Annotated in this window: 53 protein-coding genes (1 of these 53 running past the window's edge); 13 read left to right on the top strand and 40 right to left on the bottom strand. The window is 42.4% G+C overall.

Going from position 1 to position 57,671, the window contains the following annotated elements:
* From Q5076_RS04970 to xpt, 10 genes are all read left to right on the top strand, one after another.
* A protein-coding gene (locus Q5076_RS04970) for an MFS transporter (protein WP_303011310.1) crosses the window boundary here: on the top strand, positions 1-527 show its final stretch. 709 nt of this gene lie to the left of the window's left edge; the window shows 527 of its 1,236 coding nt (coding positions 710-1,236); its start codon lies beyond the left edge, outside the window; it ends in the stop codon at positions 525-527.
* Positions 528-559: 32 nt separating this feature from the next.
* Positions 560-1,477: a dihydrodipicolinate synthase family protein gene (locus Q5076_RS04965; RefSeq protein WP_303011308.1), complete on the top strand. Its 918-nt coding sequence runs from the start codon at positions 560-562 to the stop codon at positions 1,475-1,477.
* A 13-nt stretch (positions 1,478-1,490) separates the two neighbouring features.
* Positions 1,491-2,672: an AGE family epimerase/isomerase gene (locus Q5076_RS04960; RefSeq protein WP_303011306.1), complete on the top strand. Its 1,182-nt coding sequence runs from the start codon at positions 1,491-1,493 to the stop codon at positions 2,670-2,672.
* A gap of 651 nt (positions 2,673-3,323) precedes the next feature.
* A complete protein-coding gene (locus tag Q5076_RS04955; protein WP_303011304.1) occupies positions 3,324-3,908 on the top strand; it encodes an epoxyqueuosine reductase QueH in 585 nt (194 codons plus the stop codon).
* Positions 3,909-4,023: 115 nt separating this feature from the next.
* Positions 4,024-4,902: a DNA/RNA non-specific endonuclease gene (locus tag Q5076_RS04950; RefSeq protein ID WP_303011302.1), complete on the top strand. Its 879-nt coding sequence runs from the start codon at positions 4,024-4,026 to the stop codon at positions 4,900-4,902.
* A 179-nt stretch (positions 4,903-5,081) separates the two neighbouring features.
* Entirely contained in the window at positions 5,082-6,113 is a 1,032-nt protein-coding gene (gene mltG / locus Q5076_RS04945) for an endolytic transglycosylase MltG (RefSeq protein WP_303011301.1), read from the top strand.
* A gap of 80 nt (positions 6,114-6,193) precedes the next feature.
* Complete coding sequence (locus Q5076_RS04940; protein ID WP_303011300.1) at positions 6,194-7,786, top strand: thiamine pyrophosphate-dependent enzyme; 1,593 nt, start codon at positions 6,194-6,196, stop codon at positions 7,784-7,786.
* Between the two features lie 3 nt (positions 7,787-7,789).
* Positions 7,790-8,374: an indolepyruvate oxidoreductase subunit beta gene (locus Q5076_RS04935; RefSeq protein WP_303011299.1), complete on the top strand. Its 585-nt coding sequence runs from the start codon at positions 7,790-7,792 to the stop codon at positions 8,372-8,374.
* A gap of 12 nt (positions 8,375-8,386) precedes the next feature.
* Positions 8,387-9,694, top strand: coding sequence for a phenylacetate--CoA ligase (locus tag Q5076_RS04930; protein WP_303011298.1), 1,308 nt, complete (start codon positions 8,387-8,389; stop codon positions 9,692-9,694).
* Between the two features lie 116 nt (positions 9,695-9,810).
* Positions 9,811-10,383 carry a xanthine phosphoribosyltransferase gene (gene xpt / locus Q5076_RS04925; protein ID WP_303011296.1) on the top strand — a complete coding sequence of 191 codons (573 nt, stop codon included), beginning with the start codon at positions 9,811-9,813 and terminating at the stop codon, positions 10,381-10,383.
* A gap of 3 nt (positions 10,384-10,386) precedes the next feature.
* Here the strand turns inward: xpt and Q5076_RS04920 are convergent, their stop codons facing one another.
* The 17 genes from Q5076_RS04920 to Q5076_RS04840 all read right to left on the bottom strand — a co-directional run bounded on the left by Q5076_RS04920 (position 10,387) and on the right by Q5076_RS04840 (position 28,915).
* A complete protein-coding gene (locus Q5076_RS04920) occupies positions 10,387-11,148 on the bottom strand; it encodes an EFR1 family ferrodoxin (RefSeq protein ID WP_303011294.1) in 762 nt (253 codons plus the stop codon).
* A gap of 1,352 nt (positions 11,149-12,500) precedes the next feature.
* The gene (rplT, locus tag Q5076_RS04915; protein ID WP_004297540.1) at positions 12,501-12,851 is read right to left on the bottom strand and encodes a 50S ribosomal protein L20; all 351 of its coding nucleotides are present in this window, start codon (positions 12,849-12,851) and stop codon (positions 12,501-12,503) included.
* 98 nt (positions 12,852-12,949) lie between these two features.
* The gene (gene rpmI / locus Q5076_RS04910) at positions 12,950-13,147 is read right to left on the bottom strand and encodes a 50S ribosomal protein L35 (RefSeq protein ID WP_004326827.1); all 198 of its coding nucleotides are present in this window, start codon (positions 13,145-13,147) and stop codon (positions 12,950-12,952) included.
* A 68-nt stretch (positions 13,148-13,215) separates the two neighbouring features.
* Entirely contained in the window at positions 13,216-13,827 is a 612-nt protein-coding gene (infC, locus tag Q5076_RS04905; protein ID WP_004326826.1) for a translation initiation factor IF-3, read from the bottom strand.
* Positions 13,828-13,899: 72 nt separating this feature from the next.
* The gene (thrS, locus tag Q5076_RS04900) at positions 13,900-15,840 is read right to left on the bottom strand and encodes a threonine--tRNA ligase (protein WP_303011291.1); all 1,941 of its coding nucleotides are present in this window, start codon (positions 15,838-15,840) and stop codon (positions 13,900-13,902) included.
* An 82-nt stretch (positions 15,841-15,922) separates the two neighbouring features.
* A complete protein-coding gene (locus Q5076_RS04895; RefSeq protein ID WP_303011290.1) occupies positions 15,923-17,950 on the bottom strand; it encodes a tetratricopeptide repeat protein in 2,028 nt (675 codons plus the stop codon).
* A 76-nt stretch (positions 17,951-18,026) separates the two neighbouring features.
* Complete coding sequence (gene def / locus Q5076_RS04890) at positions 18,027-18,581, bottom strand: peptide deformylase (RefSeq protein WP_303011288.1); 555 nt, start codon at positions 18,579-18,581, stop codon at positions 18,027-18,029.
* A gap of 44 nt (positions 18,582-18,625) precedes the next feature.
* Positions 18,626-19,042: a Holliday junction resolvase RuvX gene (gene ruvX / locus Q5076_RS04885; protein ID WP_303011287.1), complete on the bottom strand. Its 417-nt coding sequence runs from the start codon at positions 19,040-19,042 to the stop codon at positions 18,626-18,628.
* Between the two features lie 74 nt (positions 19,043-19,116).
* Positions 19,117-20,262 carry an OmpA family protein gene (locus tag Q5076_RS04880; protein WP_303011286.1) on the bottom strand — a complete coding sequence of 382 codons (1,146 nt, stop codon included), beginning with the start codon at positions 20,260-20,262 and terminating at the stop codon, positions 19,117-19,119.
* A 294-nt stretch (positions 20,263-20,556) separates the two neighbouring features.
* A complete protein-coding gene (locus tag Q5076_RS04875; protein ID WP_303011285.1) occupies positions 20,557-21,525 on the bottom strand; it encodes a PCMD domain-containing protein in 969 nt (322 codons plus the stop codon).
* An 18-nt stretch (positions 21,526-21,543) separates the two neighbouring features.
* Positions 21,544-22,650 carry a sulfotransferase gene (locus Q5076_RS04870; RefSeq protein WP_303011282.1) on the bottom strand — a complete coding sequence of 369 codons (1,107 nt, stop codon included), beginning with the start codon at positions 22,648-22,650 and terminating at the stop codon, positions 21,544-21,546.
* Between the two features lie 32 nt (positions 22,651-22,682).
* Entirely contained in the window at positions 22,683-24,140 is a 1,458-nt protein-coding gene (cysN, locus tag Q5076_RS04865) for a sulfate adenylyltransferase subunit CysN (RefSeq protein ID WP_303011280.1), read from the bottom strand.
* 10 nt (positions 24,141-24,150) lie between these two features.
* On the bottom strand, positions 24,151-25,062 hold the full coding sequence (gene cysD / locus Q5076_RS04860) for a sulfate adenylyltransferase subunit CysD (RefSeq protein WP_303011382.1): 912 nt from the start codon (positions 25,060-25,062) through the stop codon (positions 24,151-24,153).
* Between the two features lie 71 nt (positions 25,063-25,133).
* Positions 25,134-25,742, bottom strand: coding sequence for an adenylyl-sulfate kinase (cysC, locus tag Q5076_RS04855; RefSeq protein WP_303011278.1), 609 nt, complete (start codon positions 25,740-25,742; stop codon positions 25,134-25,136).
* Between the two features lie 15 nt (positions 25,743-25,757).
* Positions 25,758-27,311, bottom strand: coding sequence for an SLC13 family permease (locus tag Q5076_RS04850; RefSeq protein ID WP_303011277.1), 1,554 nt, complete (start codon positions 27,309-27,311; stop codon positions 25,758-25,760).
* An 11-nt stretch (positions 27,312-27,322) separates the two neighbouring features.
* Entirely contained in the window at positions 27,323-28,147 is an 825-nt protein-coding gene (cysQ, locus tag Q5076_RS04845; protein ID WP_303011276.1) for a 3'(2'),5'-bisphosphate nucleotidase CysQ, read from the bottom strand.
* A gap of 255 nt (positions 28,148-28,402) precedes the next feature.
* On the bottom strand, positions 28,403-28,915 hold the full coding sequence (locus tag Q5076_RS04840) for an SPOR domain-containing protein (protein ID WP_303011275.1): 513 nt from the start codon (positions 28,913-28,915) through the stop codon (positions 28,403-28,405).
* A 333-nt stretch (positions 28,916-29,248) separates the two neighbouring features.
* Here Q5076_RS04840 and Q5076_RS04835 point away from each other — a divergent pair, with 333 nt between their 5' ends.
* From Q5076_RS04835 to Q5076_RS04825, 3 genes are read left to right on the top strand one after another with little or no spacing between them, the layout of a single operon-like run.
* On the top strand, positions 29,249-29,458 hold the full coding sequence (locus Q5076_RS04835) for a YtxH domain-containing protein (RefSeq protein WP_005677876.1): 210 nt from the start codon (positions 29,249-29,251) through the stop codon (positions 29,456-29,458).
* A gap of 31 nt (positions 29,459-29,489) precedes the next feature.
* Positions 29,490-29,852, top strand: a complete 363-nt coding sequence (locus Q5076_RS04830) for a phage holin family protein (protein ID WP_303011274.1) — start codon at positions 29,490-29,492, stop codon at positions 29,850-29,852.
* Between the two features lie 3 nt (positions 29,853-29,855).
* The gene (locus tag Q5076_RS04825; protein WP_303011272.1) at positions 29,856-30,113 is read left to right on the top strand and encodes a hypothetical protein; all 258 of its coding nucleotides are present in this window, start codon (positions 29,856-29,858) and stop codon (positions 30,111-30,113) included.
* Positions 30,114-31,188: 1,075 nt separating this feature from the next.
* Here Q5076_RS04825 and Q5076_RS04820 read toward each other — a convergent pair.
* The 23 genes from Q5076_RS04820 to Q5076_RS04710 form a co-directional block, all read right to left on the bottom strand.
* Positions 31,189-32,139, bottom strand: a complete 951-nt coding sequence (locus tag Q5076_RS04820) for a DUF6734 family protein (protein WP_303011270.1) — start codon at positions 32,137-32,139, stop codon at positions 31,189-31,191.
* Between the two features lie 11 nt (positions 32,140-32,150).
* On the bottom strand, positions 32,151-34,124 hold the full coding sequence (locus Q5076_RS04815) for a lipopolysaccharide assembly protein LapB (protein WP_303011268.1): 1,974 nt from the start codon (positions 34,122-34,124) through the stop codon (positions 32,151-32,153).
* Positions 34,125-34,140: 16 nt separating this feature from the next.
* Positions 34,141-34,920 carry an SDR family NAD(P)-dependent oxidoreductase gene (locus Q5076_RS04810; RefSeq protein ID WP_303011266.1) on the bottom strand — a complete coding sequence of 260 codons (780 nt, stop codon included), beginning with the start codon at positions 34,918-34,920 and terminating at the stop codon, positions 34,141-34,143.
* 16 nt (positions 34,921-34,936) lie between these two features.
* Positions 34,937-36,121 carry a glycosyltransferase gene (locus tag Q5076_RS04805; RefSeq protein WP_303011265.1) on the bottom strand — a complete coding sequence of 395 codons (1,185 nt, stop codon included), beginning with the start codon at positions 36,119-36,121 and terminating at the stop codon, positions 34,937-34,939.
* Positions 36,111-37,223, bottom strand: a complete 1,113-nt coding sequence (locus Q5076_RS04800; RefSeq protein WP_303011263.1) for a radical SAM protein — start codon at positions 37,221-37,223, stop codon at positions 36,111-36,113. Before Q5076_RS04800 ends, Q5076_RS04805 begins: the two co-directional genes overlap by 11 nt.
* Before the next feature lie 116 nt (positions 37,224-37,339).
* Positions 37,340-38,599, bottom strand: a complete 1,260-nt coding sequence (locus Q5076_RS04795) for a DegT/DnrJ/EryC1/StrS aminotransferase family protein (RefSeq protein WP_303011262.1) — start codon at positions 38,597-38,599, stop codon at positions 37,340-37,342.
* A 131-nt stretch (positions 38,600-38,730) separates the two neighbouring features.
* Positions 38,731-39,663, bottom strand: coding sequence for an acyltransferase (locus Q5076_RS04790; protein ID WP_303011261.1), 933 nt, complete (start codon positions 39,661-39,663; stop codon positions 38,731-38,733).
* Positions 39,660-40,730: a hypothetical protein gene (locus tag Q5076_RS04785; protein WP_303011260.1), complete on the bottom strand. Its 1,071-nt coding sequence runs from the start codon at positions 40,728-40,730 to the stop codon at positions 39,660-39,662. Before Q5076_RS04785 ends, Q5076_RS04790 begins: the two co-directional genes overlap by 4 nt.
* An 18-nt stretch (positions 40,731-40,748) precedes the next feature.
* Positions 40,749-41,366 carry a sugar transferase gene (locus tag Q5076_RS04780; RefSeq protein ID WP_303011381.1) on the bottom strand — a complete coding sequence of 206 codons (618 nt, stop codon included), beginning with the start codon at positions 41,364-41,366 and terminating at the stop codon, positions 40,749-40,751.
* Between the two features lie 3 nt (positions 41,367-41,369).
* Positions 41,370-42,590 carry a glycosyltransferase family 4 protein gene (locus tag Q5076_RS04775; RefSeq protein WP_303011259.1) on the bottom strand — a complete coding sequence of 407 codons (1,221 nt, stop codon included), beginning with the start codon at positions 42,588-42,590 and terminating at the stop codon, positions 41,370-41,372.
* On the bottom strand, positions 42,587-43,807 hold the full coding sequence (locus Q5076_RS04770) for a glycosyltransferase (protein ID WP_303011258.1): 1,221 nt from the start codon (positions 43,805-43,807) through the stop codon (positions 42,587-42,589). The genes Q5076_RS04775 and Q5076_RS04770 overlap by 4 nt, the downstream gene beginning before the upstream one ends.
* A gap of 8 nt (positions 43,808-43,815) precedes the next feature.
* A complete protein-coding gene (locus Q5076_RS04765) occupies positions 43,816-44,955 on the bottom strand; it encodes a glycosyltransferase (protein WP_303011257.1) in 1,140 nt (379 codons plus the stop codon).
* A 7-nt stretch (positions 44,956-44,962) separates the two neighbouring features.
* Positions 44,963-46,156 (bottom strand): glycosyltransferase, encoded by a 1,194-nt coding sequence (locus Q5076_RS04760; protein ID WP_303011255.1) that lies wholly within the window; start codon positions 46,154-46,156, stop codon positions 44,963-44,965.
* Positions 46,157-46,160: 4 nt separating this feature from the next.
* Positions 46,161-47,120 (bottom strand): acyltransferase family protein, encoded by a 960-nt coding sequence (locus tag Q5076_RS04755; protein ID WP_303011253.1) that lies wholly within the window; start codon positions 47,118-47,120, stop codon positions 46,161-46,163.
* Positions 47,099-47,779, bottom strand: coding sequence for a hypothetical protein (locus Q5076_RS04750; protein WP_303011252.1), 681 nt, complete (start codon positions 47,777-47,779; stop codon positions 47,099-47,101). Before Q5076_RS04750 ends, Q5076_RS04755 begins: the two co-directional genes overlap by 22 nt.
* 9 nt (positions 47,780-47,788) lie before the next feature.
* Positions 47,789-48,877: an EpsG family protein gene (locus Q5076_RS04745; protein WP_303011251.1), complete on the bottom strand. Its 1,089-nt coding sequence runs from the start codon at positions 48,875-48,877 to the stop codon at positions 47,789-47,791.
* Positions 48,878-50,095, bottom strand: a complete 1,218-nt coding sequence (locus tag Q5076_RS04740; RefSeq protein WP_303011249.1) for a glycosyltransferase family 4 protein — start codon at positions 50,093-50,095, stop codon at positions 48,878-48,880.
* Positions 50,092-51,162, bottom strand: coding sequence for a polysaccharide pyruvyl transferase family protein (locus tag Q5076_RS04735; RefSeq protein ID WP_303011248.1), 1,071 nt, complete (start codon positions 51,160-51,162; stop codon positions 50,092-50,094). The genes Q5076_RS04740 and Q5076_RS04735 overlap by 4 nt, the downstream gene beginning before the upstream one ends.
* 1 nt (position 51,163) lies before the next feature.
* The gene (locus Q5076_RS04730) at positions 51,164-52,288 is read right to left on the bottom strand and encodes a Coenzyme F420 hydrogenase/dehydrogenase, beta subunit C-terminal domain (protein ID WP_303011246.1); all 1,125 of its coding nucleotides are present in this window, start codon (positions 52,286-52,288) and stop codon (positions 51,164-51,166) included.
* A 60-nt stretch (positions 52,289-52,348) separates the two neighbouring features.
* A complete protein-coding gene (locus Q5076_RS04725; protein ID WP_303011244.1) occupies positions 52,349-53,896 on the bottom strand; it encodes a lipopolysaccharide biosynthesis protein in 1,548 nt (515 codons plus the stop codon).
* 133 nt (positions 53,897-54,029) lie between these two features.
* On the bottom strand, positions 54,030-55,079 hold the full coding sequence (locus Q5076_RS04720) for a polysaccharide biosynthesis protein (RefSeq protein ID WP_303011243.1): 1,050 nt from the start codon (positions 55,077-55,079) through the stop codon (positions 54,030-54,032).
* A 34-nt stretch (positions 55,080-55,113) separates the two neighbouring features.
* The gene (gene wecB, locus Q5076_RS04715; protein WP_303011241.1) at positions 55,114-56,304 is read right to left on the bottom strand and encodes a non-hydrolyzing UDP-N-acetylglucosamine 2-epimerase; all 1,191 of its coding nucleotides are present in this window, start codon (positions 56,302-56,304) and stop codon (positions 55,114-55,116) included.
* A 12-nt stretch (positions 56,305-56,316) separates the two neighbouring features.
* A complete protein-coding gene (locus Q5076_RS04710; protein ID WP_303011240.1) occupies positions 56,317-57,528 on the bottom strand; it encodes an NAD-dependent epimerase/dehydratase family protein in 1,212 nt (403 codons plus the stop codon).
* Positions 57,529-57,671: the final 143 nt, after the last annotated feature.

Below are 57,671 nucleotides of genomic sequence, written 5' to 3'. Positions count from 1 at the left end.
CAACCAAAAACTGGCTCCCCACCCTGTTTGCCGACAGCCTGAATATCCCGATGGCAGAAGCCGGGCCCATCTCTACCATTACGATTGCTTTCTCATCCTTCATCGGCGTAATCCTGGGTGGCATCCTTTCAGACCGCTGGGTACAGAAAAATATCCGGGGACGTGTGTATGTAGGAGCCATCGGACTGGGAATGACTATCCCCGCCCTGTTGCTGCTGGGCTTCGGGCACAGTTTCGTCAGCGTAATCGGCGCGGGACTGTTGTTCGGCATCGGGTTCGGTATTTTCGATGCGAACAACATGCCTATCCTCTGCCAGTTCGTGTCCGCCAAACACCGTGCGACAGCTTACGGAATCATGAATATGACAGGCGTATTCGCAGGCGCCGCCGTAACCGAAGTGCTGGGGAAATGGACTGACGGAGGAAATTTGGGACAAGGGTTCGCCATGTTGAGCATAGTAGTGGCGGCGGCATTGTTGCTCCAGATTTATTTCTTACGCCCGAAGACCGACAATATGGTAGATTAAACGCATAACAATAAACTTAAAAAGATAGAATCATGGAACGAATTACAGGACTTATCGACGCACCATTTACCCCTTTCTACGAAAATGGTGAAGTGAATTTAGAACCTATCGAGGCATACGCCGCAATGTTGGTAAAGAACGGTCTCAAAGGCGTGTTCATCAACGGTTCTTCCGGCGAGGGCTATATGCTGACCGACGAAGAGCGCATGAAGCTTGCCGAACGTTGGGTGGCAGTCGCTCCCGAAGGTTTCAAGGTGATAGTTCACGTGGGCAGTTGCTGCGTAAAATCCAGCCGCATGCTAGCCGAACACGCGCAAAAGGCAGGAGCGTGGGGAATCGGTGCCATGGCGCCGCCGTTTCCGAAAATCGGACGAATCGAAGAGCTGGTCAAGTACATTGAAGAAATCGCCTGCGGGGCGCCGGAACTCCCTTTCTATTATTATCATATCCCCGCATTCAACGGAGCTTTCCTGCCAATGGTGAAACTGCTGGAAGCGGTGGACGGACGCATTCCCAATTTTGCCGGCATCAAATACACCTTTGAAAGCATATATGAATATAACCAATGCAGACTATACAAAAACGGCAAATACGACATGCTCCACGGACAGGACGAGACAATTCTTCCCTGCCTGGCAATGGGAGGGGCGCAAGGCGGAATCGGAGGGACGACCAATTACAACGGCCGCGAACTGACAGGTATCATCGAAGCCTGGAAAGCCGGCGATTTGGAATCGGCGCGTGAACGCCAGAATTTCTCACAGGAGGTAATCAATGTCATCTGTCGTTTCCGCGGCAATATCGTCGGCGGAAAACGTATCATGAAACTAATAGGACTCGATTTAGGCAAGAACCGCACCCCCTTCCAGAACCTGACGGACGAAGAAGAGGCGCAAATGAAAGCCGAACTGGAAGCCATTCATTTTTTCGAACGTTGCAACAAATTCTAAACCATACACTGATATGACGGATACAACAGCATATTTAACCGCATGGGCTGCATCGTACAAGAGTGACCTGATAAACGATATCATACCCTTTTGGATGAAGTACGGATTAGACCGCAAACACGGAGGAGTGTACACCTGCATAGACCGTGACGGGACTTTGATGGATACCACGAAGTCCGTCTGGTTTCAGGGACGCTTCGGCTTTATCGCCGCTTACGCATATAATAATGTAGAAAAGAATCCCGAATGGCTGGCCGCCTCCAAAAGCTGCATCGACTTTATAGAGAAACATTGCACCGACTCGGACGGACGCTTGTTTTTTGAAGTAACGGAAGACGGGCGCCCCTTACGCAAACGCCGCTACGTATTCTCGGAAGGATTCGCAGCCATCGCAATGGCGGAATACGCATTAGCCGCCAATGACAGGGAATATGCGGAAAAGGCGCTGGCTATATTCAAGCGCACCCAATATTTCCTGAATACTCCCGGACTCCTGGAACCCAAATATTTACCGGCAATGGAGGCCCGCGGACATTCCATCACGATGATTCTCATCAATACGGCCGCCCGTATCCGGCAGGTCATCAGCGATTCGGCGCTGGACAGGCAGATAGACGAGTCAATCGCCGCCTTACGCAAATATTTCATACATCCGGAATTCAAGGCTTTGCTGGAGACGGTAGGGCCGAACGGAGAGTTCATAGATACCTGCAACGGGCGTGTCATCAACCCCGGACATTGCATCGAAACCGCATGGTTCATCATGGAGGAGGCCAAATACCGCAACGGAGACAAAGAGCTCTTGCAGTTGGCGCTCCAAATCCTGGACTGGTCGTGGGAATGGGGATGGGACAAGGAATTCGGCGGAATCATTAATTTCCGCGACTGCTGCAACTTCCCGCCGCAGGATTACTCGCAGGACATGAAATTCTGGTGGCCGCAGACTGAAGCGATTATCGCCACTCTCTATGCTTATCAGGCAACAGGCGACAAAAAGTACCTGGAGATGCATCAGCAAATCAGCGAATGGACCTACGCGCACTTCCCGGACAAGGAATACGGCGAATGGTACGGATATTTACACCGTGACGGTTCGGTGGCGCAACCCGCCAAAGGCAATATCTTCAAAGGACCGTTCCACATTCCCCGCATGATGATTCGCAGTTACCTGCTTTGCCGGGAAATGACGGAATAAGCCCGGACACCTGCCGGTCAACGGCTTGAAAGCCCGCCCGTCTCACCGGACGATGAGTTTCAGGGGGTATCAAAATTCAATTTTAGAGGAAATGAACTTTTCATCTGAAACCTGGTACTCTTCATCTGAAACCCGACACTCTTCATCGGCAATAAAAAGGCCGTATCAACTCTATTTTTGAAGTGACCCCCAAAAGTTGGACACAAAACTTTTGGGGTGCATTTCATTTTGAGTAATGATACGGCTATTTTTATGTTTATCAGTTAGAATCTGTAACTGTTCCGAGTGTTCATCTTAGCTTCGACACACTCCCTTGTTGTTTATATACCGTCATTTATATCCCGCCCCTAAAAGATTTGCCGCCGGCATTACATAACTCTATTCGTCCGACAACTGTTGTCCTTCCGTTCCACAACTGTCGGACGAAAGAGAAACAGTTATGGAACGAAAGGTTGACAACTGTGGAACGAATCAAATGATTCATAGCGGACGGTAATATCCGGTAAGGGAAGGAATAAACTTTCAGTCAGTGCCGGCAACCGGCCGCCGGCGCTTATATGACAAGGTTCATTCTCCCGCCATCAAAAAATCTATTCTGAATAAATTATAAACCATTAAGCCAGATGGCAAATTATATGCTAACTTTACGGCATGAAAAAGAAATTCCAACTCGAAGTTCCGGGAGGAGCCGACAAGATTCTGCTTCATACCTGTTGCGCTCCCTGTTCGTCAGCCATTATCGAATGCCTGATGCAACACGGCATAACCCCCGTCATTTACTATTGCAATCCCAATATTTACCCATTGGAAGAATATCATATAAGAAAAGACGAATGCACGCGCTACGCACAATCTTTAGGATTGGAAATCATAGACGCCGACTATGACCACGAAGCCTGGCGATGCCAAATGGCAGGCATGGAACAGGAACCCGAAAGAGAAGGCCGTTGCCTGCGCTGCTTCAAGGCCCGCTTGCTGGAAACCGCCCGCTATGCACACGAACACGGCTTTTCCGTAATCACCACCACCCTTGCCTCCAGCCGTTGGAAAAGCCTGGAGCAGATAAATGAGGCAGGGCGATATGCCGCGGCACACTATCCCGACGTCACCTACTGGGAACAGAACTGGCGCAAAGGCGGGTTAAGCGAACGTCGCATCGCCATCATCAAAGAATACAATTTCTACAACCAGCAATATTGCGGTTGCGAATTCAGCATGAGAAAAAAAGAAGAGTAAAACGGTACACCGCTACCAGTACATAACAATCATACCGATGAGGTCCGGCACGCAATTCTTCTATTTTCTCTTTTATATTCCTATTTCCTAGACTGTTTAAGACAAAAGCAAACCCATGAATCGAAGTAAAAAAGGCAAAAAAAAGAAATTATCCTCCAAGAAACCGCGCTCCGGTTATAAATTAGGATGTATCATCGCCCTTATTGCGCTCATTCCCGTTTTCTACGGCATCTATCTGTATTGCCGGCAAACCGGCGGCATAAAAAAAGAGGAGCCAACAACAACCGTATCAGCCCCAGTCCCGTCCGGCAAAGAGCTGGACATCCCCGTATCGCTGACTCCACGGCAAGAGCAAATCATCCGCCACACCGGATATACCGTTTCTTACAACAAAGACCTGAAACTCCCCAACTGGGTCTCTTACGAACTGACCCGGGAAGAGACAAAAGGAAAAGTGAAAAGAAGCGACCGTTTCATTGCCGACCCGTTGGCGAAAGGCCCCATCGCCGCCAACACGGACTATGCGCGTTCCGGATACGACAAGGGACACATGGCGCCGGCAGCAGACATGAAATGGAGCCGGACAGCCATGAAAGAGTCATTCTATTTCAGCAATATGTGTCCGCAACATCCACAGTTGAACAGAAGAGGATGGAAAAAACTTGAAGAGAAAATCAGGAAATGGGCCGTAGCGGACAGCGCCATCATCATCGTATGTGGTCCCATACTGGAAAAACACCCTAAAACAATCGGGAAAAACAAGGTGGCGATACCCAGGCAATTTTTCAAAGTAGTCCTCTCCCCCTTTGCCAAGCCGATGCGCGCCATCGGTTTCCTGTTCGGCAACAAACAGTCGGTAGAGCCGCTTTCCACGTATGCAGTCACCGTAGACAGCATAGAACAGCTCACCGGCATGGACTTCTTCGCCCTTCTGCCCGATGAAATAGAAAATAAAATAGAAGCGGAAGCGAACTATTTCCAATGGCCGAATTAACCGAGGCGCCGTAGCTCTCCCGCAAACCGCACGGGAACCTCCGGCGTCCCTTCCTCCGTACCGGTACAGGAATGTAAAAGGAGAAAAACGCCGCGGAGGGAAAGATTCATCACGGAAAGAAATTCCTCCTATCCGAATTTCTTCCTATCTTTGGCACGGATAAAATGAATGTCTCAAAAATGAAAAAGAAAAAGATTTTATTATCAGTTCTGGGCGTCATGTTCTTTCTTTGCGCCGCCACGGGAGGAGTCATCTATTACTGCCTGTTCGCCCCGCAATTCCATCCGCCTAAAACCGTATATATATATGTAGACCGTGACGATACCGCCGATTCCATCTGCGACAAAGTGAAAAAGTCGGGACATGTCAACCGGTTTGCCGGATTCCGTTGGATGGCGAAGTACAAAGAACTCGGCAGGAACATACATACCGGACGCTACGCAATCCACCCGGACGACGACGTATATCATGTGTACAGCCGCCTTTCCAGAGGTTACCAGGAACCCATGAACCTCACGATTGGAAGTGTCAGGACGTTAGGAAACCTGGCGCGGAATGTGGGCAGGCAGCTCATGATAGATTCGGCAGAGATAGCCCGCCAACTGTTCGATTCCACCTTCCAGAAAAGAATGGGCTACAACCGCATGACTATTCCGTGCCTTTTCATCCCCGAAACTTACCAGGTGTATTGGGATATAAGCGCAGAGGATTTCTTCCGCCGCATGCAGACGGAACACAAGCGTTTCTGGAACAAAGAACGCCTTGCGCAAGCCGCCGCCATCGGAATGACTCCGGAAGAGGTGTGCACGCTTGCCTCCATCGTTGAAGAAGAGACCAACAACAACGAAGAAAAGCCGATGGTAGCCGGGCTGTATATCAACCGCCTGCACAAAGGCATGCCTTTACAGGCGGACCCGACCGTGAAGTTCGCCCTGCAGGATTTCGGCCTGCGCCGCATCACCAACGAGCACCTGAAAACCGAGTCGCCCTATAATACCTATATAAACGCCGGACTGCCGCCGGGCCCCATCCGCATCCCTACCAAAAAAGGGATAGACAGCGTACTGAACTATACCAGGCATCATTATATTTACATGTGCGCCAAAGAAGACTTCTCCGGCACTCATAATTTCGCCTCCAACTATGCCGACCACATGGCAAATGCAAGAAAATATTGGAAAGCGCTGAATGAAAGAAAGATTTTCAAGTAAATCTGTGATAAAATGAACCGAAAAAACTATCTTTGTCCGATAGATTAACAAACTGTGAGCAACACTAATAAAAGAAATATATGAGCAAGCAACTCTTACTTGGCGACGAAGCCATTGCACAAGCTGCACTGGATGCCGGACTCTCAGGCGTCTACGCCTATCCCGGCACTCCTTCAACAGAGATTACGGAATATATCCAGATGGCGCCCGTTACGGCGGAAAGGAATATACACAGCCGTTGGTGCACTAACGAGAAAACAGCTATGGAAGCCGCGTTAGGCATGTCCTTCGTCGGCAAACGGGCATTGGTCTGTATGAAACATGTAGGTATGAACGTAGCCGCCGACTGTTTCGTCAACTCCGCCATCACAGGTGTAAAAGGCGGGCTAATCGTGGTAGCGGCGGACGACCCCAGCATGCATTCCTCCCAAAATGAACAGGACAGCCGTTTTTACGGAGATTTCTCCCTCATCCCGATGTACGAGCCCAGCAACCAGCAGGAGGCATATGACATGGTATATAGCGGGTTCGAATTCTCGGAAAAGACGGGCGAGCCTATCCTGATGCGCATGGTGACCCGACTGGCGCATTCCCGTTCCGGTGTGGAACGCAAAGAGCAGAAACCGCAAAACGGCCTGTCTTTCAGCGACGACTCCCGCCAGTTCATCCTGTTGCCGGGAAACGCCCGCAAGCGTTACAAAGCGTTGCTCAACCGCCAGGAAGAGTTCATCAAAGCCTCCGAAGAATCGCCCTACAATAAATATACGGACGGGCCGAACAGGAAACTAGGAATCATCGCCTGCGGCATCGGCTACAACTACCTGATGGAAAACTATCCCGAAGGTTGCGAATATCCCGTACTCAAAATCGGGCAATACCCGTTGCCCAAGAAACAAATCCTGCAGATGGTCGAGTCATGCGAAGAAATCCTCGTCCTGGAAGACGGGCAGCCTTTTGTGGAAAAACAACTGAAAGGTTATCTGGGAATCGGGATTAAAATAAAAGGACGCCTGGACGGCACGCTGTCGCAAGACGGGGAGCTGAACCCGGATTCCGTAGCGCGCGCGGTAGGAAAAGAAAACCTGTCGGAGTTCAGCGTTCCCCCGGTTGTGGAGATGCGCCCGCCCGCACTTTGCGAAGGCTGCGGACACCGCGACATGTACACGACACTGACCGAAGTGCTCAAGGAAGAATATCCCTCTCACAAGGTATTCAGCGACATAGGATGTTACACATTGGGAGCCAACGCCCCGTTTAACGCCATCCATTCGTGCGTGGACATGGGGGCTTCCGTCACTATGGCGAAAGGCGCCGCCGACGGAGGGCTTTTCCCCGCCGTAGCCGTAATCGGCGACTCCACATTCACCCATTCCGGAATGACAGGCTTATTGGACTGCGTGAATGAGAACGCCAACGTAACCATTGTAATCTCCGACAACGAAACGACCGCAATGACCGGCGGGCAGGATTCTGCCGGAACAGGACGCCTGGAAGCTATCTGCACGGGCTTGGGAGTGGCTCCCGAACATATCCGCGTCGTTACCCCGCTGAAAAAGAATTACGAAGAAATGAAGCAAATCATACGCGAGGAAATCGAATACCGCGGCGTATCCGTCATTATTCCGCGCAGAGAATGTATTCAGACATTAGCACGTAAAAAAAGAAGCAAGTAGACCATGAAAAAAGACATTATATTATCAGGAGTAGGTGGGCAGGGTATCTTGTCCATCGCCACAGTAATCGGTAAAGCCGCTCTGAAAGAAGGGCTTTACATGAAGCAGGCAGAAGTGCACGGAATGAGCCAGCGCGGGGGAGACGTGCAGTCAAACCTCCGTATCAGTGACCGTCCCATCGCTTCGGACCTGATACCGTCCGGAAAATGCGACCTCATCATCTCACTGGAACCTATGGAAGGGCTGCGTTATCTCCCCTACCTCAGCCCGGAAGGCTGGCTGGTAACCAATGAGACCCCGTTTGTCAACATCCCCAACTATCCGGACAAGGAGAAAGTCATGGAAGAAATCGACAAGCTGCCCCACAAAATCGTGCTGAACGTTGACAAGGTAGCCAGAGAGACAGGTTCCGCACGGGTTGCGAACATCGTCCTGCTGGGAGCGACTATTCCATTTCTGGGAATCGACTATATGAAAGTACAGGACAGTATCCGTGAGATTTTCCAGAGAAAGGGAGAAGCGATAGTGGAAATGAACCTTAAAGCATTGGCCGCCGGCAAAGAAATAGCGGAAAAACGAATGCAATAATTATCATTTGTCATGAATACACAATATTGGGAAGAAGAAATAGAAACCATGAGCCGTGAGAAGTTGCAGGAGCTGCAGCTTCAACGACTCAAAAAAACAATCCATATAGCGGCGAACTCACCTTATTATAAAAAGGTGTTCAGCGAACACAACATCACCGCCGACAGCATACAGACTTTAGACGATATCCGCAAAATCCCCTTCACCACCAAAGCCGACATGCGGGCTAACTACCCCTTCGGGCTAGTGGCGGGCGACATGAAGAATGAAGGGGTGCGCATCCATTCCTCCAGCGGTACGACAGGAAACCCGACCGTCATCGTTCATTCGCAACATGACTTGGATTCCTGGGCAAACCTGGTGGCGCGCTGCCTGTACACCGTAGGTATCCGCAAGACCGACGTTTTCCAGAACAGCTCCGGATACGGCATGTTCACGGGCGGACTGGGATTCCAGTACGGCGCGGAACGGCTGGGCTGCCTGACAGTCCCCGCCGCAGCCGGCAACAGCAAACGCCAGATAAAGTTCATCAATGATTTCAAGACTACCGCCTTGCACGCTATCCCCAGCTATGCCATCCGCCTTGCGGAAGTTTTCCAAGAGGAAGGGCTCGACCCTAGGGGAACGACCCTCAAGACACTCGTTATCGGGGCCGAACCCCACACTGACGAGCAGCGGCGCAAGATAGAGCGGATGCTGGGCGTGAAAGCGTACAACAGCTTCGGAATGACGGAGATGAACGGCCCTGGCGTCGCTTTCGAATGCCTGGAGCAAAACGGGATGCATTTCTGGGAAGACTGTTACCTCGTGGAGATTATCGACCCCGAAACCTGTGAACCCGTTCCCGAAGGAGAAATCGGCGAGCTGGTGCTCACAACTCTCGACCGGGAGATGATGCCCCTAATCCGTTACCGTACCCGCGACTTGACCCGTATCCTTCCGGGAAAATGCCCGTGTGGCCGCACCCACCTCCGTATAGACCGTATCAAAGGACGTAGCGACGACATGTTCATCATCAAAGGTGTCAATATCTTCCCGATGCAGGTGGAGAAGATTCTGGTCCAGTTCCCCGAATTGGGCAGCAACTACCTGATTACTTTGGAGACTGCTAACAACCAGGACGAAATGATTGTCGAAGTGGAATTAAGCGATTTGTCTACAGACAACTACATCGAACTGGAGAAAATCCGCAAAGACATCACCCGTCAGTTAAAAGACGAAATCCTGGTGACGCCGAAAGTAAAACTGGTAAAAAAAGGTTCGCTCCCGCAAAGTGAAGGAAAAGCCGTCCGGGTAAAAGATTTAAGAGACAACAAATAGTTTTTTAAACACACGGATATTTTTTAATTATTCATTGTGCTGATATCCCGCAATTCGCTTCTTCATCATGCGGAGAGGGATATCAGCACATTGTCAAATCAACACACTGGTTATATATGCAACTGCTTAAACAAAGAATCTTGCAAGACGGAAAATGCTACGAAGGAGGTATCCTCAAGGTAGACAGTTTTATCAACCACCAAATGGACCCCGTTTTAATGAAATCAATCGGAGTCGAGTTTGTCCGCCGTTTTGCAGCCACCAACGTAAACAAAATCATGACGATTGAGGCAAGCGGCATCGCTCCTGCCATCATGACCGGTTATCTGATGGACTTGCCCGTGGTTTTCGCCAAGAAGAAATCGCCCAAGACCATACAGAACGCATTAAGCACCACCGTACACTCATTCACCAAAGACCGCGACTATGAAGTCGTCATCAGCGCGGATTTTCTCACTCCCGAAGACAACATTCTCTTTGTGGACGATTTCCTCGCATACGGAAATGCCGCGCTGGGTATCCTCGACCTTATCAAACAGTCCGGAGCCAACCTGGTGGGAATGGGGTTCATCATCGAGAAAGCCTTTCAAAACGGCCGAAAGGTATTGGAGGAACAGGGTGTCAGGGTAGAAAGCTTGGCTATCATTGAAGACTTGTCAAACTGTTGCATCAAAATCAAAGACAGGTAACTTTCATCCGGGGTTGAAATATTGTCCCTTACCCTTCGTCTTCTTTCCGTACTGCACCGCTTGTTGCGGACAAACATGGTAGCATGCCAGACAAGAGGTGCAATCGGTTCCCCAAACGGGCCTCTCCTGTTCCATCGTTATGTTGCCCATCGGACAGCTCTTCTCACAACGCCTGCAAGAAATACAGGCATCGGTCACATGAAAATGTTTAGGAGACATCTGGAAACGGTTGAATAAAGGATTGATAATCCTTGTCTTAATAAAAGGAAAACTCCCCTCATGGCAGGCAAACCTGCATTCCTTCCCGCTTATCCATCCATTGATTGTATCGAGAAGCGGAACGGTGTCCGCCAGTTTCTTCTTCTCCAGCTCCTTATCGTCCACATCAAAACCGGGAAGCAATACGTAGTTATTGGGCATGCACACGGAAAAGCCGGCATGGCATTGCCATCCTCTGCCTTTCAGCGCTTTTTCCAAAACTTGCCGGGTAAGTCCGGTATCATCCCCGCAGGAACAGACGAAGAACAAATATTGCCCTTGATAAGCCTTCAGAGATAACCGGCGGATAAAGTGCAGCACGATTTCAGGAGGAGCCCATGAATAAACGGGAAATACGAAACCTATCTTCTCGTCTTCACGCAAATGGAACTCGGTCGTTCCGTTTTTCAACGCATCGGGGATAAAGACCAGCTCTTCTTTCTGCCCTTTGGAAAGTTGATTTGCAATCCATCTGGAATTGCCTGTACCTGAGAAATAAAATATCATAGAAGAATATATAAAAAAGCCGTACCGACGATGTGATGAAACTCTGATAGAACAAGATTTGAGTGCCCGTCTCCTTTGTAATCCGCCGGCTAAAAAGCTATCCCGAAGGATGCGGCCCGCCATTGAAGACTGAAGCTTTCTCGGTATATCAGATTAATTTGAAGAGTTTCCCGATCCAGTCGATACGGCTAATATTTTAGTATCACAAATATAATAAGAATCCCAGAGAATAGCAAGAAAAAAAGAGATTTTGTTTACTGGCTAACATTTTTTATTCCCTTCATCCCCTTTTCATCTCCCATATCATTCGCTCCGTAAAAAAACAAAAGAATAGTCCGAAAAGTCAACTTCCCAATTTAAAAACCTATAATCTATGAGATTATAAAAGAACACCATTAATAAACCGCAAATCATCACTTCATCACTTTTCCCATTAGGAAATAAGAGCTATTTCAAGTCCCCTACTCTATTTTTGAATGTAAACTTATAAAAGAATACTATTGAATAAACTGCAAATCATTTTCCCTGTCAGGGGAACAAGAATTATTTCAAATCTTCCACTCTCAAAATGCAAGCCCATAAAAAAATATCATCTATAAAACAAAAACTATTATTTCCTCCCTGTCAAAGAACAAGGATTATTTCAAATCTTTCCCTCTCAAAATACAAACCTATAAAAGAATATCATTTATTAAAAACAGAAACTATTATTTCCTTCCCAGTCAAAATAAAGACTATTTCAAATCCCCTACTCTTAAAAATACAAATAACCGAGCAGGAGGAAAACAAAGAAAGCCTGCACTCCCTCATACCATTCAGATTCCGTCCTATCTCTTTGAGGCCAGTCATTAGCACAAGTTTTCTACATTCGTCCTTTCATAAGGTAACTTTCAGGTACTATCGTTTAATTATTAGAGTCTTTCATGGAACATACCGAGAACTACACTACTATGACTTCGGCTGACTTCTCACGGCAAGCTTTACTCCACACATTTCGTAAAAAAATAGCCCGCACGTCTATGAGACCTCTTCGGATAAGGGCATTATCTTTCCATCTCATACCTGCTTCATTTACACCAACCGTTCCGAATAGCTATAGTTCAGTTTGTTGTGCAACCTTACCCACGGTCAAATGCCTTATATGAAGTTTCTGTCTGTCAGGCCAGATGTTTGCCATCGGCTTTTTTCAGATTCCAACTCACGATGAACACCTTTGCCATTGGCAGTGTGATTCCCGCTATTAGGGCTCACTAGGGACTTGCACCCGTTAGATAATATTCATACCGAGCATACGCAAAAGGGGCTGTCCGATTTTTCGGACAGCCCCTTCGTAAGTCATAAATTGTTGATAGTTAAGCAGCTTTTGCCTTAGCTACTACAGCTTTGAAAGCTTCCGGGTGATTCATCGCTAAATCAGCCAAAACCTTACGGTTTATCTCGATACCGGCTTTGTGCAAACCGCCCATCAATTTGGAATAAGACATTCCTTCAAGACGTGCAGCAGCGTTGATACGTTGTATCCAAAGAGCGCGGAAGTTTCTTTTCTTATTTCTACGGTCACGGAACGCGTAAGTCAAACCCTTTTCCCAAGTGTTTTTAGCTACGGTCCATACATTCTTTCTTGCACCAAAGTAACCTCTGGTTAATTTCAAAATTTTCTTTCTTCTTGCTTTTGAAGCAACATGATTTACTGATCTTGGCATAGTTTTACTTTTTTTGAATGTTAGCGCCGCTACTTCACGCAGCGAACTTCAGGCTAATGCATTCGGTTAATACTTTAATAATACTTTTACGCTTTTGATTACTTCATTGCTAAGAGTTCCTTAACCTGGCTTACATTTGTTGTATCAACAGTTGTAGAGTAGCACAGATTTCTTTTTCTCTTCTTAGTTTTCTTAGTCAAAATGTGACTGTGAAAAGCGTGCTTTCTTTTGATTTTACCTGTTCCGGTAAGGGTAAACCTTTTTTTAGAACCGGAGTTAGTCTTCATCTTTGGCATCTTACTTGTTTTTAAATTATTAAATATATAATGGCAACGCACTATACCTGCGCGTTACGCATCCTTTCTTATTCTTCACCCATTTCCGGCTTCTCTGCTTTTTGTGCAGGAGCAGCAGGTTTCGGTGCTCCGGCTGTTGCAGGCTTTTTAGAAGCTTCTTTCTTTTTCGGAGAAAGCTGAATAGTCATGCGCTTACCTTCCAGTATCGGCATTTGATCTACTTTAGCGTAGTCTTCCAGATCATTTGCAAAACGAAGCAAAAGCACTTCACCTTGCTCCTTGAAAAGGATGGAGCGACCTTTAAAGAATACATAAGCCTTCACCTTATCGCCATCTTCCAAAAATCCTTTAGCATGCTTCAACTTAAAGTTGTAATCATGGTCGTCTGTCTGGGGTCCGAAACGGATTTCCTTCACATTAACCTTAACCTGCTTCGCTTTCTGTTCCTTCTGACGTTTCTTTAATTGATAAAGAAATTTAGAATAATCAATAATACGACAAACAGGGGGTTGAGCATTAGGAGAAATTTCCACTAAATCCAATTCTTTTTCTTCAGCCATTTTCAGAGCCTGAAAGATTGGATATACTTTCGGTTCAATATCATCGCTTACTATGCGAACTTCCTTGGCACGAATCTGTTCATTGATTCTGTATTGCCCTTTTAGAGTGTCATTCTTCATTAAAAACGTTTACTTCCTAGTTTGATCTTTTTATTGTTATACTAAATATTTTATTCTGAAACGGCTGCAAAGTTACCATTTATTTATCATATTCTGAACTTCTTCGTTCAAAATTTTAGCAAATTCTTCAAATTTCATAGTACCTTTATCACCCTCTCCCTGCCTGCGAACAGAAACCTCATTGTTTTCAGCCTCTTTCTCGCCGACAATCAACATATAAGGGATACGTTTCATTTCATTATCGCGAATCTTGCGGCCTATCTTTTCGTTACGGTCATCCACAATCGCGCGAATCTCATGCGTTTTCAAGTACATTTTCACTTGTTCGGCATAGTCGTTAAACTTCTCGCTGATTGGCAGGACCACTACCTGTTCCGGCGTCAGCCACAACGGGAACTTCCCGGCCGTATGTTCAATCAACACGGCGACAAAACGTTCCATAGAGCCGAACGGAGCACGGTGAATCATCACCGGACGGTGTTTCTGGTTGTCAGAACCCATATACTCCAGTTCAAAACGTTCCGGCAAGTTATAGTCTACCTGAATAGTTCCCAACTGCCAGCGGCGGCCGATTGCGTCTTTCACCATAAAGTCCAGCTTAGGACCGTAGAAAGCCGCTTCTCCGTACTCAATCTTCGCGGGTAATCCTTTTTCCTCGCAAGCCTCGATAATCGCCTGCTCCGCCCTTTCCCAATTCTCGTCGCTGCCGATATACTTTTCGCGGTTCACCTTGTCACGCAATGATATCTGAGCCTCGAAATTCTGGAAATTCATGGAACGGAACACGATAGAAATGATATCCATCACACGCAGGAATTCATCCTTCACCTGGTCCGGACGGCAGAAGATATGCGCATCATCCTGGGTGAAGCTGCGGACACGGGTCAGCCCGTGCAACTCGCCGCTCTGCTCATAACGGCAAACCGTACCGAATTCAGCGATACGCAACGGCAAATCCTTATACGAGCGCGGGAAATTCTTATAAATCTCACAGTGGTGAGGGCAGTTCATCGGTTTCAGGAAATATTCCTCTCCCTCTTCCGGTGTATGAATCGGCTGGAACGCATCCTTTCCGTATTTCGCATAGTGGCCTGAAGTCACATACAACAGCTTATTGCCAATCGGCGGCGTAATCACTTCCTGATAGTCATAACGGGTCTGGATACGGCGCAAGAACTCCTGCAGGCGCAAACGCAATGCCGTACCTTTCGGAAGCCACATCGGAAGCCCTTTTCCCACCGTCTCGGAAAACATGAACAATTGCATCTCCTTGCCGATTTTACGGTGGTCGCGTTTCTTAGCCTCTTCCAGCAATGCCAGATACTCATCCAGCATTTTCTTTTTAGGGAACGTGATGCCGTAAATACGGGTCAGCATCTTCCGGTCTTCATGTCCCCGCCAATATGCACCCGCCACGGTTGTCAGCTTTATGGCCTTAATCGGGGCGGTAGTCATCAAATGAGGACCGCGGCAAAGGTCGGTAAACGCTCCCTGGGTATAAGTCGTGATATGCCCGTCTTCCAGTTCGGAAATCAACTCGCATTTATATGTTTCTCCGCGGTCGCCGAACATTTTCAAAGCGTCCGCCTTGGATATGCTCTTTCTGACAACCGCCTCCTTCTTTGCAGACAGCTCCATCATCTTGGCCTCGATAACCGGAAGGTCGCTTTCCTTAATCACGGCTTCCCCCGGGTCCACATCATAATAGAATCCATTCTCGATGGCCGGCCCGATACCGAACTGGATGCCCGGATAAAGCTCCTGCAATGCTTCAGCCAACAAGTGGGCGCTTGTATGCCAAAACGCATGTTTACCTTCCTCGTCATCCCACTTGTAAAGTACAAAATCCGCATCTTTATCAATAGGACGTCCCAAATCATAAATCTCACCGTTCACACCGCATGCCAATACTTCCTGTGCCAAACGCGAACTGATACTTTCAGCAATTTGCAAACCGTTCACTCCTTCGTTATACTCACGGACGGAGCCGTCGGGAAATGTTATCTTTATCATAATATGATGATGTTATATTTTCACAATTTGAACGCAAAAGTAATTAAATCTTTTGAGTTTCCTATTTTTTATCAAAAAAATGTTATTCCGTTTGTTCCGTAAAACGCTTGATTACATTATAAGCGGAAACAATGCCCAGCTCTCCCGCCTTGCTCAAATCCGAAATGCCCAGCTTATTATTACCCAGGAAAATATGTGTCAATCCCCGGTTGAAGTAAGCATCCGCGAAATCTGGATTCAATTCGATAGCCTTATCATAACCGACAATCGCCGACCGGTAGTCTTTCAGCATCGCAGACACGTTGGCGCGGTTGTAATACGCATACACGAAATCCGGCGCCAGCTCAATCACCTTGTCCAAATCCTTTATCACCACTTCATAATCCACAGCGGTTATCTCCTTGCGCGCATTGTCACCCGGCATGTCCGTCCCCGTATTCTGTTCGGCCTTTTGATATTCCAGTTGCTTGCAGCGGATAAGCGCACGCATGAAATACGCCGGGAAGAAGTTTCCGTCCAGCAATATCGTCTGCGTCAAATCGGAAACCGCACTTGAAAAGTCCTGCACCAGGTAAAAATCAATCGCGCGGGCAAAACGCCTCGAAGCGTCCTTCTCATCATCCACAATAGCCGACGTATGCGTATCAATCAAGGCAAAATGGAATTTCACCTGTTCCTCCGTCAACGGTGCTTCCATATTCGTGATACGAAGCCGTTTGGGGAGTACTCCCGAACGGTTCAAGTCTTCAATATACTTATGGAAATTCACCGACCGTTTCACATCGCTTATCTTCTCATAATAAGTCAGGGCGTACATCGGTTCCAGCTTTATGTTCACATTCTTATCCTGCACACGTCCGCGATAATCGCTCGTGTAACGCTGTTCCGCCTCGGAATCGTCCGCAATCACTATCCTGCGGTAATTATTCATGTTCTTGTCGGACTTCTTACGGGTCTTGTTCCCCTCATCTTCTTCAGCTTCCTGATTCTTATTCTGCGCCACGTCTTTATCCTTCACCCCGTTTTGCTTATCCAACTGTGCTTTCAGCAGCTTGAACTCATCCTGCTCGGCACCCTTGCGGTCTCCGATTTTCTTCCGCGCCTCGGCACGCTGGTAGTATCCCGCCAGGAAATTCGGATATTCCTCAATCACCGTCGAATAATCCTGTATGGCACCACGGTAATCTCCCGTCTGCGCGCGGAGCAAGCCCCGGTTAAAGATTGCCATCATATTATCCGGCTCCATCCGGATTACAAAATCAAAGTCCTCGATGGCGCGGTTATCGTCTCCCACTCTCGCCCGCAGCAGACCCCGGTTATAATGCCCGATGAAATTATTCGGGTCGATATCCAACGCCAAATCATAGTCGCTCATAGCCCCCCTCAGGTTGTTCTGATGGAATCGAGCCAACGCACGGTTGATATAATTTCCTGCATTCCTCGCACTCAGATGGATGGCGCGGTCAAGGTCGGATTCCGCTTCCGCATATTTCTCCTGCTGCAACCTGACGATAGCCCTTGCCGCCCATGCGTCCGCATCGTACTTATCCAGCTCGAGAGCCTTATTGAAATCATTCAACGCAGCAACCGTATCTTTTTGTTGCAGAAAAACCTCCCCCCGCATCAGATAAGCGCGGGTATAGCGCGGCGAAACCCTCAGCAGGTTTTCCAAGTCCTTCTTAGCGGAATCATAATCTTTTTTCTGAATGTGGGATAGCGTCAGGTTATGCCATAAAGTAATGTTCTCAGGGTCATAATGCAACGCTTTCTGATAGTCCTCAATAGCGCCGTCAAACTTATTCTGCCGGATTCTTGCCAAGCCCCGGACCTGATATGCGCCCACCACGAACGGATTGCGTTGAATGGCAGCGTCACAATCCGTCTCGGCTCCCTGGAAATCTTCCAGGTTCAGCTTGGCCAACGCCCTGAAAAAATAAGGTTCATACAGGTAAGGTTTAGCATTAATCACCTGGTTGAAGTACTGGATAGACAGTACGTAGTCCTCAAAATAAAGAGCGTTCCGGGCAATAGTCATCACCCGGTCCGTATTAATCTGAGCATATACCAGCGTAGGGAACAGTATTAAAACTGTTAATATTTTTTTTATCATTGACATCTTATACTTGTAAACGAAGCAAAAATAACGCTTTTCGTTTACTTAACAGGGATATAAACGTTTTTTATCTTTATTTCACCTGTTTCATCTTATACGAGCTACGCGCTTTTCCTTTTAACATCGCGTTCAATTTTCCTTTTATCATCTGCCTGCGAAGCGAAGAGAGATGGTCGATAAACATCTTCCCCTCCAGATGGTCGAACTCATGCTGCATCACGCGGGCCAGATATCCTTCCACAACCTCGTCATGCTCCACAAAATTCTCGTCCATATATTTCACGCGAATCTTGCTGCCTCTTTTCACAGTCTCATGAAGACCGGGAAGGCTCAGACACCCTTCTTCCATGCTCACTTCCTCACCTCCCACTTCCAGTATGTGGGGATTGATGTACGCCTTATTGAAATCCTTGAATTCGGGATATTCTTCCGAAAGCGGGTCTAACGTGATAGTTACCACGCGGATGGGCAAACCGATTTGCGGGGCGGCAAGCCCTACTCCGTCCGCATGCACCATCGTCTCGAACATGTTCGCAATCAATTCTTTCAGATTCGGATAATCCGGAGTGATATCCTCCGCTACTTTTCTCAGCACAGGCTGGCCATATACGTAAATAGGTAAAATCATACTTTATATTCCACTAAAAAAATTAAGTTACTCTATGTCTTTTATTAAAAACGTTTACTCTCCAAATAGGTCTGCAAAATAATAGTGGCGCTTATCTCGTCAACCAAAGCCTTATTCTGCCGGTCTTTCTTTTTCAACCCGGCTTCCAGCATCGTGCGGTGTGCAAGCACGGATGTGAAACGTTCGTCCACATATTCGACCGGAAGTTCCGGGAAACGTTTTTTCAGCGAACGGACGAAAGGCTCGATATGTCTCATATTTTCCGACACCTCGTTGTTCATCTGCCTGGGTAGACCGACGATGACCCGTTCTACCGGTTCCTTCGCCATATAACCACTGATAAAGTCCAGAAGCTCATGCGTAGGCACTGTCGTCAGGCCGTTCGCAATCAACTGCATCGTATCGCTGACGGCTATCCCCGTGCGCTTTCTTCCGTAATCTATTGCCACTATTCTGCTCATGGGGCACAAAAATACAAAAAAGACGTTTCCCATGAAAGGAAACGTCTTTTTTATTCCAATTATTTAGATGTGTATTATTCTTCCACAATAGCTACACGGCTTAACTTGGCATCGTCATAGAACATATTGCCCACACCGCCTTTATAGTCTACCTTCAACTGGGAAGCAGGAACACCGAATTCGTTAACCAATACGTCACGGACAGCTTCTGCCCTCTTCTTACTTAACTTCATGTTATATTCGGCGGAACCGGTTCCTTTATCCGCATATCCCGTTACGGTGTAAACCTTGCCGGAGTTCTCCTTGATAGCTTTAGCCATAGTCTCGATGTTCATGTATTCCTTCTTGGCAATGTTGCTCTTGCCGATGTTGAACACAACCACCAGGCGCGGAACAGAGGCAACGACCTCTTTCTTCACGATAACTTCCGGTTTCTTGTTACGGGCGTCAACCAAGTCGCGTTTCAGGGATTCGTTCTCGCCCTTCAAAGCATTTACCCGGTCTCTCATCTCGTTCAACTGGCTTTCCGGAACCATCGGTACGGTAGGAACAGCATCCCAACCGCGTTTCTTGAACTTGTAGGTCACTCCCACGGTCAGACCCGCCATAGCTTCCTTAGAAGAGCCGCCGAATGCGTCTTTCATCAAAAGCCCCCGCAATTCAACATTCAAATCCAAAGCGGGAGAAAGACGGAAACGGTTAATCAAACCTGCGTTGATACCCAGGTTCTGCTGGTTCGGCTTAGACCATGAAACCACTGCACCGGCTCCCACGTAAGGAATGAACGAATACAGGCGTTCTTCGTCATAACCGCCAATCATATTGGATAGATTGAACAGGACATCACCATGAAAATTGGCGAGATTCCATTTCTGCTTGTAATAGCCGTTAGAATATTGCCCTCCTTTTACAAATACGTCATCCGCATAAGGAGTCGCGCCTTTGGCTTGAAGCCCGTTGTAAGCGAGGCGTAATCCGATACCCGGAGTGAACCACTTGCCTACAGCGATATCGAGCGCCGGAGCCAGACGTTTGCCGAAACTGGCCTTGCCGTCATTGTCGCCCATATACATTTGTGCACCAATGCCGCCACTAATGAACCAATTAGCGCCAAAGAGGTTTGTTTCCACTCTATAGCTCTTTGCCGCATTTTCTTTCTCTTGAGCGGGCAGACACACAGAGGCCGCCGCCAATAAAATAAACAATAAACCCTTTTTCATCTCAATTTATTTTAGTAAATAATTATATTTCCGTTTGCCTTGCATTGACATCTGCGTTTCTCCTGACGCCACATACTTGACAAAGAGACAATAAGCAACCACCCTTTCTATAAAATTAATGCAAATATAGATATTTAATATAACACAAACAAAAAAACACGTAAAAAATCATTCCCATACATTTTTTTATGAAACGGGAAAGACCGGGCCGGAAGCTGTATATATAAAAACGCCCCGCCAGACTCCTCTTCCGGGTGATGGCGGGGCGCTTCTCTTGCCGATGCAATCATGCGGCTAATAAACCAGCTTCACGTTATCAACCCACAGCGAGTTGCCCGGAGAACCGACATAAGCCCCTCCGTGGCTAGACGTAAACTGTATGTATATATGTGTCGGCACATCGTCCTCATTTCCCCATGCCACTTCATGGATGGGTACGCTTTCCCCCTTGCTGTTTACCGTATAATTTTCGGTCACCTGCAACCGCATCATGTGCGCCTTGTATTCGGGACGGCCTGTAATATCCCCGTACATAATCTCATACGAGACATTATTCTTCCAGTCGGTAGAATGGTAATAATAAGTCACCATTGTCCCGATACGTTTCGCGAAAACATTGCCTTCGGCGTCTTCCCACCGTTTCTGCAGAAAAAGGATTGCCGCCGGATAATCCTTGCCGGGAACGTCGGTGATTCTGCTGAATCCCGTAGCCCGGATGCGGTTCTGCCTGTCAGACATCTTCACTTTATAATCGAACTGAAGAGCGACCGGCTTTTTGGTAAACGGCACACCGCACTGCAACATCTTCTGCGGATTCTTGGTTCCTTTAATCGGTTCATGCACCGAACCGGTGAAAATAGAGCCCGCCGCCAGTACCGTAATATTCACCAGTCCCAGCACCTTCACGCTCTCCATGCGCGTATCCAGCCGCGCGCAATAGCCGTCGCCCCTCTTTTCGGGAAAAACGGAAGTATTCGTCTTGGTGATGCCCGCCACTTTCGCCATCACATTCGAAGTCCCCCACGGCGACCCTCCCATGTTCTTATAAACCTGGTCGCCTTTAATTACAGCCGTAGGAGCAATCTCATACACATTCTTCGTGTTCCCCCCGATAATTCCCGATTCCTTTATCTGGCGGTCCACCCACTGGTCCATGTCTCCAAAAGGAAACATTTCCACTTTATGCTGCGCCGTCACAGACAAAGAAGAAACAAATGCCGCAAAACCTGTCATCAACAGGCGATGAACAATCTTCCGAACCATTAATACCTTTCCTTTCTTTTATAAATTATAATTCCATTGTTTCAGGGCAAATCCCCAATTTTCCTCCACCAGCCGGATGGTGCGGTCGTCATATTTATACTTATTCTTTTTATATCCCTTCTTACCACCGACATACTTCTCGATATCTCCGCATGCCTCCGCAAATCCGGGGATGGACAACGACCTGTAAATATCCTCCGTCATTCCCATCGCATCTGCCTCGAAATCCTCGAACTTCACTTCTTTCAGGTTCCCTTCCGGAATGAATTTCTTGTCCGACTCATACTTGTGGTAGAGCTTCGCATAAATAGAAAGGATATTTTCCTCCAATTGTTCATTGCTGATATCCTGAAGTTTCAACGGCTGAATCGTATTTGTAAAAAAACTGCGCGTAGACTCGAACACGGTGTACGGATTGCGCATCAGATAAATGAACTTGGCGTTCGGGAACATCTTCACCAACTCCTTCACCCGTCCCGTATGCGGCGGATTTTTGCTGAGGAACTGCGTGCCGTGCGTATTCCACAAAGATATCTTGATTAATTTGGTAAACACCTCCTCGAACACTTTCAGCTCCTCATCCGTAATATCGTCAAACAGCAAATACTTGTCAGCATATTCCTGTTGGTATTTCGGAAGAAACCAGAAATTATAATACGTATAAGGCATCATGTTCGCCAAAGCGAACTCCTCTTCCTGCGGAAGGTCTACCGCCAGTTCCATATTGTCCGTCGGACGCTTATCCGGCATCAGCCAGCTCATGTTCTTCTTGAAAAAGGGCTGCCCCCACATCATCAGGTGAGGAAACACAGTCTGGTAAGTCGTGTTGTAGCCGAAATGCTTGTCGCAAGAGAAAACGTTGTGCACAAACGTCGTCCCGCTTCTCCAGTGTCCCAGAATAAATACCGGGTCATGTTCCAGCGGCCGGTCTGCCAGCAATTTCCCGTAACGTTTGTCCTGCAGGGAAGCCAACGGTGAAAGCAAGCGACACACGGCTTTCGTCAACCGGTACTTGCCCTTATAAGCCGCATCAATCTCACGACCGGAAGTGATAGCCCGGAAGGTCTTCCAGTCGGCGCCGACCAATGTATTAATCGGAAGCTTGTTAAATTCGAGTAATCCCACTTTTCTTGATTTATGAATTATGATTTACGTTATCATTTAACCACCTTGACCGCGATTCCCTGACGTTCCAGCTCCTTCACGGCTTTCTCGACCGCCCCGTAATGTTCCGGAGCAATCCCCAGTTTCGGCAAGTCCAATACCGGAATATCGTCCGCATCATTCATATCCTTCATCTCCACCCGGCCGATAATCATACCCACAGCCGAAGTATTGTTGGTAATCGGGTCAATCAGGATAAACGAGCCGCAAGATTTGTTTTTCTTGTAAGAATCGAAGAACAATTCTTTTGCTGTCGTCAGCACCACACGGGCGATTTGATTCAACTGCAAAGGCAGAGTCTCTCCCGTCAACCGCCCGTTTTCCAAGGAAAGGTGTTCCATCGTGTTCACATCCACCTTATACTTAATCGCATCGATACGGGTCCGGCTCAGGTTGGTGGTCTGTTTGATGAAGAATGATTTATTAACATCCATCGGTTCTTCGTCCATCCATACCATCATCGCCTCAAAATTGCGGTCAACCGTCGGCAGGTTGTCCGGATGTACCAGCATCTCGCCACGGGAAACGTCGATTTCATCTTCCAGCGTCAACGTAACGGACTGCGGCGGAAAAGCATATTCCAGCTCCCCGTCATACGTCACGATGCTCTTCACCTTGGAAGTCTTTCCCGAAGGAAGCGCCATCACCGTATCCCCCTTACGGACAATCCCTGAAGCCACTTTCCCGCAGAAGCCTCTGAAATCCAGGTTCGGGCGCAACACATACTGCACCGGGAAACGGAAATCTTCGAAATTATGGTCGTTGTCAATGTGCACGGTCTCAAGGAAATCCAGCAGAGAAGGCCCTTCATACCACAAAGTACGTTCCGACTTCTCCACCACATTATCCCCGTCCAACGCCGAAAGCGGGATACAATTCACATCGGGGATTCCCAACGGAGACACAAACCGTTTATAATCCGCCACAATCTCATTAAAGCGTTCTTCCGAGAAATCTACCAAATCCATCTTGTTGACTGCCAACACGACATGCTTAATCCCCAGCAAAGAAACCAGGAACGTATGGCGGCGGGTCTGGGTAATCACTCCCGTACGGGCGTCTACCAGTATAATCGCCAGGTTCGCCGTAGAACCGCCGGTAATCATATTGCGCGTATATTGCTCATGTCCCGGAGTGTCCGCAATAATAAATTTACGGCCGTTAGTAGAAAAATAGCGGTAAGCCACATCAATCGTAATCCCCTGCTCACGCTCGGCCTTCAAGCCGTCAAGCAACAAGGCGTAGTCGATATGTTCACCCGCGTTGCCCACACGCTTGCTGTCGCGTTCCAACGCATCCAACTGGTCTTCATACAATTTCTTGCTGTCGAACAGCAAACGCCCAATCAACGTAGATTTCCCGTCATCTACCGAACCGGCGGTCAACAGCCTTAACAAGTCTTTCTGTTCATCCTTATCCAGAAATGCCTTTATATCCAATTTATTATCCATTGCCAACTAATTAAAAGTATCCTTCACGTTTCTTCTGTTCCATGCTCGCGTCCTGGTCGAAATCAATCACACGGGTCGTACGTTCGCTCTTGGTGGTAGTCATCATCTCCTCCACAATCTCCTCAATCGTAGAAGCGTTGCTTTCCACGGCCCCGGTCAGCGGCCAGCAGCCCAACGTGCGGAAACGCACCGTCTTCATTTCAATCTGGTCACGGTATTTCTCCGGCAAACGGTCGTCGTCCGCCATAATCAGGTTGCCGTCTATCCGTACCACCGGACGCTCCTTCGCATAATACAACGGGACAATCGGGATATTCTCCAGACGGATGTACTGCCAGATATCCAACTCCGTCCAATTGCTCAACGGAAACACCCGGATGCTCTCTCCCTTATGCACACGGGCGTTATAAATGTCCCACAGTTCCGGACGCTGGTTCTTCGGATCCCACTGGTGGAACTTGTCCCGGAAAGAAAAGATACGCTCTTTCGCACGCGATTTTTCCTCGTCACGGCGAGCGCCGCCGAATGCAGCGTCAAACTTATATTTATCCAGCGCATGAAGCAACGCCTGTGTTTTCATCAAATCCGTATGCACCTTGCTCCCGTGCGTAAAAGGACCCACCCCGGCACGGAACGCTTCCATGTTACTTTCCACGATTAGGTTCCAGCCGTATTTCTCGGCATATTCGTCACGGAACTGAATCATCTCCTTAAATTTCCATTTCGAATCGATATGCATTAATGGAAACGGCACTTTACCCGGATAAAACGCTTTTTCAGCCAAGCGCACCATCACTGAAGAATCTTTTCCGATACTGTAAAGCATCACCGGATTTTCAAACTCCGCCGCCACCTCGCGGATAATGTGAATAGACTCTGCTTCGAGTTCTTTCAAGTGGCTTAATTTATACTCTTCCATTATTTTTGAAATTACGAATCACAGATTACGAACCTGCGCGGCAAACTGTCTGCCGGCACTGAATCCCTCATTCTTCATTTTATACTCTTTACTTTGGGCAAAACGAGCTCCAGCAAACGGTTCACCGACTCTTCCAGGCTTATCCTGGAAGTATCCAGCGCCAGCGCCGGGTGTTCAGGCACCTCAAACGGCGCGGAAATGCCGGTAAAATTCGGTATTTCCCCTTTCCGTGCTTTGGCGTAAAGCCCTTTCACGTCGCGCTTCTCACATTCTTCCAGCGGAGTACTCACGAAAATTTCCAGGAAATCTTCCTTTCCGATAATATCCGCCGCCATCTCCCTGATATCGTTGTTCGGACTGATAAACGCGGCAATCGTAATGATGCCGCTGTCCAGGAACAGCTTGGAAACCTCCGCGATGCGCCGGATATTCTCCACCCGGTCGGCTTCCGAAAATCCCAGATTGTTATTGATGCCGCTGCGGATATTATCGCCGTCCAGAATGCGGCAAAGAAATCCCCGCTTATGAAGTTCACGCTCCAGCGCAATGGCAATCGTGCTCTTTCCCGAACCGCTCAAGCCGGTAAACCAAATCATGACACTGTGCTGTCCTAAAAGTTCTTCTTTATCTCGCCGCGTCATCATACGGTCAAAGATAGGATATATATGATTATTTTCTTCCATTTACAAATCCATTTATTAAAAGTTCCAGATTATCGGGACCAGAATGATAGAAATCAAAAAGGTTATAATATTGAGAGGCAAACCGATACGCACGAAATCCGTAAATTTGTAGTTACCGATACCTTGCACAATCAGATTCGTCTGATAGCCGATAGGTGTAGAAAAACTGGCGGAGGCAGCCATGCAAATCACGACAAAGAAAGGAGTCGGACTTACTCCCAACTGTGTGGAGATGGACAACGCCAAAGGAAAAGCCAGGGCTGCTGCCGCATTATTCGTAACCAGTTCTGTAAACAGGTTCGTGATGACAAACAACATGGCAAGCAGGACGTGGGGCCCGTAATCGTCACTCAAGCCGATGATAAACCCGGCAACGCAGTCCGCCACCCCGGAATTTACCATTGCCTTACTGATGGCGAACGCACAGGCGATAGTTATCAAGATGTCCCAGGAAATGTATTTCGTATATTTCCGGGCGGGGAAAAGGTTGGTCCACGCCATTATAATCGTAGTGATGGAAACAAAGAAAAACATGTCCAGCTTTATATCCGGAAACAGTTCCCTGACAACCGGAAGCTCTCCCACCGTCGCGCCCACAATCATCAATACCAGAAGTATCAATGCCAGCCAGCGCTTTTTCTTTCCGGTGGTATCGGGGTCATTCCCGTTAGTCAACAGCACGAATACGGAAGACTCTCCCCATGTGGGAATAAATGTGTCGTCCGCCATCACTACCAGCGTATCCCCTTCCCGAAGCACCACATCGTTCAGGTTTGTCACGTACCGTTGTCCGCTGCGTGTCTTTATCTCTTTCACCTCCGCACCGTAATGACGCTGGAAGTTAAAATCGCTCAATTTCTTGTTTATGCCGGGAAAACGGGCTCCCAGCACCGCTTCCACCCGATGCAGCTTCTCCCCTTCTTCCATCTCTTCGTCCGGCACGGTAGTATCAGGACGCGCATCCGGCAAAAGGCGCTTCGAAAAAAGAAAAAGGTAGATGATGCCGGCTATGGCTATAAAAATCCCGACCTTTCCGAGCTCAAACATGGAGAAACCCTCATATCCGGCTTCCAGCACCATTCCGTGCACTACCAGATTGGTCGAAGTACCTATCAACGTACAAATACCACCCAGAATAGTCACATAGGAAAGAGGAATCAGGAATTTAGTCGCCGGAAGGTTCACCGACTTCGCCCAATGTTTGATAATCGGGGCAAAGATTACCACGACGGGGGTATTATTCAGAAAAGCGGAAATGAAGGCGACCGAAGGCAATATGCGCAATTGCGCCTTGAACACTGTCGTTTTTCCCTGCGGGAGTAGTTTTTTTATCACTTGCGCCAATGTCCCGGACTGACGAATCCCTTCACTTACCAAGAAAAGCAGGGCGACGGTAATCATGCCTTTATTGCTGAACCCCTCAAGCATCTCTTTCGGCGTCAGGATGCCGGCGCACAGAAACAATACCACTACCGTGAACAGCACCATGCCCGGACGCATTTTATCAGCGACCAGGGCAGCCACCATTCCGAATAAAACCAACAATACGAATACAATCTCAAATGTCATACAAACATCCATTAGTGTTTTCTTTCGGATTCAACGATAAACCAGGGATTCAGCAAGTCTTCCTTGTTATACCGCAAAGGCTCATCCGTCCCGGCCTGGTACACTTCCATTCCGGCGGCGCGGGCTATGGCATGTCCGGCAGCCGTATCCCACTCCATCGTCGGAGCGAAACGCGGATAGACATCCGCACTTCCTTCCGCAACCAAACAAATTTTAATGGAACTCCCGCTCGAAACCAGCTCGACATTATCGTGTTCTTTTTTCAAAGCCGAGATATACGCTTCCGTCTCCGGCGACAGATGCGAACGGGAAGCGACAATTACAAAACACCCGCGGTTCCCCGTCAAAGGCATCCGTTCCGACCTCCCGATTAGATGTGCCAACGTCCTGTCTTCCTCTTCCAATTCCGTTATGCCGGAACACTTATAGGCTCCCATACCTTCCGCTGCAAAATAAAGCTCTCTCTTCACAGGTACATAAATCACCCCCAATACAGGTTTTGAACCGCGTACCAGGGCGATGTTTACGGTAAACTCCCCATTGCGTTTGATAAATTCCTTCGTTCCGTCCAGAGGGTCTACAATCCACAATACTTCCCATTTACGGCGGACTTCATAATCCTGCGACTTTCCTTCTTCACTAAGAACCGGGAAAGGAGTATCATTCAAGACAGCGACAATCGTTTCGTGCGCTTTCCGGTCAGCTATCGTCAGAGGAGAATTATCAGCCTTTCTCTCTATCCCGAAATCCGATGCCGGGTCATTATAAATAGAAAGTATTTTTTCACCTGCCTTCAATGCCGCGTCAATAGCATTTGTTACATATTTCTGTTCCATTTAATTCCTTAATTAATACCTCATTGATATAAAGGCTATAATTCTTCTAACTTAAGAGTTGACAAAAGTAAAAACTTTATTCCCTATAAAAGTTTCCTCGCAAACATTTATAACTTCTTTTAGTAGAATAATAAAAATATCTAAATAGGCGAACACCTCCACCGTACAATAAAAAAGCGGTAACTTCCCAGTTACCGCCTTCTTATCCGGAAAAAACGTTTGTTCTTTCCCATATAATATATTACCAAAAAGAAATCAATATACGCGATAGAGCAGCCATGCGCCCTGGAAATCCGAACGGTTCGGATATTTAGCCTTGAAAGCGTCACGCGCCTCGGCAGCGGCAGCCTTATCCGTAAACGAGCTGACTATCACACGATACATCGCCTTCTCTGCATTAAACGCGATAGTAGCCTGGTAACCCTGGGCGTCCAGCCATTCCTTCAATCCGTCCGCATTCGCCTTTACACCGAAACTGCCTGCCACCACGCTATAATCTTTCAATCCGTCATTACCGGAAACGACCGTAACCTTTTCCTCACGAATACCGGATGTATCTGCCACCTTGGGCGCTTCCGTCACGGGAGCCGTAACCACGGGAGGCGCAACCACCGGAGTCACTTCCACAGGAGCTTCCACCTGAGGTTCCGCCAGTTCTTGTTGTTTTGCTTTCTCATAAGCTTTCTTATAGGCGCTTTCGCTGGATTTACAAGATGCAAATGCAAGCATCAAGCAAACTCCCATTCCTAATACAACCAATTTTCTCATATTCCTATACTCTGTTTTAATTAATAATTCACGTTCTTGCCTGTCAGCATTCTGTTTCGGGCAACAAAATAATAGAATTTTTATCATCCGGCAAAGAAATCCGGTGAAAAAACACATTAAACAGTCCTAATACCCGTTATGTTCCGGTTGTTCACCATAGAAATGACAAAAGTACGTTTAAAGCGTCATTGACCGGCTCCGAAAGGCAGTTAAATAAGATTAAACCGCAAAAGAAAAAAAGAATCATAAAACTGCATACTTTTTTCGGTATTGCCGAACAACCTTTCAAGAAAAATGTTATATTTGTTGTATCATATTTAAACATTATATATTATGAAAGGATTGAATGTATTAGCAGCTTTTTTGGGTGGTGCGGCCGTAGGCGCAGCCCTTGGTATTTTATTTGCTCCTGAAAAGGGAGAGGATACCCGTCATAAAATCGCCGAGATTCTCCGTAAAAAAGGAATCAAGCTAAACCGCAGTGAAATGGAAAATCTCGTTGACGAGATTGCAGCCGAGATGAAAGGCGAAATAGCAGAGTAAGTGATTAAAAGGATTTTAAAACAGAGCGGCCATGTTTGCAGACGATAAGAGCATTGAAAATTTCCAGCAGTTATTTTTCGAGTTCAAAAAATATCTGGAACTTCAAAAAGAATACACCAAATTGGAATTAACGGAAAAGCTGACTATCTTGTTTTCAACGTTAATCATGATATTAGTACTTATTATCTTAGGCATGGTGGCCCTGTTTTACCTGCTTTTCGCTTTAGCCTATATCCTGGAGCCATTGGTAGGCGGGCTCATGGCGAGCTTTGCCATTATAGCCGGCATTAACGTCCTACTCATAGCCCTTGTCATTATTTTCCGCAAGCAGCTCATCATTTCGCCGATGGTGAACTTCCTCGCCAATTTATTTTTAACCGATTCAAACAAATAAATTATGAGTACGCAAACACCGCAGAAATTCACATTGGAGGAGATAGCTCAACGCAAAAAGAAACTTTTGAATGAAATACGGGCTCAAAAGAAGGCGATGGCAATGACTACCCGTGAGATATTCGCCCCGCTTGCTCCTGCCACCAATAAGGCGGACGCCCTCATGCGTTCATTCAATACCGGTATGGCTATATTCGACGGGGTGATGATGGGAATCAAGGTGATGCGGAAAGTGCGTGCGTATTTCAGAAGCCTGAGGTAGCCTTTTCTTTATTTTTCAGGTATTCCGACAGATATTCCAGGTACAAAAGTACAGTAAGTACACTACTCCGATATTCCACACACGTGCGCGCGAATAATTAAGGTGGAACCATCCGGTAAATAAAAAAAGGAATATATTTTCCCGGATATACATAAAAAGATGGTTCCCAAAACTAATCCACTGCAACTCTTCTTTTGAAAACATACGCTTATACTGTGCCATTTAATATTGTCAATATAAATGTCTTCCAACAGAAATTGGAAGCGGGAAATCTCTGAAATATAAACTTTAAAAGGAAAAATCCTCCTATTCTTGCCTCATATCCTGATGAATGAAGGCTAAAATAGGGGGATTTTATGTTATAGCTTATCAATCCTAAATAAAGTTGTCCCGTTCTTCTGTTTTGAGGTGGCAGTGGTAAAGCGCCCCACAATACATGCAAAATCCCATTATTATCTTTCAATCTCCTCTTTGGATAATCCCGTAGTTTGTGAAATTATACCGCAGTTACTCCTAATTTTTTTAGATTATCCTCTTAACAGCTTTCACTTTCAAGAAGTCTCTGGATAATAGTCCTCTCGCCCAATAACGTAGTAAGTACTCCTTCAAGTACGCCAAAGTTTACCTTGCTACAGAGCAGCCTCTTTATCTCCCTGTCAAAACGGATTATATAATTATTGCTATTATTCATCTTCCGCTTCATTTATTGATTCACATAAAGGCAAGCAAACTGATTCAGGTCAGCAAAGGAAAAGATTTTAGGGTACACAAAATTCCTTAAACAGAATATATCCTAAACAGAAAATTACGCGCGTGTATGTGTGTGTAAGGAAGCCCTGAAAAAGTGTACCTATTGTACTCTTTAAACCAACATAGTGCTATACATGAGGTAAAACTTAGCTTTAGAGGGCGTAAAGCTGTGCTTTAGGAACTGTAAACCGCTGCTTTTGGTTCCCCCCAGTATTCGCAAACAGGGGAGATATGCCATGCCTATGCGGTTAACCGCCCACTTACGGATAAACTCCCATTGCCGGCCGTATTCCATTCCTTGAACCACGGTGCGTACCACACCTCTTTACAACTTGCCCGTCTTCCTCAAATAATAAGATATATCCGATAACACTTCCGGAAACCTGACGGTAAGTTCATGCAACAATTGGCGTTCCAACTCAAATTTAGCCCAAAGATGTTCTTCCGCCCATTTCTTATAAAACCAGAAATGAGTGAAAGGCATTCTGTCATCCAGCCTGTTGAATGCCCAACTGCCATATTGAGGGTCGTCCGATATAAACTTGAAAGACTTGGGAGACCATACTGCATCCAGGAAAGGACGGCAGGTATATCCATATTGCCCGGAAAGCAGAACAGGCAGCCTTTGTTCCATATATAAGACTTCCGGAGTCGCATGTAACCCGAATACAGACTTCACCCTGTTACCACACATATACCTGAAAGCTTCACTCACGAAAACCTTGCAGAAATCCATATTATTAAACACCGTAATGCACATATTCGTCGCCAGCGTCTCCTCACCCGCCGATTCCGGAAATACATAGCCGTCGGGTTTTGACAGGACGGCGATATCCGGATAAGAGGTATCCCCCATATCAATTGTTTCCCAATGGGCGAATTGCCAGTCCACTTCGGGACGTATGTCAAGTTTTTTCCAAATAATTAAGTCGGTATCGATACAAGCAAACGGTTCACGTTGTTTCTCATAAGCCATAAATTTTGCCGCGGACCAAAAGATTTGCGGATTGATTTCCCGCCCTGCGGAATCATCTCGGAGTATCTCGACCTCATCCCAGCAAGACAAAAGCCGCGCCTGCCTGAGTTGGATGTAAACCGGTTCGTCACAATACAACTTTATGCTCCCATTCGTTTTCCTCCACTGCAGAGCGGAGAGAATCATCATACATAATGCATAATCGGAAAATATCTTGCCGGGAACATAAGCTTTATACACGCCGCTGACATTACGTCCTAATTGGACAGGCTTCGAGAAAAAACAATGAATGCCAAGCATACGAAACAGGATTAGCGTTTGTTCAAATATTCACGTAACAAATCCAGGACACTTTTCACAGCCCCGCCACGCACCATACCCGTCCGCAATCCCGCCTCCAGCGAATGATATGTGAAATTCACCAGTCCGTTCATCAGGTTTCCGGCATCTTTCCCGTCCATATTTTCCAAAAGACATTCACCACACCTGTCCACGTCACATAAATAGTACATCGCATTCAACAAAGTATACAGAAACTCGTGCTGCATCTTATCCCTCCCGTCCGTAAGCCGACTGTATCTTTCCAGATACTCTTCTGCTTCAACCACTCTGCCGCTTGCCAAATACACCGCAACCGAATGTGTATAATAAAATTCCTTATCGCCGTCTATATATATCGCTTTTTCAAGCAACCGGGAAATCTCTTCCCAGGATATGAAATCGTTCACCCTTTCCAACTGGTAAACATAAGACAACGCTAAATAAAAGAGGTATATCGATTCTTTCTCTTCGCTTTTCTCACACGCCTGTTTTAAATACTTACTAGACAAGTCATATCGTTCAGTAATAAAGTACGCCCTGCCTAAATCATAGAAATAATATGTTTTTGCTTCTTTATTGTTTCTAATCGAACGTATCAGTTCCTTTTCCGCCTCCTTGAGTTTTCCCCATTCGATATAAATAACTCCTAAATAATAATGAAAACCGTAATCATCTGTCAAATGATATGTATCCATTTTACCGAACAATATATGATATTTTTTTTCCGCTCGTTTAAAACACTCATCCGCCATAGAGAAATTTCCCGACTCTTTATAGGAAAGCCCTTCGCAATAATAAGTGACCGCCAGTTCATGGTAATAATACCACATCTCGGTATTTATACTAATAATATTATTCAATATTTTTTTTGAACGGGAGAATTCCTTTTTCTTCCGATAAGTAATGGCAATCCACATCAATATATCTGTATTCCGCTTGTCCCATTGAAGCGCCAGAGCAAAAGACGACAATACTTTTTCAAAAGCGCTGTTATCATTGAAATTACCTTCCGGAATGGCAGACAAGTAAATGCGCCCCAGTAAACAACTGTATTTGGAAAGCGTTTTTTGGGAAGAGAGACATGTCTCGTCTATAATTCGCAGTTCATCCTCCGAAGAGCCCACCCCTGGCAGGCTTGATTTATCCTTTAGAATCTCTATGGCTTTCTCCACATACTTTCCGGCAAATTCGAACTCTTCCAAATAAAAATAGGCTTCACCCAAGTAATAATAATACTCATGCCGTACACCATTGTATAAAATAGGGACAACTCTGTTAAGTTTGTCACAAGCACTTTTGTAATCACCGCGATTCATATCTACGCGAGCGGACGCATAAATAAAATAGGGACGCTCCCTGCCTTCACCTTCGTACTTCCGGCAAATCATATCGACCTCTTTATAACGATATTCGGACAATAAATTTTCCACACGGCTTTCATCCTGGAGCACCTGCATTTCCTCCAGGTTGACGGACATCTTACGTTTATGTTCTTCCCTGTCGGCATCCATCGCCGCTGAATGTTTCTCCCAGTTCTCCTTTATCCTTCTCTCAAACTCTTCTTTGTCTTTCTCAAGACGCTTTAACTCATCCTGCACTTTCATCAACCCCAGGAAACTGAAAATAACGAATACGATGGTAATGACACTCAATATCAAGGTGATGGAAGAAGAGAAATCATTAAAACGCACCTTTATCAGTTCCAGTTCAGCATGTAACGATTCCTTACAATACACCAAATCCGCATGCGTGTCCGGAGAGTCTGCAACATTTTCCAGTTTTTCCATCAAGCGTGACTCGATACCGGACATGCGTTTCACCGTATCTTCACCAATACTGCACTGACGGTACAGAAAGAAAAATATGATAACGACAATAAAGACAAAGAATACCAAAGAAAGCCAGTTCGTTATCAAAGACGAAGAAATGCCGGCATTCCTCCTCGGTTCGTTTTTCTCTTTCATTTTTACTTTCCTCCGGTCAAACTCCCATTCCGCCATCTACGCACATGACCTCTCCCGTGGTCCATTCCGACTGTTCACTGGCAAGGAAGACAATGGCTTTAGCTACATTGGAAGAAGAGCCGAACCATTTCAGAGGCTGTACCCCCAAATAATGATTTAGCCCGTTCAACTTCCGGTAAGCTTCATAGCTTCCTTCTCCAACGCCTTCGACAGGATTCAGTATCCCCGGACAGACGCAATTCACACGAATATTATATTCTCCGTATTCAGCAGACAGCATACGGGTCAGATGCGCCACGGCAGACTTCACTGCGCCATAAACGGCGCATTTCGTATCCGACATGGGACGGAGCCCTAGAACGGAACCGACGTTCACAATGGAACCGAAACGTTGGTTAAGCATAAAGGGAAGGATTGTCTTGCCAGACACGAAAACAGTAAACAAATTGGACATTACTAACCGGTAAAAGTCCTCCGCCTCCATTTCAACAAAAGGTTTCGATATGAACTCGCCAGCCACATTGACAAGGATATCCACTCTCCCGATTTCCCGGATACGGGGTTCAAGGGAGTCTTCCGATTCATGGAGGTTGCAAAGGTCTGTCTCCACGATTTCATACCGAATCTGCTCTCTGATATCCGCCTTACTTTCTATCCGTTCTCTCATCTTTTCCCGACTCCTGCTCACCAAAATGAAATAGCAGTCGGGATATACATTCAGAAATTCTCTGATTACGGCCATGCCTATCCCCGAAGTCGCACCGGTTATCACTATTATTTTACTTTTACTATCCATATCTATCAATCGATTTTCATATTAATCCAAGAATACCGTTTATCAGTCTGTTATATTCCCTGCCCGCTTCAACAACCCCGTATGGAACCGCATGTAACGGCGCTATTTCCCGCTCCTGCAAACTACGGTACATTTTCTCTACACTTTTAAAAAGGTCATATCCATCATAAGGATTGGCTTTTACCACTCTGCCATAAGTGTCCGGTATCAATTCACTTACGCCACAAAATCTTGACAACACAACGGGAACACCCATCTGCACGGCATCATAGGCCACTATATTAAAAGGGTCATACAAGCTGGGAACCACTAGACTGTCACACTGCCCGCAAATGAAGGAAATATACTCTGCCCTGTCACGTTTCCACCCAATTAACCTGATAGCTCCCCGGTCAAGCAAAGCCTTAAACTTGGCTGCATTGTCCGGAGACAGGAAGAGCCGGTCAAAATTTTCCATGTAGAAGTAATCCGACAAGACAACCAGCTCCATCCCATATTGAGTATGACAATGGAAGAAACAGTCTATCAACTGTTCTATCCCTTTTCTATACTCCCACCTTCCGGCATATAACAAACGGAACCTTGAGAAAGAGACTTTCGTTATATCCCATGTGCATTCCAATCCCTGCATAGGCGCAGATACCGGATAGATGACAGACGAACGGCGGATTATATCCGGGAAAAAACGGGATGCGTACTCCCTGTCCATCTCCGAGTCAAAGATCAGGCAGTCGGCCATGCCCATCATCTCGCGCTGTAACCGATGGAAATGGTCAAACCCTATCCATTTGTTCTGGGCGTTAGCTATCAGCTCCTGCTGTAAAATGGAATGGACACAATAGATGACTTTAATGCTGGGTCTCATGCTTCTGGCATATTTCACACTATCGCCCCACACGAACATTTCGCAAATGAGCAGGTCAAAACCAGACAAGGCTTCCCCTGCAAACAAGATATCCTTTGAATCCATCTCGTGTATAAAAACGCGGGATTGCGGAAAACGGATATGGAAGTCTGCCTGTATTTCAATCAAAGAACATGAGCTGCAGTCATTTATCGACGTCGTATATAAATGGATGGAGGAAACGGAATCATTCTCCAAAATAGCATTGATGACTGTAAACAAATGATAGTTTATGGAGAAGCTCCTTCCGCCCAACAAGTCAGCCGTCAGGCAGGCTATCGACATTTTATTTTTCATAGTACTGTCTGCCGGAAAAGTTATATTTCTCATAAAAACTGCAACACCGAGTACAAAACGGGAAGGAACCGTAAGATATCAACTTGTCCCTGAAAGCGTTGTTCTTGTCACCATTCCAAATTTCCCAAAACGACTGTTCTTTTATATTACCCAGTACCATGCCGGAGCAGTTGGAGACGTCTCCGTTAGGGCAGATGGTGGGAATACGCCACGGCTTGAGGCAGACGTTGTCTTTCCCGCATAGGAAATGCCTCCGGTCGGAATAATAATTTTCTATGTCGGACGAGTCAAAATCCGGAAAAAAAGAGATGTTCATCTCTCCGGACTGCTTTTTTACCATGCAGGAGAGAAGTTTTACTTTCTTCAAATAGACTTCGTCATACTTATAGGGGGTATTGGGCTGCAATACCAAAGTAAAATCTTCATTTAGATTCTTTCTCCAGAACTGGTTAGTCATGTCACGTAAAGCAACGGAAGAGAATTGCATGTGTTGAAGCGACAACGAGGAAATGGGGTATTGGGATAAAAAGTGAATCAACTCCTCTATTCCGTCAATATTATCGGGAGTCATCACGCAATTAACTCCTACATTCTTGAAATATGCCGGGTTATTCCGAGAGAGGATATCGAAAAAATGCGCTATTTTCTGAAAGCTACGAGGACAATTTTTAATATCGTCGTGCACCTTTCCGACACCGCTCATGCTGACTGTCAGCTTCACGTCCGCGGCAATCAGCTTGTCAACATACTTCTCCAGAAAAAAGCCATTGGTTACCACCTCTGCCGAGCAATGCCGCCGGCAAAGCAAGTCCAACAGGGAACCGAAGCCTTCAAACAGCAAAGGCTCTCCGCCGAATAAAAGGAATGTAGGTTTTATCCACGCCAGTTCTTCTATAATATTTACCACGTCTGTAAGTTCCAGTTCCTTTTTCTCCATGGCTGTATTCTGTAACGTACACATATTACAACGCATGTTGCAACGGTCTGTCAAACACAGGATTATTTTCCTAGGAATTGCAAAAGAAGACCTCGCCGAATAAAAATCTACAATACTTTTGTATGCGACTGATTTGTCGGACAAAGGGTTTATCGGAATAGCCATCAGTTATCTGTTTTCATTTAGAGTTTTAACGTCCGAATCTGACGTATGGTATTGGGGAAGGTTATGGGTGTTTACAGGATTCCGGTATGTAAGTTTCCTGTTTTATTTGAATGTTTTTATTTTACAATGGCCTCTTTTATGCAACTTGCGATATAACGCACATCCTCGTCTGTCACATACGGGCCGGCTGGCAAACACATGCCTACCTTGAAGACTGCTTCCGAAACTCCGTTCACATAGCCCGGAGTATGTTTATACACGGGTTGTTTATGCATCGGCTTCCATACGGGACGTGCCTCTATTTTCTTTGAGAGCATAAACATGCGGAGCGCTTCCACATTATCATTAGGCTGGCAGTCGGTAGTCGGACAATCTACAGCATGAATCATACCTGCCGCACCGCCTACGGCTGTCTTGACTATCTCTTTGTAGGCATTTTCCTGACCCGTTATGCGGAGCGAAGGGGCAAGTGTTATTGTACTAAGCCAGAAATTGGAGTCATACTCTCCTGTCGCCGGCTGTTTATGGACAGTTATACCTGGCACATCTGCCAACAGTTCCTCATAAAGCGCCTGCACATGTTTGTGATGCGCTATATGTGTGTCTACTACTGTCATCTGCCCGCGGCCGATACCTGCACAAATATTTGACATGCGGTAATTATAGCCTATTTCCTCATGCTGGTAATAGGGATAAGCTTCACGTGCCTGCGTAGCATACCACATGATCTTGTTTTTCAGCTCTGCATTCCCGCATATCAACGCACCACCGCCGGAAGTGGTTATCATCTTATTACCATTGAAACTCAATACACCGAACTTACCGAAAGTTCCCAGAACGCGACCGTTAAATTTCGAACCGAAACCCTCAGCGGCATCTTCAATAACCGGTATATCGTAACGGTCGGCGATTTCCATGATTCGTGTACAATTGTAAGGCATGCCATACAGGGCGACAGGAACAATCGCCTTCGGCTTCTTTCCCGTTTTTACAATACGGTCCTTGATGGCTTCTTCCAGCAAATCTGGGTCCATATTCCAGGTGTCGAGTTCCGAATCTATGAATACCGGTGTCGCACCGAGATAGGTTATCGGATGTGAAGAAGCACAAAACGTGAAGCTCTGCACCAATACCTCGTCTCCCGGACCTACGCCGCAAGCCAACAACGCCAGATGGACCGCTGCCGTTCCCGCAGAAAGCGCTACTACTTCATTCTTCCCGCCTGCAAATTTTTTCAAAGCTTCTTCAAAAGCGTTTACATTGGGTCCCAAAGGAACCACCCAGTTGGTATCAAATGCTTCTTTTACATATTTTTGTTCAATACCCTCTTCCGACATGTGCGCCAGGCAGAGGTAGATTGTTTTTCTTTCTTCCATTGTGATATATCTTTGTGATTTAATTTACATCGTAAATTTTTAGAATATTCAACTTATAATTAAGATATCAGTTGCCCATTAATTATCCTCTTATATTCTTATACAAAAACAATTCAGTCCAATTATATGGTTTAGAATCTATTGTCTGACGAATAACAACTGCAATCATTCTTACCACATAAGATGCTATAATAACTGCAATCATTACAATTAGAATTGAAAGGAAATAAAAAATTTAACATATCTGTAAACATGTATTTTTGTATCAAATATGATTCTAGACACAATTGGCTACAAATAAATACTATGTTTCCACTAATTACGTTAGCATATATCTTAGAAAAAATATTTGCAGTACAACACAGATAAACATATTTCGTAAAGAACAATAATGGGATAATTGTAATTAAACTCCACTTAGTTTGATTAAACAAGTAGAAACACGCATAATACAATCCAGCAAACACAAATATAAGAGGGACATAATACCATTGAAAAGAATAACTTTTTGCTTTATATCCCATCATAGCTCCCAATAGCATAAATACTAAAAATATAGAATATCTTACCCCTCCCATTTCCACTGGAGATATCTGACAATCATAGACAAACACAAATATTAACAAAGTTACTATTATCGTTAAGACAAACAAAATAACACCAGTTTGCATTACATTTCTTACTTTTCTTAAAGGGTAAAGTAGAACATAGTAAACCAATATACATCCTACAAACCAATATTCCTTAGCCAATATGACATCTACAAATGATGAACTATCAGAGAAACACAAAGCTCCTAACAGCGCAACTGCAATAACTGTAGGATATATACGAGCAATTCTTCGCTTATACCAATCGAAAAAATTTGAGCCACTACCAAATAATAGGGCAAAACCTGAAACGAAGAAAAAGAGTGAATCTCCCAAAGCGCCACCTGTTGCCAAAAATTGATACTTGGGATAACATATATCCATATGAGAATTAAGTACCAAAAATACTGCCATAAACTTAACAACGTCTATAGCGCAATTTCTCTCTTTCTTAGCGATTTTAACACCCATCATTTCATAACGTATTCACCTACTTGTAAATCAGAATGTTCTTCAACGTAAACAGGTATGGCATCAACATCACGTAACCATAAGTTATTTTTTGGAAACTGCATCTCTATTTCAGGAGTCAGTTCATTACTTCGCCCCATTGCTGTTAACAAATGATATTCTGCAAGATTAAATCCTGCATTAGCAAGTAAATTATTGTAAGCCACGTAACGGATATTAATTTCTGTAACTTTAGCAATCCCATCGGTGTCTGCCTTCATATCAACAACTACTACACCATGCATTACACTTTTGGTAGCTTTACAAACATGATCGATGGCCTCTAAAGCCCGCAGCTTAATATGTTCGTCATTCAAAAATCGTCCCTTACTTGTATTGCCAGTAATACCAGAAACCGCTACTTTAGCCATAATATATTCCAAACGTTCTGCAATAGCAAGTTTTAACAACTTACCATGTTCAAAAAGACAGAGCACACCATAGTTTCCACCAGGACAAAATTCTGAAATTTGAAAGTTGTCAATGCCCGTATTAATCATTACCCATGCACGCAATTCTGTGATGTTGTTCGCTTTAAACGAACCTTTACCAGATGCCGTACCAGCTGAAGCATCACGTACCCACATCGGAAATTCCAAAGGTAATTTGTAGTTATCGTCAAAAGCATCCTTCCGACTTAAATCAACACTAGCAGGAACAAGCCCCGTTCCTTCTAACAGATTAAATAATTTACGTTTACTGATAGCCAACTCACAAAAATTTGCAGGAGGAGTTATATGAGGTATATCAAACGGATATTTAGCCCAATATAAAACCTCAACTTCAGGAAGAACCATAACAGCATCAGGTTTTTCATGATTTAAAATATCTAAAATAACTTTACGGTACATGGGATTATTCACTTCTGGCACTTTATATAAACGGTCAAAATCTTTTGAGTATACTCCATAAAGAATTGAACACAAATCCCAACCGATAAAAGTTGCATTCTTAAATTTCTCGCTCATTTTCAACGAACGAAGTACATTCCTTGCGGAGACAGCGCAAGCACCTGTAATTACAATTTTCATATTTATTGATTATATATTTTAATGATTCTTTCTTCTCCGTTCCACATCAAGATAGTTTTCTTTCTTGTCGGCCACAACCCCTTCACGTTTAAACACTTTATAGATTGTAAGTAAAACGATTTTTATATCAAATCTTAAACTAATATGTTCTACGTAATATACATCACATTCTAATTTATCATCCCAAGTAATATTATTGCGTCCGTTAACTTGTGCCCATCCGCTTATTCCCGGACGTACAGTATGACGTAAACGCTCACGTTCTGTATAATAAGGAAGATATTTTACTAATAAAGGACGTGGCCCAATCAAAGCCATATCTCCTTTCAGCACATTAATTAACTGTGGAAGTTCATCTAAACTAGTAGCGCGTATAAATCTTCCGACCGTTGTCAACCGTTCACGGTCTGGTAACAAATTACCTTCGGCATCACGTTCATCTGTCATACTTTTGAATTTAATTACCTTGAAAATCTTTGCATTTTTTCCAGGACGTTCTTGATAGAAAAATGCACCGGCACCCTTATTTGCTAAATGTAACCAAATTGTTATTATAGCTAAAAAAGGCCAAATACATAATAGAACAACAAATACAATTGTAAAATCAATCAGTCTCTTAAAGAAATATTTATACATCATTTACATTTTTATGTGTTTAACAATTGCGTTATAAGTATGTTGAATCGTATAATTATTCAAATAGAACTGATATCCCTTTTCTCCCATAGCCTTAATGTTAGAAGTTAACATTTTATTTATAGTTTCCGTAAAAAACTCTACATTATTGCTAGGACACCAAAATCCATATCCATTTTTCTCAGCGATACTGCCCGTATCACAATTGGGATCTGTGGCTGCAATGACAGGTTGTTTATTCATCAAGTATGACAGTAAACGAGAAGGATAATTAGGAATAGTAAAACGATAATCCAAAAATATCAAACCCACATCACATGCATTTGCTAGTAAGTCATACTCTTCTTTAGGCAGCCTTTTGAATAATGACACATTTAATGGTTTCGTATTGATTACCCAATTATTAATTATTTCATAGTCAGTACCGTTACCCACAATAACAAAATGACAGTCTTGTCGGTTTCTGTTGGCTTCTAAACAGTCTACTAAAAAAGGGATACCTTGAGGTTTTCCAAGATTACCACCATATATCAAAACGGGTTTGTCTAACGGAAGCTTATACTTTTCTCTTATCTTACATCTCATTTCATTACTAATAGAGATTTCAGATTTTTCATCAAAGCTATTAGGGGCTATCTCTACTATACTAGCACTTATTTCAGGATTATGTGCCAACACATACTTTACATTAGCAGGACTCATACATCCTATATAATTAGAAAGAGCATACAGTTTACGTTCCTTGTTGCGAAAAGACTTATAAAGAATCCCTTTCAAACCACTTTTAGTAAGCATTCCTAAATCTATCGCATTCTGAGGAAAAATATCCTTCAATAACAAATATGTAACCGCATTAGGATTCTTCTTCTTCGCACATTCTATAACTCTCGTATAAGTAATTGGTGGAGTAGAATATAATATCAAATCAAACTTAACATCACTCAAATAATTCTTTAAAGCTACATTAAATTGGTATTCCATTAATATCTGTCCAATACCCTTCTCTATTACATTTGTTTTCGTAACATTTAATGTTTTAACTCCTAAAAGATGTACTCCTGCCTCTTGTGATAAATCTGTTTTTCTTCCTGTCCGTCTTTCAAAAGGGGCAATGATATAAATTTGATGTCCCTCATTCCTGAATTTACGAACCAAATCTGTATAAATGCCACTAGCAGAAATATCCAACATTTGTGATGACATTGTTAGAAAGAGGATATTCATATTTTCTGTTTTAATAAATCATTATATAACTTTAGATATTCCATAAAGCACCTTTCTTTATCGTATTTCTCACGTGCTAATTTGATACAGGAGGCATAATAATATGACTTACCATTTTCTTTAATCTGTAGAATCTTAGCGTATGCATCCTTATAATCGTGATTCTTGGCAACAAAACCTGTTTGGGGAGTTATCAAAAACGGAGGCGCTGTATTATCATATACTACTGCAGGAGTACCACAAGCATATCCTTCTACAATGGTAAGTCCAAAAGTCTCTGCTGATGAAAAACTTGTAATGACATTTGCTCTTGAATAGAGCATTGCTAGTTCCTGCTGATTGTTAGTGCGCTTGACACTAATGATGTTTTTAGGTAATTCTGATATCACTTCATCAGGTATCCCCACAAGAACTATCACTTCATTTGGCTGTAATATCTTACTCAACGCCTTGTAATCATCAAGCCCTTTACTAGCACTTCTCCACTGAGAACTAACCCCCATAATGACAAACTTGTCTTTTATCCGGTCCAAAATGGCTAATGATTTCAATAAATTTGAAGCATCTGACGGTTGAAAAATTTTGGTATCTATACCATTCGGGATGATACGGATATCCTTATCTTTAAGAAATGATTGTCTTATATGGACACCCACCCATTCTGAAACTGCAGTAATAACCATATTCTTACAACCTCCGATATACTTACGTTTTAATTTATAATTACGCTTTGAACAATCTATAAGATTACGCCTTTGAGGACAATTATAACAACCAGTTTGCCAACGCAGACAGTTCACCCCCACAAAATGAGCGCAACCACCCGTAATTGCCCAAAAATCATGAAAAGTATATACAATCTTAATATTTGTCTGATTTAAATACTTGAACAAAATACGATAATTCAAATAATGATCATGGATATTATGAAGATGAATGATATCCGGTTTAATCTCATTTATTTTTCTTACCAAACGTTTTGTTGCCAACCGTGAAGCCAATCCCTCATTATCAAACAGACGATTCTCCATATAGTGTTCATACACTTCCCATTTATTATCTACACGATAGATTTCTGATTGAGAAAGGTTGTTATTACGCCCATAAGCAACATATGTTTTCCACCCTTTTGACTGAGCAATTTTATTACATTCTTCTGCTATACGACCTGTACTTCCCCAATTGGCTGTCACGTTTATTTGTAAAAGTTTCGGCATGATTGTTTTTAAGCTATACTACAAGGTCCTTGTATAATACTTATCTTTTGACCATTCAGAAAACTATTTATTAATTTCAATAAGTTCATAGCAGCACACTCTGGGCTCCACACGTATTGCATAGTAAACACACCTGCTTCTGCGAACCGATAAAGTTCTTCAGGATGATCCATCAGATATATCACTTTGTCTGTTAACGATTCAATAGCACAAGATTTAAATATGAGTCCATTTTTCCTATCTGCCACCAAATAAGGTACACAACCAATTTCGTCACTTCCTACAAGGCAGCAACCATTACTCATAGCCTCATTTGCCACAGCTCCCCAACCTTCATTATTGTCCGAAGTAAAAAGAAAGATATCATGCGTACGCATCGCTTGAATAACCTGTTCATTAGGCACACTTCCTTTAAAAGAAACTACATCCTCAACAAAGAGATTTCTTGCTAATTTTTTTATATTCTCAAATTCAATGCCATCACCATACATATCAAGTGTAAATTTATATCCTTTTGCCATAAGTTTTGCCGCTAAAAGGACAGGCAATTCAGGGTGTTTCCATTTCAGGAATCTTGCACACCACATCAATGAGATACTTTTTGAAGATGAAACATCTTGCTTTGAGAGTCGGAAAGTGAAATCCTTATCTACATTGGTAAAATATCCCCACTTATAACATTTCTCCTTATACATGCCAAGAAAATTCATATCCTGCCTCGCAAATGCACTACAACATAACTTATAAATTGTTTTATTCTTCCATCCGCCAATATGATAAGCAAGAAACATTTTTAATATACGAGGAGATACTAAATTAATCACCCCTTTCTTTAACCATCTCTCACCCATATCAAAAGAAAGTAACCCTAACTTCATACGGATTTTCTGGAATGGTAATGATTCATATCCACTAAACACACACACCTCTGCTATCCTTACCAATTGCATAGCTTTATCATAATTATCTGTTGACTTCCATGCTTGAATCAAATAGGGACGCATAGAGAAATCTTCTGTGGCTCCTTTATTCTGATTACATTTGGTTAACTCTACAAAAATATAATCCTTACCAAGAATTCGGTAGAACTCATCAGCTACACAAACTTGATGATGATTGAGTATAATTGAATAGAAAACTAATCTCATGGAATTATTACTTTCTACTAATTTTCATGTAATCTAAAATTTTGTCAGTCTGAACATTCCAATTACGATTCTGCAACATAAACTCTCTCGCTTTTATTCCATTTTTATACAAGTCGGACTTTTCTCTGGTTGCGACATTATGCAGAAGTTTGGCAAGCTCGACTGTTGTCCAATCTCTAAGTATGGACACATACTGTCCATAATCTCTTTCAGTATGTGCAACTGGAGTTGATATAACATGTCTTCCCGTAGCAAGGCACTCAAGCAGTTTACTTGGGAAATGATAATCAACCTCTTCTTCTAATCTAAGATTAAACAAAACATCCGCTTGTTCATATACTTTAAAGAGCTTATCGAGCGTAAGCATTCCTAAATATTGTATTCTGCTGTCAACTTTCGCAGCTTTTTTTATAAGGGGAACATCTATACCTTTGCCCGCAAATTGTACAATTATACCTAAATCCGGGTTTTGTTTTAATGTTTCCAATATCAATCTAGTACCATTCTGATCCCATAGCATTCCAGCACATACACAAACAAGTCTTTGGTTCGTACTTTCTCTTAACGGGAAGAGCATTTTTGCTACATACTGGTTAATACCACCATCAACCAATAGAAAATCTTTTCCTGGAGCATAGTCTTTAGCAATATTTTCATTAATCACAATTCTTCCATTTAATTTAGGAATATACATAAATGCCTGCTTCTCAGCCATCTTATATCCCAGCATAGTCAATTTACTTAGTCCTAATCTTTTGGGAGGCATACCCAAATCATAGAGAATAGCATATAATTCGCTATGGGTATCTTGGCATGCTTCGTAAATATCTTCTACAGATGGATGATATGTGTTATATATTAGTACTTTACGTTCCTCATTTACATGACGTCTTGCCCATTTCTTAATATAAATCTTACTTTGAACTGCCCAAAATTTAGATTTAACAATTTTAAGATTCAATGTTGATAAGAACTGTAATTTTGCTCCATTATCTAATGTATCTCTTTGTGATTTAATCCAAAATTTTCCGTTGGGATACGAAGGCATACAAGGAGTACATAAAAACTCCACATTATTACCCAACACATCATAAAGATGATTAGCAATACCAAGAAGTACATTGTTACCAGACCTATTAAGCGCCTTTGTGTGATATTCTGGCCTGTCCGGACACAAAGGAGAGATGAAAAGTACAGCCATAAATCTATAATATTTTAGTACCAATCCAATTATTTAGAATATCCTTTATAAATTTGAATACGATTAAAACCACAATTAGCATAACATAACGCATAACTGTACCATATACCGTATATTCTTTCAAAACAAGAATGATTATCTGTGACAAACCAAGAATCATCATAGTTTCTTGACCCACATTTTGAAAAACTTTTGCTATATACTTAGTTTTCATACATATCAATGAAGACACAGAAAACACCATCGCTGTGCCACAAACGGCTCCTATGGTCAATAAAAATACAGGGGTAATAGAATTAAAAGCGATGTCAAGCCTAAAAAAATGAGAAACAATGAAAGTTACCCCAAAACCAACTATTATTACTCTTAAAGTATATTTCTCTATATAACTGGATAAATATTTTGAATAATAACCTATAATCACCAATGCTGTTGCATAAGGCACGCTACTCAAAGTCCATGGAAAGTACATTTTATAGTAACTCAACAATCCTCCTAACAATGCCAATAAAATACCACATCCTACAACAAATCGATTACTACCCGATCCAATAATCAACCTTGATACAATCAAGGATATAAAAAGTACTGGGATAAACCATAGTGCAAACCCTTCCCAACCGTTATATAACCAATGCAACAAATAAGATATTCCCCCTCTGGAAAGAAAACAGCATTTTACACACAATACAATCAAAGAATAGCCAATAAACGGCAATAACAAATTCTTGCTCTTGTTATAAAGAAAGTCTCCTGGAGTTGTTTTGTTCCAATTGGTTAACCATCCAGAGGCAATAAAGAATAAAGGCATATAAAATGCCCATATAAAATCAGATATACATTTAGGTATTGTTGTATGTCCCACCACCATCAGAATTATAGCTATCCCTTTTGCCACATCCATCCATTCCAAACGTCTACAAATTACCATATTATTTCCGTTCAGATTCTTTCTGCTACCCATTTTATACCTTTTTTTACAACTTCTGCAGGATTACCTGCAAGAATTAAGTTAGAATCTGAAAAATGTTTGGTAACAATGGCACCAGTAGCAACAATCGAATCATTGGCTATTATTGCACCCTTCAAAACAGTCGTATTGTTACCGAACCATACTCTGTCACCAATTATAATAGATTTTGCAGGATTTATACGTTCACCTGTCTTTGCGTCAAGTATACTATGACTATCACCCGTTCTGAAAATTACATTTGTTGAAAACAAACAATTATCTCCAAGAATTATACGCTTACCTTCTGTTTCCGCTAAATGAGTACGCCCAAGTATCTTATTTGAATTTCCCAACATTATACTACCACCATCATCTTCAATCCAAAACTCACAATTAATAACAGAATTATTATCTCCAAGTTTAACAGTATTATTATTACCGTTTATTATAATAACACATCCTACAAGATGATTATTCTTTCCAAATTGTATGGTATTTCCTGTTCCATTTATTATTATTCTTGTTTTTTTTAAATAATTAACATAAATATAAATTTTGTTCCCCCGCCCTCTCTTTATAGTATTTCTTCCAAACATAGTAAACAAAAAAGACAATAATTTTGTGAGAAAATTATCATGAGCTATTATGTATCTTTTTAATTTATTCTTCATATTTCCAAATTAGAGTATGCTAAAAATCGTCTTATATTCTGCCCATGAATAAGGGGCTGGTTGAAATACTTTTAGAGCTGTCCATATAGTAAATATCCACATTGCTAATAAATATATTTTTTTATATCTATAAGGAACCTTTTGATATAATATAGAAATTGATATGAAAGAAAATAGACTAATATACATTGAGATTCGATATAACTGTGGAACAAAATGGATAGAAATATTCAACATTAAAGAAAGAAATGCCAATAATATAGCACATTTCTCTTGTTTTGATAAATTCTTAATCGAAAGAACATAAGAAAAAAATAATACCTGAAATCCAATATTCAACATAGCCAAATATGTAAATCCTGCAGATGTATCGCTTTTGTCTAGGTCCAAATATTCATATGTTTCAGTTTTTTCAATATAATGGTTCAACACTAATGGCAAATATCTTTCACCCAATATTATAAATGCTAAAAATAGCATAATAGAAACCATCATACATTTTTTTGTTCCATGAGGTATTAAGCCTATAAATGGTATTATTAACAAAAATACAGCACTAGAATGTAAAGTGGAACATATCAAAATTACTCCATAGTACAAAAAATATTTTTTTGAATATAAAGCACTTATGTTACCAATATTATCATGCAATAAAAACTTATAGGCAATCATAAAGATACTTGCAACAACAAACTGTCTTTGAGCAGAACATAATACAGCAACAGATGGTGAAACACAATATCCAATGAGAACTATTGGAAGTAATTTCTTGTCTATATTAAAACAGTCTATTAAACAAAATACTCCATACGCAAAAACAGATGAACAGATAAAGACAAAAGTAAAAAAACCCATAGGAGAAAATAATCTGTTCAACAAATACCATCCATATTCGTAATGGCTATAATCAGAATCATAAATATAATTTGCATTTGCAAACTCCTCAAAAGCATTATAATAGTGCATATAATCTGGCATATAATCATAACGCAATCCGCAATAGATTGCCAAGATTACACATGACCATTTCAATGCACTATTTTTTCCTCCGAAAGTGATTACTGCAATTAATATATAAAATATGATTGTGTATATCATTTATTTACATCCTTTAATAACATCACTATAAATTTCATATTGAGTTGAAACAATATTTATTTTATCACATCGTTCTTGCGAATATCTAATAGATGATACCGATAAATAAGTGGATAATTCAACAGAACTTAATACTGAAGTTATCCGATTTGCACATGTAATATAGTCTTCTTTAGGAAAATATAAAATATTCTCATTATCTATACCCAAATTTGCCATACCTCCCACAAAAGATGCTACAGTTGGTGTTCCTATATACATAGCTTCTGCAACCACTAAACTATACGATTCTATAGACGAAGGGTTGACCAAAAGAGATGCATTCTGATATTCATGAATTAATGCAGCAGTTTCTAAGTTTCCTAGAAAAACAATATTTTTAGAAAGTTTATACTTCTCAATATACCCAAACAATAACTTAGCATATCCCCCAGTTCTTAGACCAGTTTGTATAGTTCCTGCTAAACGTAATTGTACTTCTGGATAATATTTTTTTACTATATATAAAGCTTTAAGTAGCACATGGAGCCCTTTCAAAGGTGTTACCATAGTAGCTGTAGAAAAGATAGTACAATTGTTACTATATTTCCATTTCTCAGCCTTATAAAATTCAGGCCTTAGCACTATATTTGTATGAAAGATTTTGCTATTGGGATTGAGAGCTTTAATATATCCTTCCACCCATTTTGACTGTACAGAAACATACTTCAATTTCTGGATTACATCAAATTCATTTCTACAACGCTTCTTATAAATATGTCGGTTCATAAGCAATGAGGAAGCAGGTCTTATAAATTCTTTCAATCCAAAACATTTTAATATCTCTCTTATAGTCAATCCACCATAAAAATTATCATAGACAGAAAATACAACGCCCTGCATATCAACAATAAGAGGTATGCCAATATCTTCAAAAGGAAACAAACTCCATTTTGATTCTGTACCCCATACATGAATAATATCTGGCTGAAACTCCGTTATTTTATCTTTGACAAACTTAATAAGGCTATTATCAACGACCGATTTGTTAACCTTTATCTGTCGTATCCTCCCATTAAATTTCTGCGACACACTATCTGTATGTGACATTGAAATATTCATAATCTCAATGTTATGATAATATTCACATAAAGCATTAGCCATCGCCATTACCCATGTTCCACTACCTGACATAGTATCAACTGCAATGTCAACATTACTAAACCAAATTGCTTTCATAGATTCAGATTAAACTTCAAAAAATTTTCCCCAACCTTCCTGTATTCAAACATAAATTGATCTACTGTCAACCAATCTATACCATATTCGAAAGTCTTGGTGATATGTTCAACCGTATTCTCCGAAATACGGTTACTTAAATCTAACCTAGAAAGCAAAGTTGTAAATCTATCATTCATTCCCATCGCCTTTCCTGATTCTAACAAAACAACAAATGGTACATGAAACAACAAAGCCATTATCATGCCATGATATGAATTTGTAATAAAATGGGATGAAGATGCTATAGATTCTAGCCACTTCTCCATACTAATATCATCAGAGTTATATTCCGCATATACTATAGGCTCATTATTTACAGGTTGATATCCTGTAACAACTTTACGGTCATGAAGCATATAAACATATGTCTGTTTTTTATTAATAATCTTTAGACTTAATTTTTCAAACATTTTGGAACCAAGAAGGACCGTTGGATCTGGTACAACCTGATATTCTTTCATGAAATGCAATTGCCCCAATATATCTATACCTGTGGACTCACGCACACCTATTTTATCAAAAGATTGTATCCATTTTTCTGCAAATGTCAATGCATCTGATGGATAGGTTATACAACCAAAACTAACAGCATATCCAATCTTCTTAGGATGTGTAGCATAGTTCAAAAAATATGTAGAGGTGATTCCTTTTTCACCATATAATACATATGCGGGATTCAAAACCTGATCACTACCGCTTATTAATATATCATAGTCATTAGCGCTCTGTACAAGTTCCTCTTGGGTATAAAAACGAGGTGTCAGATTTAAATATTTCATCCTAAACTGCTTTAGAGCACACTCTTTTTTAATATCCAAAAGTTCCTTTCTGAAATTAAAACAAAAATGCAAGAAGGAGCGTAAAGTTCGAAATCTTCTTTTTATTGTATTATCATACTTTTTAGGCTGGTAATTAATAATATCGACAGCATATCCTTTTTTCTCTAAATATGTTTGCAAAGCATACGACTGAAGAACTGCACCATAATTCGTAGCCCAATGGAAGGTTAATATACCTATTCTCATACTATTTATGTAATAATCGATTTAGTATTCTTTTGTATAATGAATAGGGATTTTGTTTTTGTGAAAATAACACCTTAATCCCATGTTTTAAATATAACCTCCAAAACCTAACTCTTTGAGCAGGTTCGTCTGTACTTTTATATATACATGAGTTGTAAATCTTACAAAGCTCATAATCTACACTTTCATATCTAAATGGTATGCTTTTTATCGCTAATTCTCCTTTTTTTGTATTCAAGCAGACAAGACTCGTCCCTTTATCATCATCCATTTGAGGAACAAAATATTCAACTCCCCAAAAATCTGCAAGAGTAATATCACTCAAGGCTTTTCCATTTTTTGACGGACATCGAAAACATGAAGGGCGCAAGGTAAGATTGCGAGTAAAAGCCATCATATATTTATTCTTCGATGCCTTCTCCGAGGTAATAATATTTTGTCCTTCACCTAAAATGGTAAAAGAGTAGTCTCTCCAACCAGTATTTTTATCTTTTAAACATATATCGTCAATTGACATATTTGAAACTACAGTGGAAAGATATTCTCTCCAAATTTTAGGACTTGGAACACCATGACAAACGACATCAATAGTCAACAGGTTATCATATTCTTTATGAAGAAATAGTTTTAACCCTGTAATCTGACAAGATGTTCCGGAAAAGAGCACTTTACGACCTATTTTCAGAAACTCGCGTACTTGTTTATAGGTTTCCCCGATTCTACTTTGAATATACTTGGACCCCCGAAAACAATCTAGTTTTTCTTTAGTCTCAACATAATCATGAATCACTTCCCAATTCTTATCAAAACGAGCACCGAAAACAACACCTCCATCATCTATTATATCTTCAGCAATCATTGTAAAAATACCTCCAGAAGAACTCTTCATCCGGATTTCTTCATTCGGATTGATAGCTGCATAGACCTTAAAAGGTTCACGAAATTCCCCTTGATTAAGTACAGGACACACTTTTTCGCAAAAAGTACAATCTATACAGAAATCTCTATTAATGAAAGGATAACGAAATCCTTGTTCATCTTCGTCGAAAGATATACACTGTTTTGGACATACTTGTACACATGCTGAACATCCACAGCAGTCATATTTGTCTACGATCTGAATCATAAGCCAAGATATACTACCACCAAAGCAAAGATTATAAATATATGAACTAAAAAGATATATCTATGTATTTTTTAAATGTAAATACTGTAATATCTTGTGTGTAACAAAAGCTTTTTCACCTTTTGTCAAACCAAACAAATAGGACGATAAAAGAACAATTATCCCGGAGCTCACAATCTTTATGACTGAATTGATATCTGTTTCTGACATTACTATTTTTAACGAATAAGAGATTATCAACGATATTAGTAAGACCATACAACAAGGAATTATTACACGAACTATATATTCTCGTATAGACATACGTATTAGAGGTCTAACTATAAATAAACGTGCTATAAATGCAGCTACTCCAAAACATAAATGTACGATAAAAACTGCAAGAGGTGCTCCCCCTAGTTTAAGAACTAAATATGCTGTTGGTACAATTAATATCAAGATTAAACCAACGGCAAATTGATATATCCTCACGTGTCCAGTAGCTGCAGACGCAATCATAAAAGGGTTCGAAACCGCATCTATAGTGCAAATAGCCAACATAAGGATGACAAAAGAACATGTATAGTCGGGGACATTTACCAGCCATATTGATAGTATAAAATCAATTTCCATAGAGATAGGAAGTATCATACAAAGCAGAAGCATGAAAGTAAATTTAGCACATCTGAAAATAAGAATATGCATTGTATTGATATCTCCTGTTGCATAGTTTTTTGTTATCTGCGGATTTAACGCCATTTGAAAATTGATAGAAAATTGCTGGACAGCACTTTGTACTTGAACAGCAATACCACGTGCTGCATTCACAGCAGGACCGAAAAAGATATTCAATAAAATATTAATACCTTGCCCAAACAATGTCGCTGCAAGTCCTCCCCACAAATTCCAACCTGAAAATGCAAGGATTTCCTTGATAAGTGACTTTTCAAAAGACCAAGTAAAATGAGCTTCAATAAAATGTTTTTTGCAATACCACGTATAAATACTACGTATCCCTAATTGTATTATAAGAAGAAGAACTGCATATAAAATTAATTTATCTATACCACCTAAAGGTAAAACAAACACAATTACTAATTTCAAAAATGCCTCAATTATAGATATGTATGCAAATGCAGACATTCGTTCATGTGCTATAATATCTGCATTATATGGAAAACTCATTATCATTATCAACGCTGATACAACAGAACACTGATAAACTATCATAGCAGCAATTGACCTGTCTGGCGGTATAACCAACTTCTCTAAAACAAACCACAAACCTACCGTTTCTGCAAGTACAAAAACAAGTAGGGCAATCATCGCATGCGTAATTAAAGTCGTTGAAAATATTTTTTTAAGTTCATATTCATCTCCTTTCCCTAAAGCAAATGTAATATATCTTTGAGTACATCCACCCATCGCTCCATTGAGAAATGCAAACATTCCAATAAAACCACCAACAACATTATAAACACCGTAGTCTTCTATACCCAAAGTACTAAGAACAACACGACTTGTGTATAACGACACTGCCATCAACAGTATCATTCTAAAATACAACAAAATGGTATTCTTAGCTATTCTCTGATTATTGGCAGACACTTTATTTTTTAATTCGGACATTAATTAAGTATTTAAAATAGAAAAACAGAATGCCTTCCAAGGAATACAGAGTATTCAATACAATATAAGACTGATAGGAAATTCGAACCACAATTTTCCGATTCAACTTGTCCTACCAGCTTCTTACTATATATTATTGTACAAAATTACCAATACCAGCAAGTTCTTTCTGAATATACTCAAGACTAGCAATTTTTTCCTTTGTCTCCTGTAAATTTAGACGATAGGTATTATCTGAGTTAAATTCTTCGATTTCAGCGTGCTTGGTATCACCTTCCTTGAAAAATTTATCGTAATTTAAACCACGGTTATCAGCAGGTACACGGTAAAAATTACCCATATCTTCGGCTTTTGCGCATTCCTCTTTAGTAAGAAGGGTTTCATATATTTTTTCTCCATGTCGAATGCCAATAACTTTAATATCTTCTTTCTTCCCTCCAAAAAGTTCACAAACAGCCTCCGCTTGAGTCTGGATAGTACATGCAGGAGCCTTCTGAACAAGGATATCACCGTTTTGTCCATGTTCAAATGCAAAAAGAACAAGATCTATAGCTTCTTCGAGAGACATGATAAAACGAGTCATCTTTGGTTCGGTGAGTGTTATAGGGTTACCATTACGAATTTGATCAATCCAAAGTGGAATTACTGAACCACGACTACACATCACATTCCCATAACGAGTACAACAAATCTTCGTATTACCACTATAACGAGACTTAGCTACCGCAACCTTTTCTTCTACAGCCTTTGTTATTCCCATCGCATTAATTGGATAAGCAGCTTTATCTGTAGAAAGACAAATAACTGCACCTACACCAGCTTCAATCGCCGCAGTAAGGACATTGTCCGTACCAATGACATTTGTCTTAACTGCTTCCATTGGGAAAAATTCACATGATGGTACCTGCTTCAATGCTGCAGCATGAAAAATATAGTCAACACCTGGCATGGCATTCTTGCACGACTGTAAATTACGAACATCACCAATAAAAAACTTAATCTTATGCGCAACATCGGGATACTTAACTTGATACTCGTGACGCATATCATCCTGTTTCTTCTCGTCACGTGAGAAAATACGAATTTCGGCAATGTCAGTACGGAGGAAACGGTTCAATACAGCATTACCAAATGAACCAGTACCACCAGTAATCATCAAAGTTTTACCTGCGAAAATACTCATTATTCTATACTATTTAAAATGTTACACTTATCTTTTAGAATTTTCTCCAAACCATCTTATTCACAATGCTAACATAACTCTGAATAATTTTCACTACTTTAGTAGATACGTTCTCGTCTATGTAGTCAGGGACAGGAATTCCATGTTGACCATCCTTCCAGAGTTCTACTGCTGTGTCTACAGCCTGAAGGAGTGATTTCTCATCAATGCCTGCAATAATAAAGTCTGCTTTGTCAATTGCTTCAGGACGTTCTGTTGACGTACGTATGCATACGGCAGGAAAAGGATGACCTACACTCGTGAAGAAACTACTTTCCTCAGGAAGCGTACCTGAATCAGAGACTACTGCAAAAGCATTCATCTGAAGACAATTGTAATCATGAAAACCCAACGGTTCGTGTTGAATAACACGTTTGTCAAGTTCGAAACCGCTTGCAGAAAGACGGTTACGAGAACGCGGATGACATGAATAAAGGATTGGCATATTATATTTCTCAGCCATTTTGTTGATTGCATTGAAAAGAGACATAAAATTCTTTTCTGTATCAATATTTTCCTCACGGTGGGCAGAGAGAAGAATATATTTCCTTTTCTCAAGACCAAGACGCTGATGAATATCGCTTGCTTCAATCTCTGAAAGATTGTTGTGGAGTACCTCTGCCATTGGAGAACCGGTAACATAGGTGCGTTCCTTCGGCAAACCACAATCAGCTAGGTAACGACGCGCATGTTCTGAATAGGCCATATTCACATCGGAGATAATATCTACAATCCGGCGGTTCGTCTCCTCAGGCAAACATTCGTCTTTACAACGATTCCCTGCCTCCATGTGGAAGATAGGAATATGCAGGCGTTTTGCTCCTATAACGGAAAGACATGAATTTGTATCACCAAGTACCAATACCGCATCCGGTTTAGTCTGAACAAAGAGTTTATATGAACAGTTGATAATATTACCACAAGTTGCGCCAAGGTCATCACCCACAGCATCCATATAGACCTCCGGTTCTGCGAGCTTTAAATCTTTGAAGAAAATGCCATTAAGGTTGTAGTCATAATTCTGTCCCGTATGAGCCAAGATTACATCAAAATATTTACGGCATTTACTGATAACTGCTGCAAGGCGAATAATCTCAGGACGTGTACCTACAACAATAATTAGCTTGAGCTTACCATTGTCTTTAAATTTTACATCTGAATAATCAAACCGAGAAGTCTTTTCCATTATATAATTGATTTATTTTTGTACAGGATCAAAATAGGTGTCAGGTTTATTGGGATCAAAGATTTCGTTACAATACATTACCGTAACTAAATCCTGGGTATCACTTAAATTGATAATATTGTGAGTGTAACCAGGCAACATATGAACTGCTTGAATCTTCTCACCACTCACTTCAAAATTTAATATTTCCGTATCAGGTGTACCTTCCTTACGAAGTTGAATAAGTCCATGACCTGCAACAACTATAAATAATTCCCACTTTGTATTATGCCAATGCTGACCTTTGGTAATTCCTGGCTTGGATATGTTAATTGATATTTGACCGCAATTCAAAGTATGGACTAGTTCAGTGAATGACCCACGTTGGTCTACATTCATTTTAAGATCATAAGCAATTTTTTCTTTAGGCAGATAACTGAGATAAGTACTATAGAGCTTCTTTGCAAAACTATTTGCAGGAATCTCAGGAATCATCAGAGTTTTGGGTTGTTCCGCAAAACGATAGATAAGGTCAACGATTTCACCGAGAGTAGCTTTATGAGTTGTCGGCACATAACAATAGCGACCGTCTTTTACCGGTACAACTTCCATCCCTTCATATTCACACTTATGGCTATTACCTTTCAGAGCCTCTACCATTTCATCAACAAGGTCATCTATATAAAGAAGTTCCAGCTCTACAGAACGATCGTTAATCTGAATAGGAAAATCATTGGCTATATTGTTGCAGAAAGTTGCTATAGCAGAATTATAGTTAGGTTTACACCATTTACCAAAAAGATTTGGAAAACGATAAACTAATACGGGGGCCCCTGTTTCTTTCCCATATTCAAACATCAATTCTTCACCAGCTTTTTTACTCTTGCCATAATCGGATGTACCAAAACGTCCTGCAAGAGTTGCTTGGATGGAAGAACTAATCATGACAGGGCAGTTATTTTTATATCTTTTAAGGGTATCAAGCAATGTATTAGCAAACCCAAAATTACCTTGCATAAATTCTTCCGTATTCTGCGGGCGGTTGACTCCTGCAAGATTGAAAACAAAATCTGCTTCCCTACAAAATTTTTCTAACTCCTCCGAGGTTGAGTCTATATCGTATTCAAAAACTTCATCGATAATAAAATTACCGAAGTTTTTTGCTTTGCCCTCCTTAATGTTATTAAGTTGGATACAAAGATTTTTCCCTACAAATCCCTTTGCTCCCGTGACAAGAATCTTCATTGAATTTTATTTTTTGATTATATTTAAATTAGTTTCTTATTGCCCTTTCTGCCCATAGCCATAACCGTAACCATAGCCATAGTGTTTCCCATAACCATAGTATTTACCGTATTTACCGTAACCGTAGTAATAACCGTATTTCC

Origin of the sequence: uncultured Bacteroides sp. (assembly GCF_958445495.1) — a bacterium.
GTDB lineage: Bacteria > Bacteroidota > Bacteroidia > Bacteroidales > Bacteroidaceae > Bacteroides.
This window is presented reverse-complemented; position numbering and strand designations above follow the sequence as displayed.

Excerpts from the sequence above, each read along its gene's own strand:
- Q5076_RS04710 (WP_303011240.1), bottom strand. The coding sequence starts at position 57,528 with ATGAAGATTCTTGTCACGGGAGCAAAGGGATTTGTAGGGAAAAATCTT.
- xpt (WP_303011296.1), top strand. The coding sequence starts at position 9,811 with ATGCAACTGCTTAAACAAAGAATCTTGCAAGACGGAAAATGCTACGAA.
- Q5076_RS04770 (WP_303011258.1), bottom strand. The coding sequence starts at position 43,807 with ATGCCGAAACTTTTACAAATAAACGTGACAGCCAATTGGGGAAGTACA.
- Q5076_RS04840 (WP_303011275.1), bottom strand. The coding sequence starts at position 28,915 with ATGAGAAAATTGGTTGTATTAGGAATGGGAGTTTGCTTGATGCTTGCA.
- Q5076_RS04720 (WP_303011243.1), bottom strand. The coding sequence starts at position 55,079 with ATGAGTATTTTCGCAGGTAAAACTTTGATGATTACTGGTGGTACTGGT.
- wecB (WP_303011241.1), bottom strand. The coding sequence starts at position 56,304 with ATGGAAAAGACTTCTCGGTTTGATTATTCAGATGTAAAATTTAAAGAC.
- Q5076_RS04745 (WP_303011251.1), bottom strand. The coding sequence starts at position 48,877 with ATGATATACACAATCATATTTTATATATTAATTGCAGTAATCACTTTC.
- Q5076_RS04830 (WP_303011274.1), top strand. The coding sequence starts at position 29,490 with ATGTTTGCAGACGATAAGAGCATTGAAAATTTCCAGCAGTTATTTTTC.
- Q5076_RS04785 (WP_303011260.1), bottom strand. The coding sequence starts at position 40,730 with ATGAAAATTGTAATTACAGGTGCTTGCGCTGTCTCCGCAAGGAATGTA.
- infC (WP_004326826.1), bottom strand. The coding sequence starts at position 13,827 with ATGAAGAATGACACTCTAAAAGGGCAATACAGAATCAATGAACAGATT.
- Q5076_RS04875 (WP_303011285.1), bottom strand. The coding sequence starts at position 21,525 with ATGGTTCGGAAGATTGTTCATCGCCTGTTGATGACAGGTTTTGCGGCA.
- ruvX (WP_303011287.1), bottom strand. The coding sequence starts at position 19,042 with ATGAGCAGAATAGTGGCAATAGATTACGGAAGAAAGCGCACGGGGATA.
- Q5076_RS04795 (WP_303011262.1), bottom strand. The coding sequence starts at position 38,599 with ATGGAAGAAAGAAAAACAATCTACCTCTGCCTGGCGCACATGTCGGAA.
- def (WP_303011288.1), bottom strand. The coding sequence starts at position 18,581 with ATGATTTTACCTATTTACGTATATGGCCAGCCTGTGCTGAGAAAAGTA.
- Q5076_RS04950 (WP_303011302.1), top strand. The coding sequence starts at position 4,024 with ATGAATCGAAGTAAAAAAGGCAAAAAAAAGAAATTATCCTCCAAGAAA.
- Q5076_RS04815 (WP_303011268.1), bottom strand. The coding sequence starts at position 34,124 with ATGAAAGAGAAAAACGAACCGAGGAGGAATGCCGGCATTTCTTCGTCT.
- Q5076_RS04850 (WP_303011277.1), bottom strand. The coding sequence starts at position 27,311 with ATGACATTTGAGATTGTATTCGTATTGTTGGTTTTATTCGGAATGGTG.
- Q5076_RS04810 (WP_303011266.1), bottom strand. The coding sequence starts at position 34,920 with ATGGATAGTAAAAGTAAAATAATAGTGATAACCGGTGCGACTTCGGGG.
- cysN (WP_303011280.1), bottom strand. The coding sequence starts at position 24,140 with ATGGATAATAAATTGGATATAAAGGCATTTCTGGATAAGGATGAACAG.
- Q5076_RS04835 (WP_005677876.1), top strand. The coding sequence starts at position 29,249 with ATGAAAGGATTGAATGTATTAGCAGCTTTTTTGGGTGGTGCGGCCGTA.
- rpmI (WP_004326827.1), bottom strand. The coding sequence starts at position 13,147 with ATGCCAAAGATGAAGACTAACTCCGGTTCTAAAAAAAGGTTTACCCTT.
- Q5076_RS04765 (WP_303011257.1), bottom strand. The coding sequence starts at position 44,955 with ATGAGATTAGTTTTCTATTCAATTATACTCAATCATCATCAAGTTTGT.
- Q5076_RS04960 (WP_303011306.1), top strand. The coding sequence starts at position 1,491 with ATGACGGATACAACAGCATATTTAACCGCATGGGCTGCATCGTACAAG.
- Q5076_RS04790 (WP_303011261.1), bottom strand. The coding sequence starts at position 39,663 with ATGATGGGTGTTAAAATCGCTAAGAAAGAGAGAAATTGCGCTATAGAC.
- Q5076_RS04955 (WP_303011304.1), top strand. The coding sequence starts at position 3,324 with ATGAAAAAGAAATTCCAACTCGAAGTTCCGGGAGGAGCCGACAAGATT.
- thrS (WP_303011291.1), bottom strand. The coding sequence starts at position 15,840 with ATGATAAAGATAACATTTCCCGACGGCTCCGTCCGTGAGTATAACGAA.
- Q5076_RS04965 (WP_303011308.1), top strand. The coding sequence starts at position 560 with ATGGAACGAATTACAGGACTTATCGACGCACCATTTACCCCTTTCTAC.
- cysC (WP_303011278.1), bottom strand. The coding sequence starts at position 25,742 with ATGGAAGAAAATAATCATATATATCCTATCTTTGACCGTATGATGACG.
- mltG (WP_303011301.1), top strand. The coding sequence starts at position 5,082 with ATGAAAAAGAAAAAGATTTTATTATCAGTTCTGGGCGTCATGTTCTTT.
- Q5076_RS04825 (WP_303011272.1), top strand. The coding sequence starts at position 29,856 with ATGAGTACGCAAACACCGCAGAAATTCACATTGGAGGAGATAGCTCAA.
- Q5076_RS04775 (WP_303011259.1), bottom strand. The coding sequence starts at position 42,590 with ATGAATATCCTCTTTCTAACAATGTCATCACAAATGTTGGATATTTCT.
- Q5076_RS04755 (WP_303011253.1), bottom strand. The coding sequence starts at position 47,120 with ATGGGTAGCAGAAAGAATCTGAACGGAAATAATATGGTAATTTGTAGA.
- Q5076_RS04820 (WP_303011270.1), bottom strand. The coding sequence starts at position 32,139 with ATGCTTGGCATTCATTGTTTTTTCTCGAAGCCTGTCCAATTAGGACGT.
- Q5076_RS04940 (WP_303011300.1), top strand. The coding sequence starts at position 6,194 with ATGAGCAAGCAACTCTTACTTGGCGACGAAGCCATTGCACAAGCTGCA.
- Q5076_RS04930 (WP_303011298.1), top strand. The coding sequence starts at position 8,387 with ATGAATACACAATATTGGGAAGAAGAAATAGAAACCATGAGCCGTGAG.
- rplT (WP_004297540.1), bottom strand. The coding sequence starts at position 12,851 with ATGCCAAGATCAGTAAATCATGTTGCTTCAAAAGCAAGAAGAAAGAAA.
- Q5076_RS04730 (WP_303011246.1), bottom strand. The coding sequence starts at position 52,288 with ATGATTCAGATCGTAGACAAATATGACTGCTGTGGATGTTCAGCATGT.
- Q5076_RS04780 (WP_303011381.1), bottom strand. The coding sequence starts at position 41,366 with ATGTATAAATATTTCTTTAAGAGACTGATTGATTTTACAATTGTATTT.
- Q5076_RS04735 (WP_303011248.1), bottom strand. The coding sequence starts at position 51,162 with ATGAGAATAGGTATATTAACCTTCCATTGGGCTACGAATTATGGTGCA.
- Q5076_RS04895 (WP_303011290.1), bottom strand. The coding sequence starts at position 17,950 with ATGATAAAAAAAATATTAACAGTTTTAATACTGTTCCCTACGCTGGTA.
- Q5076_RS04760 (WP_303011255.1), bottom strand. The coding sequence starts at position 46,156 with ATGGCTGTACTTTTCATCTCTCCTTTGTGTCCGGACAGGCCAGAATAT.
- Q5076_RS04920 (WP_303011294.1), bottom strand. The coding sequence starts at position 11,148 with ATGATATTTTATTTCTCAGGTACAGGCAATTCCAGATGGATTGCAAAT.
- Q5076_RS04725 (WP_303011244.1), bottom strand. The coding sequence starts at position 53,896 with ATGTCCGAATTAAAAAATAAAGTGTCTGCCAATAATCAGAGAATAGCT.
- Q5076_RS04935 (WP_303011299.1), top strand. The coding sequence starts at position 7,790 with ATGAAAAAAGACATTATATTATCAGGAGTAGGTGGGCAGGGTATCTTG.
- Q5076_RS04740 (WP_303011249.1), bottom strand. The coding sequence starts at position 50,095 with ATGAAAGCAATTTGGTTTAGTAATGTTGACATTGCAGTTGATACTATG.
- cysQ (WP_303011276.1), bottom strand. The coding sequence starts at position 28,147 with ATGGAACAGAAATATGTAACAAATGCTATTGACGCGGCATTGAAGGCA.
- Q5076_RS04880 (WP_303011286.1), bottom strand. The coding sequence starts at position 20,262 with ATGAAAAAGGGTTTATTGTTTATTTTATTGGCGGCGGCCTCTGTGTGT.
- Q5076_RS04750 (WP_303011252.1), bottom strand. The coding sequence starts at position 47,779 with ATGAAGAATAAATTAAAAAGATACATAATAGCTCATGATAATTTTCTC.
- Q5076_RS04805 (WP_303011265.1), bottom strand. The coding sequence starts at position 36,121 with ATGAAAAATAAAATGTCGATAGCCTGCCTGACGGCTGACTTGTTGGGC.
- Q5076_RS04800 (WP_303011263.1), bottom strand. The coding sequence starts at position 37,223 with ATGGCTATTCCGATAAACCCTTTGTCCGACAAATCAGTCGCATACAAA.